Genomic DNA, 42,268 nt, shown 5'->3' with positions numbered 1-42,268 from the left:
GGCCGCGTCGACCGACAACGTCGGTGTGACGGGGTACCAGGTCTTCCGCAACGGTGTGCAGGTCGGTACCTCGACCACCACCTCGTACGCGGACAGTGGCCTGACCGCCGCGACGGCGTACAGCTACACGGTGAAGGCCCGCGACGCGGCCGGCAACGTCTCGGCGGCCTCCGCCGCGCTGAGCGTCACCACCTCGGCGGGCACCGGTGACACCGTGGCCCCGTCCGTTCCGGCCGGGCTGGCCGCGAGCGGGGTCACCGCCTCGGGTGCGACGGTGAGTTGGGCCGCGTCGACCGACAACGTCGGTGTGACGGGGTACCAGGTCTTCCGCAACGGTGTGCAGGTCGGTACCTCGACCACCACCTCGTACGCGGACAGCGGTCTGACCGCCGCGACGGCGTACAGCTACACGGTGAAGGCCCGCGACGCGGCCGGCAACGTCTCGGCGGCCTCCGCCGCGCTGAGCGTCACCACCCTGGCCGGTGGCGGCGGCGGCAATGCCGGGTGCACCGCGACCTACAAGGTGAGCAGCGACTGGGGCGCCGGCTTCAACGCCGACGTCACGGTGACCAACACCGGCACCGTGGCCACCAAGTCCTGGAAGGTCACCTGGACCTGGGGCGGCAACCAGCAGGTCACCAACCTGTGGAACGGCAGCGTCACCCAGAGCGGTGCGGCGGTCTCGGTCGCCAACGCCGGCTACAACGGCGCGGTCGCGGCCGGTGGCAGCACCGGCTTCGGCTTCGGTGCCACCTACTCGGGCGGCAACGGTGCCCCGACCCTGAGCTGCACCGCCACCAGCTGACGGCGGTTCAGTGAACGGCGGCCGATCCCACGCCGGTGGGGTCGGCCGCTTCGGCGTCGGCCAGGCCGAACGCGGTGTTCACCAGTGCGACGTGAGTGAACGCCTGCGGGGCGTTGCCGAGTTGGCGGCCGGCGGCCGGGTCGTACTCCTCGGCCAGCAGGCCCAGGTCGTTGGCCACCGCCAGTGAGCGCTCGAACAGCTCCCTGGCCTCGGCCCGCCGCCCGGTCAGCGCGAGCGCGTCGGCCAGCCAGAACGAGCAGGCCAGGAAGGCCCCTTCGGAGCCGGGCAGCCCGTCGGTGCCGGGGGCGGCCCGGTAGCGGCGGACGAAGCCGCCCTGGTCCAGCCCGGTCCGGACCGCGTCCACGGTGCGCACCACCCGGGGGTCGTCGGGCGGCAGGAAGCCGGACTTGGCGATGAACAGCGTGGCGGCGTCCAACTCCTCGGCGCCGTACGACTGGACGAAGATCCCGCGGCGGGCGTGGTAGCCGTGCTCGCAGACCTCGGTGTGCACGGTGTCCCGCAGGGTGCGCCACTGCCGCACCGGCGCGGGCAGCCCGGTGGCCTCGGCCAGCCGGACGGCGCGGTCGGCGGCCACCCAGACCATCACCTTGGAGTGCACGAACTGCCGCCGTTCGCCCCGGACTTCCCACAGGCCCTCGTCCGGCTCGCGCCAGTGCAGGGTGAGGAAGTCCATCAGGCTGCGGAGCAGCCCCCAGACTTTGCGCTCCATCGGGATGCCGGCCCGGTAGGCGAGCTCCAGGGTGTCCAGCACCTCGCCGTAGACGTCGAGTTGGAGCTGCCGGACGGCCGCGTTGCCGAACCGGACCGGGGTGGAGTCCAGGTAGCCGGGCAGCCAGTCCGCCTCGGTCTCCGGCAGGGTGCGTTCGCCGGCCACCCCGTACACCGCCTGGAGGTCGCCGGGGTCGCCCGCGATCGCCCGCAGCAGCCACTTCCGCCAGGCCGCCGCCTCGTCCCGGAAGCCGCCGCGCAGCAGGGCCGCCAGCGTCATGCTGGAGTCCCGCAGCCAGCAGAACCGGTAGTCCCAGTTGCGCTCGCCGCCCGGATGCTCGGGCAGCGAGGCGGTCGGGGCGGCCACGATGCCGCCGGTCGGGTCGTAGGTGAGCGCCTTGAGGGTGATCAGCGAGCGCAGCACCTGCTCGCGGTACGGGCCCTGGTAGCGCAGGCCGTCGGCCCAGGACTGCCAGCCGGCCAGGGTGCGCCCCAGCAGCTCGGCCGGGTCCACCCGGGGGGTGTCGGTGCGGTGCGAGGGCTGCCAGGTGAGCACGAACGGGACCTGTTCGCCCGGGTGCACGGTGAACTCGGAGACGGTCGCGCCGTCCTCGCCCCAGGTGTGCACGCCGGGCGGCACCCGGAGCCAGGCGGAGTCGGGCCCGGCCACCGCGATCCGGTGGTGGTCGGTCCGGCGCACCCAGGGCTCGATCCGGCCGTGGTTGAACCGCAGCCGCAGGGTGCTCCGGACCCGGACGGCGCCCTCGACCCCCTCGACGATCCGCACCAGGCGGGGCAGGCGCTCCCGCCGGGGCATGAAGTCGGTGACCCGGACGGTGCCGGCGGGGGTCCGCCAGAGCGACTCCAGCACCAGGCTGGCGGGCCGGTAGCGGCGCTCGGTGCACCGGCCGCCGGTGACGGGGGCCAGCCGCCAGGCGCCGTGCCGGTCGTCGCCCAGCAGTCCGGCGAAGCAGCTGGGCGAGTCGAAGCGGGGCAGGCAGAGCCAGTCGACCGATCCGTCCCGGCCGAGCAGGGCGGCGGTCTGGAGATCTCCGAGGAGCGCGTAGTCCTCGATGGGTCCGGCCATGACGGGTCCCATTCTCGTCCGGCGGGCCCGGAACGGCGCCTGCTCGGGAACGTGCCCCTTCCGTCACACCGGCCTCCCCTGTTTCACTGCTTGCAGGGGAGAGGCGATGATAGGAAGATCCTCATGCTTTGTAGTCCACTCCACGTCCGGTAGGGATGCCGTCATGCAGCAAGCGAACTGGGTCCCCGACGGTACCGACACCGAGAAGCCGAACGCGGCCCGGGTGTACGACTACTACCTCGGCGGCTCGCACAACTTCGAGGTCGACCGGGTGATGGCCCGGAAGGCGATGGAGTTCTGGCCCGAGCTCCCCGAGATCATGCGCGCCAACCGGGCCTTCCTGCGCCGGGCCGTGCAGCACCTGGCCGAACAGGGCGTCACCCGTTTCCTGGACATCGGTTCCGGCATCCCGACCTTCGGGCCGGTGCACGAGATCGCCCGGGCGATCCGGCCGGACAGCCGGGTGGTCTACGTGGACCACGACCCGATCGCGGTCGCGCACAGCCGCCTGCTGCTCAAGGACGACCCGCAGAGCGTGGTGGTCGAGGCCGACCTGCGCAAGCTCGACGACCTGCTGTCCCGCCCCGAGGTGGTGGACCTGCTGGCGGCCGGGGAGCCGGTCGCCCTGCTGATGGTCTCGGTGCTGCACTTCATCTCCGACGAGGACGACCCGTACGGGCTGGTGCGGACGCTCCGGGACGCGCTGCCGCCGGGCAGCGCGCTGGTGGTCTGCCACGCCTCGCTGGAGGGCCGGCCGGACCAGGCCGGGGCCCACCAGGACCTGTACAAGCGCACCCCGACCCCGATCACGATGCGCAACCGCGAGGCGATCACCCCGTTCTTCGACGGCTTCGAGCTGCTCGAGCCCGGCCTGGTCTTCCTGCCCGAGTGGCGCCCCGAGGACCCGGCGTCGGTCGGTCCGCACCCGGAGCGGATGACCGGCCTGGCGGGCGTCGGACTGCTGCCGTGACCACGGGGTCGGACGGGGCGGGCCGGGTGGACGCCCCCACCTGGTTCCACCAGGAGTGGGAGCGGCTGCTCCGGAGCGGCCACGGCATGGCCGTGCACCCGGGCATCCTGAGCCGCCTGGTGTCCCGGACGGCCGTGCTGCTGCACCGGGCCCAGCACGAGGAGCCGTTCCGGCCGGAGCTGGCCGGGCAGGCCGGCGCCCAGCTGGTGGAGGCGCACTTCACCGACCCGGCGGTGCTGGCCAGGGCGGTCGAGCTGCTGCAGCTCGGCCCGGTCGGCGACGGCCGGGGCCCGGCGCTCTGCGGCGCCTTCGCGGCCGGCTGGGCGGAGGCGCTGCGGGAGCGCACGCTGCGCGAGCAGGAGGCGATCCGGCTGGCCGCCGACACCGCCCGGCGCGAGGTGGAGAAGGCGCTCCGGGAGTCGGAGAACAAGTTCCGGGCACTGTTCGAGAGCGCCGCGATCGGTATCGGCATCGGCGACACCGACGGCAAGATCATCTCGGTCAACCGGGCGCTCGGCGAGATCTTCGGCATCGGCTCGACGGACATGACGGGCCGCCGGGTGGACGAGCTGGTGCACCCCGAGGACACCCCGGGGGTCTGGGAGGCGTACGAGGACCTGATCGCCGGGCGCCGGGAGTACTTCCAGTTCGACAAGCCGTACTACCGGCAGGACGGCGAGGTGGTCTGGACCCACCTGACCGTCTCGCTGATCCGGGACGACGAGGGCGTGCCGCTCTACCAGGTGGCCATGCTGGAGGACATCACCGACCGGTACCGGCTGCAGGAGCGGCTGCGGCACCAGGCCACCCACGACCCGCTGACCGGGCTGCCGAACCGGGTGGCCTTCTTCGAGCGGCTGGAGAAGCTGTTCGAGGAGCCGGAGCCGGGGGCCAGGTTCGGCCTCTGCTACGTGGACCTGGACGGCTTCAAGGTGGTCAACGACAGCCTCGGGCACGACACCGGCGACCAGCTGCTGGCCGCCGTCGGGCAGCGGCTGGAGACCGCCCTGACCCCGCTCGGCCACCTGGTGGCCCGGCTCGGCGGCGACGAGTTCGTGGTGCTGCTGGAGGACTGCCGGGGCGAGCAGGAGGCGGTGGCGGCCGCCAAGACGGTGCTGGCCGCACTGGCCAGGCCGGTCCAGGTGGGCGACCACTCGCTGGCGGTCGGCGCCAGCGTCGGCGTGCTGGAGCGCCGGGTGGCCACCACCACCCCGGGCGCCGCGGTCCGGGCCGCCGACCTCACGCTGTACCGGGCCAAGGAGGCCGGCCGCGGCCGCTGGACGCTGTTCGACCCGAAGGAGAACGCCCGCGCGGTCAGCCGGTACGCGGTCTCCGTGCGGATGCCCGCCGCGCTGGACCGGGGCGAGTTCTTCATCGACTACCAGCCGCTCTGCTCGCTGGCCGACGGCTCGCTGGTCGCGGTCGAGGCGCTGGTGCGCTGGCGGCACCCGCAGCTCGGGGTGCTCGGGCCCGACGAGTTCATCGGGGTGGCCGAGGAGACCGGCCTGATCATGCCGCTCGGCCGCTGGGTGCTGGAGCAGGCCTGCCGCCAGGCCACCGACTGGGTACGGGAGTTCGGCCCGGACGCGCCGCAGATCAACGTCAACCTGGCGGTCCGGCAGGCCCGCAACGCCGGGTTGGTCACCGACGTCGAGCGGATCCTGCGGATGACCGGACTGCCGCCCGGCAAGCTCCAGTTGGAGATCACCGAGTCCACCGTGGTGGGCCCCGAGGACGAGGCGCTGAAGGCCCTGCACGGGGTGCGCGACCTCGGCGTCTCGCTGGCGGTGGACGACTTCGGGACCGGCTGGTCCAACCTGGCCTACCTGCGTGACCTGCCGGTCTCCTGCCTGAAGATCGCCGGCTCCTTCGTCGGCGACCTGCACGACCCGGCCAAGGACGCGCACACCGGCTGGCGGATCGTCAGCGGACTGGTCTCGCTGGCGCACACCCTCGGCCTGACCGTGACCGCCGAAGGCGTGGAGAGCGGCGCGGACGCCGAGCGGCTGCGGCAGATGGGGTGCGACTGGGCGCAGGGCTGGCACTTCGGCCGCCCGGTCCGGCCGGACGAGATCTCCCGGCGGATCGCCGAGGAGCGCCGCAGGCCGTAGCCGGAGGGTCCGGTCCGCGGCATTCACAAAGCGGACACAAGGGTTGACAGGGGGCAGTCTCCGGGCGGACGATGAGGCCCTGGCACCAGTTCATTCGCCAGTTGCCCGTGACAGTCGGCGCACAGCCGCCCGAGACCGACCGGCGCACTTCGGAGGGGTTCGGGGGAGTCCGTACCAGCCCGCCGTGCCGCACGTCGTTCTCATTCCAGAACCGGGGCCCGCCCCGCGCCCAGCGCGGCCGGTCCGCCCCGTCTCCCGGGTCACGCCGGTGGGGGGCCCGTGTGCCCGCAGCCTCGGAGAAGGCCGTTTCGCGATGAGCATCACGCTGCCCCCCAACGTCCTCCCGTACCCGACCCGTGACGACGGCCGGCCCGGGCGACGAGCCTCCGACCGACCGCCCGCCGACCGGCCGATGCGCCGGGTCGACGACCGGACCAGGACCAGGCACTCGGTCAGCCTGGTCGTCCCGGCCCAGAACGAGGCCCGCAACATCCCCTGGGTGTTCGAGCAGATCCCGAACTGCGTCGACGAGGTCATCCTGGTCGACGGCTCCTCCACCGACGCCACCGTGGCGATGGCCGAGCACTGCCTGCCCACCGTCCGCAAGGTCCAGCAGAGCGCCCCCGGCAAGGGCAACGCGCTGCGGACCGGCTTCGCCGCCGCCGAGGGCGAGTACGTGGTGATGATGGACGCCGACGGCTCGATGTGGCCCGGCGAGATCCCGCACTACCTGCACTTCCTGGACCACGGCTACGACTTCGTGAAGGGCTCCCGGTGCATCGCCGGCGGCGGCTCACTGGACCTGACCCGGATCAGGGCGCTCGGCAACCTGGCGCTGCTGACCGTGGTCAACCGGCTCTACCGGACCAGACTGACCGACCTCTGCTACGGATTCTGCGCCTTCCGCCGGGACTTCCTGGACCAACTCGACCTGCGCTCGGCCGGGTTCGAGATCGAGGCCGAGATGATCGCGCACGCGCTGCGGTCCGGCCTGCGGATCGCCGAGGTGCCGAGCCTCGAACTTCCCCGCCGCAGTGGCCGTTCGCACCTGCACGCCGTCTCGGACGGCCGCCGGGTGCTACGGACGCTGCTCGCCGAACGCCCTGGCGGCAGCGGAACGGCCGGCCACGCCTCGGGGGAGCGGTGATGAACGGCGTCGACCGGCGCGCCGCAACGGCCTGCCCCTGCCCCGCCGCCCGGGACTCGCTCTACACCCCCGTCCACGTGGTCGAACTGGACCTGGCCGAACCCGGTGAGCTGCGCTCGCCCGGGGGCACCGGGCCGGCCACTCCGGACGGCCGCGTGTTGGCGTTGGTGCGGCTGCACGGACACCCGCTCGGACTGGTCTCCGCCACCGGCAGCGCCGACGATCCGGTCGGTCTGCGCCGGGCGCTGGTCGAAGCCGCTTTCAGCGAGATCCGCATCACCGCACACCAGTTGACCACCGCGACGGTCCGGGCGCCCCGAAGTCGGGCCGGCGGCGCCCGGTCGTCCGCGGAACCGCCGAGGATCAGCGTCGTGATCGCCACCCACAACCGGCCCGAGCTGCTCCGCCAGTGCCTGGACTCCGTCCTGCGGATCGACAGCCCGCAGTACGAGGTGCTGGTCGTCGACAACGCCCCGGCCGGGGACGACGCGAAGACCCTGATCCGCGAGCGGTACGCCGACCGGGTCCGCTACCTGCGCGAGCCGGTGGCGGGCCTGGCCCGGGCCCACAACCTCGGACTGGCCGCCGCCCGGGGCGAGTTGATCGCCTTCACCGACGACGACACGCTGGTCGACCGGGACTGGCTGACCGCCCTGACCACGGCCTTCGCCGAGGACCCGGACGCCGGCTGCGTCACCGGTCTGATCCTGCCCGCCGAGCTGGAGACCGCCGCGCAGGCCGCGCTCCAGCAGCACGGCGGCTACGACAAGGGGTTCGCCGCCCGGCGCTGGTCGCTCGACCAGCCGTCCGGTGACCCGCTGTTCCCGTTCACCGCAGGGCGGTTCGGCTCCGGCGCCAACATGGCGTTCCGGACCGGGCTGCTGCGCGCGATCGGCGGCTTCGACCCCGCCACCGGTGTCGGCACCCCCGCGCACGGCGGCGACGACCTGCTGGCCTTCTTCCGGATCGTCACCAGCGGGCACGTGCTCAGCTACCAGCCGGACGCGATCGTCTGGCACCGGCACCGCCGGACCCCGGACGCGCTGCCCGCCCAGCTCTACGGCTACGGCGCCGGCCTGGGCGCCTACCTGGCCGCCGCGGTGGCCGCCGAACCCCGGCTGCTGCCCGCGCTGCTGCGCCGGATCCCGCGCGGGGTGCGGCAGGCCGCCGCACAGGCCCGGAGCCGCACCACCCCGAGCGGCCAACGGTCCACCCGGATGGCCGCGTTGGAGCTGCGCGGGATGCTGTACGGGCCGGTCGGCTACCTCCGTTCGCTGCACCAGGCCAGAGCGGAGTGAGTGCGATGGCCACCGCCCTCTCCGGGTCCGGCACCGCCGACTGCGGCTGCCCGCTGCCGCTGCCCTGCCAGTGCTCCTACCCGGCCCTGCTCCGGGCCCGGCTCAGGGCCGCCGTCCCGTCCGAGCCGCTGTTGCACAACGGCCATGTGCTGACCGCCAGTTCGCTGCTCAGCGCAGCCCTCGGCGCGTTCTTCTGGCTGCTCGCCACCGCCTGGTACAGCCCGGAGACGGTCGGCCGCAGCTACGCCGCGCTGTCCGCCGCCGCGCTGCTCTCCGGGGTCGGCCAGTTCAACCTGGGCGACGTGCTGATGCGGTTCGTCCCCACCGCCGGGCCGCACACCCGGCGGCTGCTGCTGCGCTGCTACGCCGTCAGCTCGGTGGCCAGCGTGCTCGCCGCGGTGGCCTTCCTGCTGCTGATCCCGGTGCTCGCCCCCGGTCTCGACTTCCTGCGCGACCCGGCGGTGGCCGTCGCCTTCGTCGCCGCCAGCGCCGGGTACACCCTGTTCGTGCTCCAGGACGGCGCGCTCACCGGGCTGCGCCGGCCCGGCTGGGTGCTCGGCGAGAACACGCTGTTCGCGGTCGCCAAGGCGGTCCTGCTGGTCGGCTTCGCCCTGTTGGCGCTGGACTCCGGCATCCTGCTGGCCTGGAGCGCCGCGCTGGTGGTCTCGCTGGTGGTCACCAACGGCTACCTGTTCGGGCGGGCCGTACCCGCGCACGCCGAGGCGGACCGGGACAGGGTGCCACCGCCCCGGCTGGTGCGCTACGCGGCCGCGGACTACGTCGGCGCGCTGCTGCGGACCGCCGCCTACAGCCTGATGCCACTGCTGGTGCTCGGACGGCTCGGCGCCGACCAGAACGCCTACTTCTCGCTGGCCTGGGTGATCGCCTACACCTGCTACCTGGCCACCCTCAACATGGGCAGCTCGCTGATCGTCGAGGCCGCCCACGCCCCCGAACGGCTGGCCGAGCACGGGCGCCGGGTACTCCGGCACGCCGGACTGCTGGTCGGTACCGGAGTCCTGCTGCTGGTGGTGGCCGCCCCCTGGGTGCTGGCCGCCTTCGGCCCGGACTACGCCGCGAACGGCACCACCCTGCTGCGCCTGCTCGCCCTCTCCGCACTGCCCAACCTGGTGCTCGGTGTCGCCATCGACGTCTGCCGGGCCCGCCGGGCGATGGGCTGGGTGATGGGCCTGCAGGCCACCCTGCTGCTGCTGGTGCTGGTGCTGACCGTCTGGCTGATCCCGCTGTACGGCCTGACCGGCGTCGGCCTGGCCTGGCTGATCGCGGAGAGCCTGCTGGCCCTGCCGCTGCTGCTCACGCTGCCGCGCTGGCTCCCCCGGGACACGAGCCCCCGGACGACGAAGGGAAGCGAGTGAGATGACCGACCGACTCGACCCGGTCCGCCCGGGGGCCGGAACGCAGCTGACGGGGCATCGGCTCACCCTGAGCGTGGTGGTCTGCTCGTACACGATGGCCCGCTGGCCCGACCTGGTCGCCGCCGTCGGCTCGCTGCAGAGCCAGCACACTCCCGCCGACGAGCTGCTGCTGGTGGTCGACCACTGCCCCGAACTGGCCGTCCGCGCGGCCGGGGTGCTGGCCGGCGTACGGGTGGTGGCGAACCGGGAGCAGGCCGGCCTCTCCGGCGCCCGGAACACCGGGGTGGCGCTGGCCAGGGGCGACGTGGTCGCCTTCCTGGACGACGACGCCACCGCCGACCCGGACTGGACCGAGCGGCTGCTCGCCGGGTACCTGGACCCCCGGGTGCTGGGCGTCGGCGGCCTGGTCCGGCCGCGCTGGGAGACCGGCCGGCCGGCCTGGTTCCCGCCCGAGTTCGACTGGGTGGTCGGCTGCTCCTACCGGGGCATGCCCGAACAGGCCGCCCGGGTGCGGAACTTCATCGGCGCCAACATGTCCTTCCGGCGGGCCGAACTGGTGGCGGCCGGCGGTTTCCGCCCCGACCTCGGCCGGATCGGCAACCGGCCGCTCGGCTGCGAGGAGACCGAGCTGTGCATCCGGCTGGCGGCCGGCCGGCCGGAGGCCGAACTGCGCTACGAACCGGCCGCCGGGGTCAGCCACCGGGTCCCCGAGGGGCGGACCAACTGGACCTACTTCCGGGCCCGTTGCTACGCCGAGGGCCTCTCCAAGGCGGTGGTGGCCCGGCACACCGGCAAGGGCCCGGCGCTGGCCAGCGAACGCCGCTACCTGCGCAGCACGGTGCCGCGCGGGATGGCCAGGGCGGTCCGCCCCGGCGGCGGCGGCCCGCGCGAACTCGCGGCCCTCGCCCTGGGCGTGGCCGCCACGTTGACCGGCTACGCCAACGGCCGGTTCGGCCGGGCCGGCCCGCTGGGCCGGCTGGTCGGCCCGGCGCGCCGGGCCGAGGACCCGGAGGGTGCACCATGACCGTCGTCCCGGTGTTCCTGTACCACTCGGTGTCGGACGACCCGCCGCCCTGGATCGCACCGTTCACCGTCACCCCGCGCACCTTCGCCGAGCAGCTGGACCGGATCGCCGACGCCGGCCGCACCGTCGTCCCGCTGCACCGCCTGGTGGCGGCGCTCCGCGGCGGCCCGGCGCTGCCCGCCGACGCGGCGGTGCTCACCTTCGACGACGGCTTCGCCGACTTCTACTGGACGGTCGCCCAGCTGCTGACCGAACGCGGCCTGCCCGCCACGCTGTTCGTCACCACCGGCGCGATCCACCCGCCGGGCGGGGTGGCGGCCGGCAGCCTGCTGCCGCCGGCCCCGATGCTGAGCTGGCGTCAGCTGACCACGCTGGACGCCTGCGGCGTGGAGATCGGCGCGCACACCCGGACCCACCCGCAGCTGGACACCCTGCCGGGCCGCCTGCTGGCGAGCGAGATCGTCGGCTGCCGGCAGGAGCTGGAGGACGTGCTCGGCCACCCGGTGACCTCCTTCGCCTACCCGCACGGCTACTCCAGCGCCGTCGTCCGCCGGCAGGTCTCGGCGGCCGGGTTCAGCTCCGCGAGCGCGGTGCTGAACGCCGTCAGCTCGGGCAACGACGACCCGCTGCGGATCGCCCGGCTGATGGTCCGGGCCGACACCCCGGCCGAGCGGTTCCGGAGCTGGACGCACGGCGAGGGCGCCCCGGTGGCACCGCTCAGGGAGCAGCTGCGGACCAAGGGCTGGCGGCTCTACCGCCGGGCCAGGGCCGCCGTGGGCAGCCCGGTCGGCGGCCCGCCGGAGATCTGAGACCCGGAGATCCGCCGCCGGATCGGTGGGCCGGTCGGTGTCAGTGCTGCCAGACCCGGACCCAGTCCACCTGCAGCCGGGCGGTGTCCACGCCGTCCGGCGGCGCCTTAGGGTAGCCGACCGCCAGGTTGAGCAGCACCTCCATCGGCTGGTCCGGAATCCTGGTCGGGTCGGTCTCCCGGTGCCGGGCCACCCCGTCGACGTACCAGGTGAGCGAGTCGCGCTCCCAGGCCAGTGCGAAGACGTGGAAGCCGGCCGGGTAGTCGGCCGGGCCGACGTACGCCGCGTCGTGCCGGTCGGAGCCGTCCGGGCCCGGCCAGTGCACGGTGAGCTGGGCGGTGGTGGCGCTGGTGTCGCCGAGGAACTCGACCACGTCCAGCTCGGGCGGGGTGGTGCGGTTGGCGGGCATCAGCCAGAAGGCCGGGAACATGCCCGACTCGGCCGGGATCCGGATCGAGGCGGCGAAGTAGCCCCGGGTGAAGGTGAACCGGGGCTGGGCGTCCCAGCCGTCCCGGCCGGTGCCGACCATGCCCGAGGTCCACGGGTAGCGCCGGTCGTCGCTGCCGTCGGTGCCGCGCCGGTCGGCGGTCAGGGTGAGCAGGCCGCGGCCGACCGAGACCTGGGACGGCAGGTACCACTCCAGCTCCCGGTTGCCCCGGTTGGTGCAGCCCCGGTCGTTCCAGTCGTAGCAGGTGGCCCACTGGCTGCGGTCCAGCCGGGCGCCGTCGAACTCGTCCTGGAAGACCAGCTGCCAGGGCCCGGGGGCGGCCGGTGAGGCGCCGTCGGCCGGGCCGCTGGCGTTGGACGGCGCGCCCGGGGTGTTCCACACCTCCTGGCCGGTGCCGCTGCCCCCGTTGCAGGCGGTGACCAGCAGCAGCGCGGCCAGCGCCACCCGGCCGAACGGCGGCCGGGCCAGCACCGCCGAGGTGGTCAGCACGGCGAGCAGCAGCACGGCCCTGGCCGGGGTGAACCAGTCGCCCAGGAAGAGCGCGACCGCCAGCAGCGTCTCGACCGCGAGGCTGAGCGCGACCGCCAGGACCACCGTGGTCAGGGTGCGCCGCCCGGCCCGGGGCGGCCTGCTCAGCGCCAGGCCGGGCCCGACCAGCAGGTAGGCGAGGGTGACGGGCAGTCGGACCGGCGCGGGGAGGGCCAGCGCGCCCAGCGCGACCCAGCCGGAGGCGGCGAGCAGCAGCGGGACCGTCAGCTTCGAGCGCCGCACCCGCCGGAAGACCCGTGATGCCATCGGTGACGCCTCCTCAGGCCGCGTTCGGGACGAAGCGGTAGACCACCGCGTCGTCGTTGCGGTACACCACGGTGAACCGGGGCGCGCCGTCCACCGCGGTGCCGAGCCGGGCCACCGTGTCGGCCGGCAGGACGCCGGTCAGATAGCACTCGGCGGCCTGGCCCCGGTTCAGGATCAGGTACGCGGGGGTGCCGGCCTCGGCGAACGAGGTGGCCCTGATCAGCCCGGCGAGTGGGTCGGCGAGCAGCAGCTGCTGGGTCTCCCGGCTCTCCTGGGTGAGCTGGATGCGCGGGTGCAGGTCGTACTCGGCGACGCCGCCCGGCACGTCGCCGGTGACCGAGACGATCACCGCGCCGGGCGGGGCGAGCGCGATCATCCGCCGGGCGGCGGTGACCTCGCCCGGGGCGAAGTAGTTCATGTTCTCCTTGCTGTAGTAGCCGAAGAACAGGCCGCCCAGCAGGGCCAGCGTCACCACCACCGAGGTGACCGAGCGCACGGCGGGCGGCCGCCCGGGGCGCAGCAGCGCGGCGACCAGGAAGGCGCTGGCGGGCAGCGCGAACAGGTAGACCCGGAAGATCATCTCGCCGCCGTAGCTGTTCGCGGCGAGCAGCGGCAGCGGTGCCACCGCGAGCAGCGGCAGCCCGGTCCGGCGCACCCAGGGCTGCCGCCAGACCGCCGCCGCCGCGAGCAGGACCACCGCCGCCGACATCCCCCGGTCCACCCAGGCCACCACCACCTGGCCGGGCGCGGCGGCGCCGAGGCCGGCCAGCCCGGAGACGACGTTGCCCTCCGGGGAGGTCAGCCCGGCCGCGAAGTCCGACAGGTTGGCCGCCAGGAAGGGCCGGGCCACGGTGGAGTACCAGACGCCGGTGAGCACCAGCAGCCCGGCCAGCGCGGGCAGCACCGCCCGCCGGTTGCGCCGGGGCAGCGCGAGCGCGGTCAGCGAGCAGAGCAGCATCAGCGGGGTGAGCTGGTGCGAGACCACGATCGCGGCCTCCAGCAGCAGCACCACCAGCAGCCGGCCGAGGCCGGGCGCGGCCCGGGCCGGGGTGAGCGAGGGCCGGGCGCCGCCGCCCGGCCCGGTCCCGCCGTTCGGCAGCTGTCCGGCCACCAGCGCCAGCACCGTGACGTACAGCAGGAAGGCGAACGCCTGCGGGGCGAAGTAGTCCTGGCCGACCCAGGCGCAGCAGTAGTAGACCCAGAGCGCGCCCCAGACCAGCCGCCGGTCGGTGGTGAAGGTCCGGTAGAGCAGCAGCAGCGGTGCGATCAGCAGGGCGTTGGTGGCGGCCGGGGCCCAGGCGGCGTACCCGAGGGCCGACTCCGTGCCGGTGACCCGCAGGAACAGCCCGTTCAGCACGAAGAAGCCGGGCCACTGGTTGTAGATGTCGAAGCCGCCGGGGCGCGGCACCGCGCCGTCGTTGCGGATCATCGCGTCCAGCACCGCGATGTGTTTCCAGGCCCAGGAGTACCGCAGGGTCGGGTAGAGCAGGCTCGGGGTGGCGTGGATCATCCCGATCAGGCCGAGCAGATACGCCGTCAGCCACCCGGTGCGGACCCGGGGGTCACGCAGCGCCAGCCAGAAGCCGAGGGTCAGCAGCACCACCGCGATCCAGTACAGCGGCGGCAGCACCTGGAGCAGCCCCAGGTCGTTCATCGCGGCCAGGTCGACCGAGCGCAGCGAGAGCAGCCAGAGCAGCAGCGCGACCGGCAGCACCAGGTACGGCGCCGGCACCCTGGCCCGTCGGCCGGCCGCCGGTCGGCCGGCGGCGTCCTCCCCGGTGTCGGCGCCGGACGCGGTGGCTAGCACGGGGGTGCCCCGGGCCGGCCGGGTGGTGACGGGCTCACCGGACGGCCCCGGCGACGGTGGCGCAGATCCGCTGGGCGGCGAAACCGGTGCCGCAGACGAACCGCATCAGCGGCCCGAAGGTGGCCGCCGACGCCAGCCCGGTGAAGTACAGGCCGGGCACCGAGGACTGGAAGGTCTGGTCCAGCCGGGGCGCGCCCTCGATCCGGCGCAGCCCGCGCCGGAGTTCGGGCCCGAGCAGGCCGAGCCGGTCGACGTCCACCCGGTAGCCGGTGGCGGCCAGCACGTGGTCGGCGTCCAGCAGCTCGGTGCCGCCGCCCGGCCGGTGCAGGGCCAGTCTGACCCGCCCGGCGGACTCCTGGGCGGAGCCCAGCCGGTGGCCGGTGAGCACCGGCACCCGGCCCTCCACCCGGTCCCGCAGCCACCAGGCGCCGGACGGCCCGAGCACGGTGCGGACGAAGTGCAGCCTGGTCCGGTCCGGCAGGTGCCGGAAGGCCCCGGGCACCCGGCTGAACGCGAACAGCGACCAACCGGGCCCGAGCGGCGAACCCGGTTTGGTCACCCGGACGGTCAGCGCGCGGTCGGTGCTGCGGTCGGTCTCCGGCGGGGTGCCGAACAGCACCGTGTCCGTCCGGGCCACCACGGTCGGCTCGGCCCCGGCCTCGTGCAGCAGCGCCGCGCTCTCCAGGGCGGACTGCCCGGCGCCCAGCACCGCCACCCGCCGCCCGGCGAACCGGGTCAGGTCCTGGTGCTCCGAGGAGTGCGAGGCCAGGCCCGCCTCGGCCAGCGGCGCCAACTCCCGGGGCAGGTACGGGTACGCGCCCAGGCCGGTGGCCAGCACCACCTGACGGCTGGTGAACTCCTCGCCGTCCGCCAGCGCGATCCGGAAGGCGGTCCGCCCGGCGTCGATCCGGCGCACCGTGGTGCGCTCCAGCGCGGGCACGCAACGCTCCTGGAACCAGAGGCCGTAGCGGATGAACTCGTCGATCGGGACCGGGTAGAGGTCGCCACCGGTGACCCGGCCGTCGGCGGTCCGGAAGTCGTCCAGCCGGTGCACCCCGGCCGGGTCGGAGATGGAGGAGGCCGAGGGAGTGGACTTGAGGTACATCCCGGCGGGCATCCGGTCCCGCCAGCTCTCCATCGGCTCACCGAACACCCGGAGCGGCACCCGGCTGCCGCGCAGGTGGGCGGCAGTGGCGAGCCCGTACGGGCCGGCTCCGATCACGGTCACCGGCACCGCTTCGGCGGTGGTCACGACGACCACCGCGATCCGGTCCGACCGGCGGTCAACAGACGGTTGGTCAACATTCGGCGCCCTCCTCGAACGGAGCACCCCTCCGTCCAGGGTGCACCCGGGGAGCCGACCGGGAACACCCCCATTCGGGTCACGGCCGGTGTCGCTGCGTACTCGTGCGCTCCTGCACTGGCCCGACCGGCCCCGGTGGCGCGAGAATTATCCTCACCGGCACGGCAGGGGGAGGGGGCATCGCCCGTCCGGCGCCGGACAGCACCAGCGATGAGGCCGACATGCCGCAAGCCCGGATCGAGCCGGACCGCGCGACCCCCGCCCTGCTGGTGAAGATCGGGCACTACCCGCAGCACCACGGCGGGGTCGGGGTGATCCGTACCCTCGGCCGGCTGGGTGTCCCGGTCTACGCCATGGTGGAGGACCGCTGGACCCCGGCCGCGCTCTGCCGTTACCTCACCGGTGCCTTCGTCCGCCGCACCGACGGTTCGGAGGAACCGGCCGCGCTGCTGGCCGCGCTGCTCGAGATCGGCGCCGCGATCGGCCGTCCGAGCGTGCCGGTGGCCACCGACGACGAGGCGGCCGTGCTGCTGGCCGAGCACGCCGGGGAACTCTCCCGGTACTTCCTGCTGCCGCCGGTGCCGCCCACGCTGCCCAGGCTGCTGGCCAGCAAGGCCGGGCTGTTCGAGGTCTGCCGCCGGTACGGCGTGCCGAGCCCGGCGGCCTGGGCGCCGCAGGGGTACCAGGAACTGCTGGCGGTGGGCCGGGAGCACGGCTACCCGCTGGTGCTGAAGAACCTGGAGGCGTGGACCAGACTGCGGGCCCCCGCCGTCCGGCACACCACGGTGGTGCACGACGAGGCCGAGCTGAAGGCCGCCTGCCCGTCGGAGCCGGTGCCCTCGGTGCTGGTCCAGGAGTACCTGCCGCCGGGGCAGGCGGAGGACTGGATCACCCACCTGTACTGCGGTCCGGACGGTGCCCCGCCGCTGGTCTTCACCGGCCGCAAGCTCCGCTCCTGGCCCCCCGGCGCCGGGGTGACCACCCGGGCGCAGTCGCTGCCCAACCCCGAACTCGCCGATCTGGCGGCCGGGTTCTGCGGCCGGATCGGCTACCACGGCGTGGCCGACCTGGACTGGCGGCTGGACCGGCGGGACGGGCAGTACAAGCTGGTCGACTTCAACCCGCGCACCGGGGCGCAGTTCCGGCTGTTCCAGAACACCGCCGGGGTGGACGTGGTGCGGGCCCTGCACCTGGGGCTGACGGGCCGTCGGATCCCGGCCGGCCCCCAGCTGGTCCGCAGCTTCGGGGTCGGTCAGCTCGACCTGCCGTCCGCCGTGGTGACCGCCTGGCGGGAGCGCCGGCCGCCGGTGGACGTGCTGCCCAGGGCGGCCACCGAACGGGGCTGGCTCTGCCGGGACGACCCGCTGCCCGCGCTCGGCGAGGCGGTCCGGTTCACCGGCACGGTGGCGGAGCGGCTGCGCCGGGCGGCGCGCCGGCCCTGACGGGGCGGCTCAGCCGACCAGCTCGGTCAGCGCGATGGCGTGGTTGGTGTGCTCGACCTTGGCCCGGAGGTACCGGACGTTGCTGGCCGAGACGTGCACGCCGGTGGGGACCCGCTCGGTCACCTCGATGCCCAGCCCGGCCAGTTGGCCGGCCTTGTCGGGGTTGTTGCTGAGCAGCCGGACGCCGGTGACGCCGAGGGTGCGCAGCATCTGGGCGGCGGCGGTGTAGTCGCGGCCGTCCTCGGGGAGGCCGAGCGCGGTGTTGGCCGCGTAGGTGTCGAGGCCCTGGTCCTGCAGCTGGTAGGCGTCGAGCTTGTTGTAGAGGCCGATGCCCCGGCCCTCCTGGCGGAGGTAGAGCAGGTAGCCGCCGGTCTCGGCGATCCGCTCGACCGCCTCGCGCAGCTGCGGGCCGCAGTCGCAGCGGGCCGAGCCGAACACGTCGCCGGTCAGGCACTCGGAGTGCAGCCGGACCAGCGGCGCGCCGGGGCCCGGCTCGCCGAGCCGGAGGGCCAGGTGCTCGGCGCCGTCGGTCAGGCCGTGGAAGGTAAAGACCTCGGCGGTGACCCGGTAGCCGTCCGGGAACACCAGCGGGATCTGGACGTTGGAACGTACCGTCGCGGTGCTCAGCTGATCCGTCATGCCGGACCTCCTTCGGGCTGTTTCGAACGACCGTACACTGTTGTTCCAATTTGAACAACATCCTTCCGGGCTGTCCCGTTCGGCTCAGCATCCCCCTCCGCCCCGGGCCCGCCGCCCGCAAGCTGGTGGAGGCGGACGAGCTCCCGAGCGAAGGAAGAACATGTCCAAGGCATTCGGATTCGTGGCGTACGGCGGGCCGGAGCGACAGGAGTTCCTGGACCGGCCGGTACCGGTGCCCGGGCCGGGGCAGCTGTTGATCGCGGTGCACGCGGCCGGGGTCAACCCGGCGGACTGGAAGGTCCGGCAGGGGCTGTTCGGCACCGCGCAGCCGACGCCCCGGGTGCTCGGCCTGGAGGCGGCCGGGGTGGTCCAGGTGCTCGGCGAGGGGGTGACCGGCCTGGTGGTCGGCGACCCGGTGTTCGGGCCCACCCCCGGCGGGGCGTTCGCCGAGCACACGCTGCTGGAGTCGGACAACGCCGCCCAGGTGCCCGACGACGTGTCCTTCGCCCAGGCGGCCACCCTGCCGGTGGCCGCCGCCACGGCCTACGACGCGGTCGAGCAGCTGGCCCTGACGCCCGGTCAGGTGCTGCTGGTGCTCGGCGTCGCGGGCGGGGTCGGCAGCGCGGCCGCGCAGATCGCGGTGGCCCGGGGCGTCAAGGTGCTCGGCACCGCGAGCGACCAGAGCCGGGAGTACGTGGCGAGCCTGGGCGCGGCCCAGATCGCGTACGGCGAGGGGGTGGCCGGGCGGGTGAAGGCCGCCGCGCCCGGTGGGGTGGACGGCATCCTGGACCTGATCGGCGGCGACGACGTCCGGTCCGCCGCAGCGGCGCTGCGCCCCGGCGGCCGGCTGGTCTCCACCGTCGACCCGGTCGCCGCCGTCGAGCTGGGCGGCGCGTTCGTGAAGCGGCGGAACAGCGGCGAGGTACTCACCGCACTGGCGGCGCTGGTCGCCAACGGCGGCCTGGACCCGCACATCTCGGAGACCTTCACGCTGGACCGCGCGGCCGAGGCGATGGCCGCGGTCGAGTCCGGCCACGCGCGCGGCAAGTGCGTCGTCGAGATCCGCTGAGAGGGCGCACCCGATGAGGATCACCGAGAGCCGGCCGGGCGCGCCCTGCTGGGTCGAGCAGGGCAGCGCCGACCCGCAGGCCGCACGGGCCTTCTACGGCGAGCTGTTCGGCTGGCGGCCGGAGACCGACCCGGAGCCGGAGGACGCCGGCTACAGCGTGATGCTGCTCGGGGAGGACCCGGTGGCCGCGATCACCCCGCTGCCCGCCCCCGGCCGGCCCGCCGTCTGGACGGTCTCGCTCACCAGCGCCGACGTGGACGCCACCGCGGCAGCCGCCACGGCGGCCGGCGGCCGGGTGCTGACGGGGCCGGCCGAGGCCCTCGACCTGGGCCGGTACGCGGTGCTGGCCGATCCGGCGGGTGCGGTCTTCTCGGTCTGGCAGGCCCGCGCCTTCCGGGGCGCGGCGGTGCTGGCGGAACCGGGGTCGCTGGGCTGGATCGAGCTGGCCACCCGGGACGTGCCCGGCGCACTGGCCTTCTACCCGGCGCTGTTCGGATGGAGCGTCAGCCCCGCCGAGTCGTACACCCAGTGGGGCCTGGACGGCCGGGACTTCGGCGGGGTGCTGGACATGGGCGAGCAGTTCCCGCCCGACCTGGCGCCGTACTGGATGCCGTACTTCACGGTCGCCGACGTGGACCTGTCGGCCGAGCGCGCGGTGGGCCTGGGCGCCGAGGCGGTGCTGCCGCCCACCGACGTGCCGGACGGGCCCCGGCTCGCGGTGCTCCGGGACCCGCTCGGCGCGGTGTTCGGGATCTACCTGGACGACACCTCGGGCTGACGCTCGGCCGGCCGCCGCTCCGGCGCCCGGCGGCGGCGCAGCTCACCGACGGCGGCGGCCAGCGTGACGGCCGCCGCCGTGTACGGGACCCAGTCGCCGAGCCGCAGGTACCAGGTCTCGGCGCCCGGCGCGGCCAGCGGCAGGGTGACGGTCAGCGCGCCGCTGTCGTCGGTGCCCAGCGCGGCCAGCCGACGGCCCTGCCGGTCGTACGCCACCGACTCGCCGGTCAGCGCCGCCTGCACCACCGGGCGGCCGGTCTCGGCGGCCCGCAGCGCACCCAGCGAGGCGTGCTGCTGCGGCGCCCAGGAGGACTGGAAGGTCGAGGTGGAGGACTGGAAGACCAGCATCCGGGCACCGTCGGCCGCCGCCACCCTGGACATGTCCGGGAAGGTCGACTCGAAGCAGACCAGGGCGCCGAACGGGAGCGGCCGGCCCGCCCGGTCGGTGCCGTGCAGCAGGTGGAAGGCGGCGCCGGGGGCCCGGTTCTCGCCCGCCGCCTTGCTCACCCCGGTCAGCCAGCCGAGCACCGGCCGGAGCGGGACGTACTCGCCGAACGGGACCAGCCGGATCTTCCGGTAGCGCTCCGCCACGCCGTCCGGGGTGACCAGCACGGCGTCCTTGGAGATCTTCCCGTCCGCCTTCCTGGCGTCCTCGCCGACCAGCAGCGGGGCACCGGTGGCGACGGCCAGCTGCCGCAGCCGGGCCAGCGTCGCGGGGGAGCGGTCCAGGTCCTCGGTGGTGCTGCTCTCGCCCCAGACCACCAGGTCGAGCGGCCGGCCGGCCAGTTCGGCGGTGATCCGCTCGCCGGTGGCCAGCCGCTCCTCAGGACCGGCGGTCTGGCCGGGCTGGACCAGTGCGACGGTCGCGGTGCCGCCCGGCGCGGGGGCGCGCTGGGCGGCGAACAGCAGCGGCCCGGCCAGCAGCGTCGCGGTCACCGCCGACACCGCCAGCAGCCGGACCGGGAGCCGACGTCCCGTCAGCAGGATCAGCACCCCCACGTTGGCGGCCACCACCGCCGCGCTCACCAGCCACGCCCCGCCCACCGAGGCCAGCCCGAGCACCGCCGGGTGCTGCCACTGACTCGCACCGAGCAGCGCCCACGGCCCGCCGAGCGCGTGCCAGGACCGGACGAACTCGGTGCTCACCCAGACCGACGGCACCACCAGCAGCGCGAGCGCCGCCCGTCCCGGGGTGACCGGTGGGTGCAGCAGCCGGTGCACGGCGAGCCCGACCGCGCCCTGGAGCGCCCCGAAGACCACCGCGAGCGCGAGCAGCCCCGGGCCGATCGACGGCACCAGCCAGTACATCGCGGTCAGGATGAACCCCGCCCCGAACCACCAGCCCCGGACCGCCGCCTCCCGCCCGGTCGCCGCCCGCCGCATCAGCTCCAGCCCGGGCACCAGCGCCACCCAGGCCAGCCACGCCAGACCGGCTGCCGGGAAGGTCAGCACGGGCAGCGCACCGGCCAACACCGAGGCGTACCGGGCGGGCTGGCGGAGCGAGGCAGGCGGTCTCATGCCCCCACGCTAGACCCGTCCCGCCGGAGTCGGCGGGACCACCGCGCCCCGGGCCGGGGGCCGACCGGGGGCGCCGATCCGACGGTGCCGGTTGCTGGTTCGTCAACTACCTTGTCCGGTCCAGGAGTCGGCGAGGGGCGGGTGGGCGTGTCAAGAGGCCGGGCCGGGAGTTCTGCATGGCGGACAACCGGTTGACGCCATTGGTTCAGACCAATACTTTCCCTGCAGCACAGCTCCGCACAGTTCTCACAGGAACGAGAGCCAATGCCTCACCGATCCATCACCAAGCTGACCGTCGGCGCCACCGCGGCAGCCCTCGGACTGCTCGTCTCGCTCGCCCCCGCCGCCAGCGCGTCCTCCTCCGGCGGCGGCGAGCACGGACCGTCCGGCCCGTACACCTACAAGCGGGTCGGCTACTTCACCCAGTGGGGCATCTACGGCCGCAACTACCAGGTCAAGGACCTGGCGACGAGCGGTACGGCGGGCAGGCTCACCCACATCAACTACGCCTTCGGCGCGATCGGCGCGGACGGCAAGTGCCTGGTGGGCAACGTGCCCGGCGCCGACCCGTGGGCCGACTACGTCCGCCCGGTGGACGCGGCCAACTCGGTGGACGGCACCGCCGACAGCGCCGAGCAGAAGCTGGCGGGCAACTTCAACCAGCTCCGTGAGCTGAAGGCGAAGAACCCCGGCCTCAAGGTCATGATCTCGCTGGGCGGTTGGAGCGGATCCGCGCACTTCTCCGACTCGGTGCGCACCGACGCCTCCCGCAAGGCGCTGGTCGCCTCCTGCCTCGACACCTACATCAAGGGCAACCTGCCCGTGGACGGCGCCCGCGGTGGCGTCGGCGCCGCGGCCGGCCTGTTCGACGGCATCGACCTCGACTGGGAGTGGCCCGGCTCCGAGGGCGCCCCCGGCAACGGCATCCGCCCCGAGGACAAGCAGAACTTCACCAAGCTGGTGCACGAGTTCCGGGTCCAGCTGGACGCGTACGGCAAGTCGCTGGCCAAGCGCAAGCACTTCGACCTGAGCGCGTACGCCCCCGCCAACCCGGCGAAGATCGACGCGGGCTTCGAGGTCGCCAAGATCACCCGGGACTTCGACTTCGTCAACCTGCAGGGCTACGACTTCCACGTCTCCGGCGAGAAGACCACCGCCCAGCAGTCCGCGCTGTTCGCCAAGAAGGGCGACTTCAGCGTCGACCAGACCGTCAACGACTGGCTGCGGCGCGGCGCCCCGGCCAAGAAGCTCGTGGTCGGCATGCCGTTCTACGGCCAGGGCTGGACCGGCGTCACCGGCGGCGGCAACGGCCTCGACCAGCCGGCCACCGCCCCCGCCCCCGCGACCTGGGTCGCGGGCACCGAGGACTACAAGGCCCTGAAGAAGCTCGCGGACTCCGGCACCTACCAGGTCCACCGGGGCATCGGCAGCGCCTGGCTGTTCGACGGCACCACGCTCTGGACGTACGACGACCCGACAGTGCTCCGCACCAAGGCGGCCTACGTCCAGCTGCGCGGCCTGGGCGGCGCCATGGTCTGGGCCCTGGACGGCGACACCCCGAACGGCGAACTCTACGCAGCCATCGACCAGGGTCTCAGTCACCGCTGACCCTTCGGGGAAAGCCTGGGCTCAGTCGTCCACGGTCAGGGCTTCGCTGTGGGCAGGTGCTCGGCCTGCTACGGAGTCAGGGGCTCGGGGCTGTGCTGTTGTGCGGCTCCGCCGCGTGGGCGACGCCTGCCTTTTTGGCAGGTGCTTCAGCTCTACGGTCAGGGGCTCGGGGCTGTGCTGTCGGCAGGTGCTCAGCCCGCTACGGAGTCAGGGGCTCGGGGAACTGCGACGCCGGCCTCGGTAAAGGTGATCGTCGCGTGGGTGGTCAGGCACTTTCGCAGTGACCCGAACGCCAGATCTCCTCGCAGTTCCCCGAGCCCCTGGGTAGTCGACGGCTGAGCGTCTGCCTATGGTGCAGCCCCGAGCCCCTGGGTAGTCGACGGCTGAGCGTCTGCCTATGGTGCAGCCTCGAGCCCCTGGGTGGTTGACGGCTGGGCGCCTGCCTATGGTGCAGCCTCGAGCCCCTGGGTGGTTGACGGCTGGGCGCCTGCCTATGGTGCAGCCCCGAGCCCCTGGGTAGTTGACCGTTGAGCGTCTGCCTACGGCGGAGCCCCGAGCCTCTGGGTGGTCGACGGCTGAGCAGCTGCCGGAAGTCGAGCGCCTGCCTGCGACCCTGTGAGTCGGGGTGCAGGCAGGCGCGTTGGCTCAGGCGTCGCCTTCGAGGTCGCCCTCGGTTTCGAGGAAGGCGGTTCGGAGGGCGTCGATCAGGGCCGGGTCGGGCTCGGCCCAGAGCCCGCGTTCGGCGGCCTCCAGCAGGCGTTCGCTGATGCCGTGCAGGGCCCAGGGGTTGGCGCCGCTGAGGAACTCGCGGTTGGTCGGGTCGAGCACGTACTCCTGGGTGAGCTTCTCGTACATCCAGTCGGCCACCACGCCGGTGGTGGCGTCGTAGCCGAACAGGTAGTCCACCGTGGCGGCCATCTCGAAGGCGCCCTTGTAGCCGTGCCGCCGCATCGCCTCGATCCAGCGCGGGTTGACCACCCGGGCGCGGAAGACCCGGGCCGCCTCCTCGGTGAGGGTGCGGGTGCGGACCGTCTCCGGCCGGGTCGAGTCGCCGATGTAGGCGGTCGGGGCCTTGCCGGTGAGGGCGCGCACGGTGGCCACCATGCCGCCGTGGTACTGGAAGTAGTCGTCCGAGTCGGCGATGTCGTGCTCGCGGGTGTCGGTGTTCTTGGCCGCGACGGTGATCCGCCTGTAGGCGGTCTCCATCTCCTCCCGCGCCGGGCGTCCGTTCAGCTCGCGGCCGTACGCGTAGCCGCCCCAGACCGTGTAGACCTCGGCCAGGTCGGCGTCGGTGCGCCAGTCCCGGCTGTCGATCAGCTGGAGCAGGCCCGCGCCGTAGGTGCCCGGGCGGGAGCCGAAGATCCGGGTGGTGGCCCGGCGTTCGTCGCCGTGCTCGGCCAGGTCGGCCTGGACGTGGGCCCGGACGAAGTTCTCGCCCTCGGCCTCCTCCTGGGCGGCCGCCAGCCGTACCGCGTCGTCCAGCAGCGCCACCACGTGCGGGAAGGCGTCCCGGAAGAAGCCGGAGATCCGCAGCGTGACGTCGATCCGGGGGCGGCCCAACTCGGCGAGCGGGACGGCCTCCAGGCCGGTGACCCGGCGGGAGGCGTCGTCCCAGACCGGCCGGACACCGAGCAGCGCGAACGCCTCGGCGATGTCGTCACCGGCGGTCCGCATCGCGCTGGTGCCCCAGAGCGAGAGACCGACCGAGGGCGGGAACTGGCCGTCGTTGTCGGCCTGGTAGCGGTCCACCAGGGACTGCGCCAGCGCCTGCCCGGTCTCCCAGGCGAGCTTGGAGGGGACGGCCTTCGGGTCGACCGAGTAGAAGTTGCGGCCGGTCGGCAGCACGTTCACCAGACCGCGCAGCGGCGAGCCGGACGGGCCGGCCGGGACGAAGCCGCCGCCCAACGCGTGCAGTACGGCGTCGAGTTCGTCGGTGGTGGCGGAGAGCCGGGGGACCACCTCGCGGGCCGCGAAGTCGAGCACCTCGCGCACCGCCTCGGGGTGCCCGGCCGCGACCTTCTCGACCGCCGACGGGGCCCAGTCCTCGGCCTCCATCGCCTCGACCAGCGCCCGGGCCTGCGCCTCGGCCGCGTCGGTGGCGCCCAGGGTGAGGGCCGCCTCGTCCAGGCCGAGTGCCTCGCGCAGGCCGGGCAGCGCGCTGACGCCGCCCCAGATCTGCCGGGCCCGCAGGATGGCCAGCACGATGTTGACCCGGTCCACCCCGGCCGGGGCCTGGCCGAGCACGTGCAGGCCGTCCCGGATCTGGGCGTCCTTGATCTCGCACAGCCAGCCGTCGACGTGCAGCAGGAAGTCGTCGAAGCCGTCGTCCTCGGGGCGCTCCGCCAGACCGAGGTCGTGATCCAGCTTGGCGGCCTGGATCAGGGTCCAGATCTGCGCCCGGATCGCGGGCAGCTTGGCCGGGTCCATCGCGGCGATGTTGGCGTGCTCGTCGAGCAGCTGCTCCAGTCGGGCGATGTCGCCGTACGACTCGGCCCGGGCCATTGGCGGCACCAGGTGGTCGACCAGGGTGGCGTGCGCCCGACGCTTGGCCTGGGTGCCCTCGCCCGGGTCGTTCACCAGGAAGGGGTAGACCAGCGGCAGGTCGCCGAGCACCGCGTCGGGGCCGCACTCGGCGGACAGTGCGGCGGTCTTGCCGGGCAGCCACTCCAGGTTGCCGTGCTTGCCGAGGTGGACCACCGCGTGCGCGCCGAAGCCGCCGTCGGACCGCGCCGCCTCGATCCAGCGGTACGCGGCCAGGTAGTGGTGCGAGGGCGGCAGGTCGGGGTCGTGGTAGATCGCCACCGGGTTCTCGCCGAAGCCGCGCGGCGGCTGGATCAGCACCAGCAGGTTGCCGGAGCGGATACCGGCCAGCACGATGTCGCCGTCCGGGTTCTGCGAGCGGTCCACGTACAGCTCGCCGGGGGCCGGCCCCCAGTGCTCCTCGACCCTGGCGCGCAGGCCGGCCGGGAGGTCGGCGTACCAGCGCCGGTAGTCGGCGGCCGGGATGCGGACCGGGTTGCGGGCGAGCTGGTCCTCCGTCAGCCAGTCCTGGTCGTAGCCGCCGGCCGCGATCAGCGCGTGGATCAGCGCGTCGCCCTCGTGGCCGTCCTCGGTGTCGAGGTCCAGGCCGGGCACGGCGGTGCCGATGTCCATCCCCTCGGCCCGCAGCCGGGCCAGCAGCCGCATCGCGGAGGCCGGGGTGTCCAGGCCGACCGCGTTGCCGACCCGGGCGTGCTTGGTCGGGTACGCGGACAGCACCAGCGCCAACCGCCGCTCGGCGGCCGCGACATGGCGCAGCCGGGCGTGCTTCACCGCGATGCCCGCGACCCGGGCGGAGCGCTCGGGGTCGGCGGCGTAGACCGTCAGGCCGTCCGCGTCCAGCTCCTTGAAGGAGAACGGGACGGTGATCAGCCGGCCGTCGAACTCCGGCACCGCGATCTGGGTGGCGGTGTCCAGCGGGGACAGGCCGTCGTCGCTGGCCTCCCACTGGGCGCGGGACCAGGTCAGGCAGAGCGCCTGCAGGATCGGGCGGTCCAGTGCGGCCAGCGCACCGGCGTCCCAGGCCTCCTCGTCGCCGCCGGCCTGGGCGTCGGCCGGGCGGGTGCCGCCCGCCGCCAGCACCGTGGTGACCAGCGCGTCGGCCTGGCCCAGCTCGGCCAGCAGCTCGGGCTCGGCGCCGCGCAGCGAGGCGCAGTAGAACGCCCGGGCCCGGGCGCCCTGGTCCTCGATCGCCCGGCAGAGCGTCTCGACGAAGGCGGTGTTGCCGCTCATGTGGTGGGCGCGGTAGTAGAGCACGGTGACCAGCGGGCCGTCGTGCTCGGCGGCCTGACGCTCCAGCGGACCCCAGGCGGGGGCGGAGGCGGGCGGCTCGAAGCCGTGGCCGGTGAGCAGCACGGTGTCGGAGAGGAAGGCACCGAGCTCGCCCAGGTTGGCCGGCCCGCCGTGCGCGAGGTAGGCGTGCGCCTCGGCAGCCAGGCCGGCCGGGACGGTGGAGAGCTCCATCAGCTGGGCGTCCGGGGCCTGCTCACCCGTCAGCACGATGACCGGGCGCGGCCCGGCGAGCAGCGCGTCCAGGCCCTCCTGCCAGGCGCGGCGGCCGCCGAGCAGCCGGACCACCACCAGATCGGTGCTCTCCAGCAGCGCGGGCAGGTCCTCGACGCCGAGCCTGGCCGGGTTGCCCAGGCGGTAGGGGACCGGGCCGGCCGAGGAGCGGGCGCTCAGCAGGTCGGTGTCGGAGGTGGAGAGGAGCAGGATCATGCGAGGGCCCTCCCGGCCGTGACGACGCCCCGGGACGGGCAGAGGACTCGCGAGGAACTGCGACAGCGCATGGTGAAGCCTTCCTCGAGGTCCGCGCCCCGGGCAGTGTGAGGACGGCAGGAGTTCCTGGCTCCCACGGCTGAGCCGTGGTCACAGTGGCGGGACCGCACCGGTTTCGCACCGGTTTCCTCCTGGCGGGGGCCGCGCGGGTCAGGCTGGATAAGCCTGACCCGCGCGGCCCCCCTTATGCCGTCGCTGGCGTGGCCGGGCCGCAAGGCCCGTCCGGTCAGCATCGTACGGGGTGCGGCCCGGCTGCGGACCAGGGCCGGGGGAGTGCGCAGGGTGATACCGATCATGGCCGGTAGCTGCGGGTACGTGATGCACCGGACACCGGCGAAGGCGCCGATGGTCGGTATGCTCGCCGCCATGCCACCCACGCCTGCCGCTGCCGAAGCACGCCCCGGTCCGCCCGACCGGGCGGGTGGCGACGCCTGTCCGGGGGCGCTCCGGCTGCATCAGGCCGACGACGGTGCGCTGGCCCGGGTCCGGCTGCCCGGTGGGTTGCTGACGGACCGTCAGGCGAGGGTGCTGGCCGGGATCGCCGAGCAGCTGGGCGACGGTGCGCTGGAGCTGACCTCGCGCGGCAACGTGCAACTGCGCGGCCTGCCCGCCGACTCGGGTCCGGAGCTGGGCGGCCGGCTGCGGGCGGCCGGGCTGCTGCCGTCGGAGACCCACGAGCGGGTCCGCAACATCGTCGCCTCCCCGCTCGCCGGGCTGGACGGTGCCGGGCACGCCGACCTGCGCGGCTGGCTGACCGAGCTCGACCGGCGGCTCTGCGCAAGCGAGTTGGCGGCCGGACTGGCCGGGCTCTTCCTGTTCGCGCTGGACGACGGACGCGGGGACGTCGCGGCGCTGGACGCCGATGTGACATTGATCGCAACCCCCGGCGGCGGCGCGCTGCTCCGGCTCGGCCGGGCCGGCACCGCCCGCCGGATCGCGCCGGGTGACGAGGTGTCGGCCGCGCTCGGCGCCGCCGAGGAGTTCGTCCGGGCGCTCCGCTCGACCGGCACCGGAGCCTGGTTCGTCCGGGACGTCCCCGACCTGCTCGACCCCGGCAGCGTCCCGCTGCCCGCGGTGACCTGCGACCCGCCGGAGCCCGGCCCGTTCGCGGGCGGCCTGGTGGTCGGTACCCGGTTCGGACGGCTGACCGCCGGGCAGCTGCGCGGGCTCGCCGAGGCCGCCCCCGAGCTGCGGATCACCCCCTGGCGCAGCGTGGTGCTCCCGGGCGCCACCGGCCCGGCCCCGGCCGGGCTGCGGGCCGAGCCCGGCTCGGCCTGGGAGCGGGCCACCGCCTGCACCGGCGCACCGGGCTGCGCCAAGTCGCTGGCCGACGTCCGGGCGGACGCGGCGGCGGCGCTGGAGCGCGGCGTACCCGGCCTGCCGGTGCACTGGTCGGGCTGCGAGCGGCGCTGCGGGCACCCGGCGGGCGAGTGGGTGGACGTGCTGGCCACCGGGCAGGGCTACCGGGTGACGGCGCATCGGGCGGCGGCGCGACGGAACGACGGACAGACCTCGCAGGACCTGACAACGGAGCAGATGGCCGAGGCGGTAGCCGAGGCCCGGAGGACCACGTGATCGAGTACGAGAAGGACGGCGCGGCCATCTACCGCGAGTCCTTTGCCACCATTCGGGCCGAGGCCGAGCTGGCCCACCTGCCGGCCGACGTCTCCCAGGTCGTGGTGCGGATGATCCACGCCTGCGGGATGACCGACCTGGTGCGGGACGTGCTGTACTCGCCCCGGGTGGTCGCCGACGCGCGGGCCGCGCTGCGGGCCGGGGCGCCGATCCTGTGCGACGTGTCGATGGTCGCCAGCGGGGTCACCCGCAAGCGGCTGCCCGCCGACAACCAGGTGATCTGCACGCTCTCCGACCCGGCCGTCCCCGGCCTGGCCAAGGAGCTGGGCAACACCCGCAGCGCCGCCGCGATGGAGCTCTGGCTGCCGCACCTGGAGGGCGCGGTGGTCGCCGTCGGCAACGCGCCGACCTCGCTGTTCCGGCTGCTGGAGCTGATCGAGGCCGGTGCGCCGCGTCCGGCCGCCGTGATCGGCGTCCCGGTCGGCTTCATCGGCGCGGCCGAGTCCAAGGAGGCGCTGGCCGCGCACCCGGCCGGCCTGGAGCACCTGGTGGTGCGGGGCCGGCGCGGCGGCAGCGCGATGGCGGCCGCGGCGATCAACGCGATTGCGAGCGAGGAAGAATGACGGAGCGTACGACCGGTCTGCTGTACGGCGTCGGGCTCGGCCCCGGCGACCCGGAGCTGGTGACCGTCAAGAGTGCCCGGCTGATCGGTGAGGCCGACGTGGTGGCCTACCACAGCGCCCGGCACGGGCGTTCGATCGCCCGCTCGATCGCGGCGCCGTACTTCCGCGCGGGCGTGATCGAGGAGAAGCTGGTCTACCCGATCACGGTGGAGACCACCGACCACCCCGGTGGCTACCGGGGCGCGCTGGACGAGTTCTACGAGCAGGCCGCCGCCCGGCTGGCCGAACACCTGGACGCGGGCCGCACGGTGGTGGTGCTGGCCGAGGGCGACCCGCTGTTCTACGGCTCGTACCAGCACATGCACAAGCGCCTCGCGCACCGCTACCCGACCGAGGTGGTGCCCGGGGTGACCTCGGTCAGCGCCGCCGCCGCCCGGCTGGGCAAGGCACTGGTGGAGGCCGAGGAGGCGCTCACCATCCTGCCCGGCACGCTGCCGGAGGAGGAGCTGACGGCCCGGCTGGCCTCGGCCGACTCGGCCGTGGTGATGAAGCTCGGCCGGACCTTCCCGACCGTACGGCGGGCGCTGGAGCGCTCCGGCCGGCTGGCCGAGGCGTACTACGTGGAGCGGGCCACCATGCCGGGCGAGCGCACCGCGCCGCTGGCGGAGGTGGACCCCGACTCGGTGCCGTACTTCTCGGTCGCCGTGCTGCCCAGCCGGGTCGCGGCCGGTGCCTCGGCGCCGGCGTACCAGGGCCCCGGCGAGGTGGTGGTGATCGGCACCGGACCGGCCGGACCGCTCTGGCTGACCCCCGAGGCACGCGGTGAACTCGCCGCCGCCACCGACCTGGTGGGCTACACCACCTACCTCGACCGGGTGCCGGTCCGGGTCGGGCAGCAGCGGCACGGCTCGGACAACAAGGTGGAGGCCGAGCGGGCCGAGTTCGCCCTCGACCTGGCCAGGCGCGGCCACCGGGTCGCGGTGGTCTCCTCCGGCGACCCGGGCGTCTTCGCGATGGCCACCGCCGTGCTGGAGGCGGCCTGCGCCGACCCGTACCGCGCCGTCCCGGTGCGGATCGTCCCCGGCATGACGGCCGCCCACGCGGCCGCCTCCCGGGCCGGCGCCCCGCTCGGTCACGACTACGCGGTGGTCTCGCTCTCGGACCGGCTCAAGCCCTGGGAGGTGGTGGCGGCCCGGCTGCGCGCCGCCGCGGCCGCCGACCTGGTGCTGGCGCTCTACAACCCCGGCTCGCAGTCCCGCACCACCCAGGTCGGCCTGGCCCGTGACCTGCTGCTGGAGCACCGCGCCGCCGACACCCCGGTGGTGCTGGCCCGGGACGTCGGCGGCCCGACCGAGCGGGTCCGCACCGTGAAGCTCGGCGAGCTGGACCCGGCCGAGGTCGACATGCGGACCATCCTGCTGGTCGGCTCCTCGCAGACCCAGGCGGTGGCCAGGGACAACGGCACCGAGGTGGTCTGGACGCCGAGGCGCTACCCGGAGGCGTGATCCGGGAGGTGGGAGGGCGTACGAATGTCCGTACGCCCCCCACCGAGCCGGTCGCCGTCAGTGGGCGCCCGTTGCGGCGGCCTTGTCGTGCCGGGCGACGAAGGCGCTGAGCTCTGCCAACTCGGCTGCCTCGAATGCTCGCTTGGGGATGACCGCCACCGCCCCCTTCGCCCCATGCAACAGCATGAACTCGTCGGTCTCCTGGAGCCGCCGCAGCGTCGACCACCGCACCTCGATCCGCTCCAGATCGGTCTCCACCAGGTAGAACTCGTCGGTCAGGGTCGCCCGGCCGGGCCGGCAGATCCGGGTGGTCTGCCGGGCGGCGACGGCCCGGTAACCGACCGTCAGCAGCAGGGCGTAGCCCGTCCCGACCGTCAACGAGGCCACCCCGATCGGGAGGTTGCCCAGCGCGAGGTTCGCCGAGCCGGCGGTGAGAGCAAGCGAGGTAAGGGTCCAGCCGAGTACCCGCTGTGGCCTTCTTGCCAGCTTCAGTCCACGGAGCAGCTCCCCGGGGGTCAGCTGGTCGGACTTGCTGATGTTCATCGGACGCTCCTGCGGCAGCGGTGGGCGGGGCCACCCCACCGGTCATCATGATCCCTCCCGGCCGTCCGACCGCCGCACGGGAAGCTGGTAAATCGGTCGTGGTCCCGCAGCGCAGCTCGTACCATTCGCGCTCATGACCTCCACCAACGAGATTCTCGACGCTGCCTTGTCCAAGATCGACACCCGGTACGTCTTCCCCGAGCTGACCGCCGGGATCGGGCAGGCGGTGCGCGGGCACGCCGAGAAGGGTGCGTACGACGGGCTGGCCGGGCCCGAGTTCTGCGCGGCCGTGACCGTCCACCTCCAGGAGGTTTGCCCGGACAAGCACCTGCGGCTGCTCTGGAGCGACGAGGCGGTGCCGGTCGAAAAGGAGGACTCGCCGGCGGAGGAGAAGGAGCGCTGGGCGGAGTACTACCGCAAGGGCAACTTCGGTATCGCCAGGGCCGAGCACCTGGACGGCAACGTCGGCTACCTCGACCTGCAGTTCATCCCGGACGCCGGCGCGGGGTACCAGGCGATCGGCGCCGCCATGCAACTGGTCGCGCACACCGACGGCCTGGTGATCGACCTGCGCACCTGCCGGGGCGGCTCGCCGAACGGGGTCGCGCTCTGGTGCAGCTTCTTCTTCGCCGACGACGAGGTGCACCTGAACGACATCTACGAGCGGGAGACCGACTCCACCCGGCAGTACTGGACCTACCCGCACCTCCCGGCGCCGCGCTACCTGGACCGCCCGGTGACCCTGCTGACCGCCGCCTTCACCTTCTCCGGCGGCGAGGAGCTGGCCTACAACCTGCAGGCGCTGAAGCGCGCCACCCTGATCGGTGAGACCACCCGGGGCGGTGCCCACCCGACCGACCGGTTCGCGCTCACCCCGCACATCACGGTCACGGTGCCGACCGCCCGCTCGATCAACCCGGTCACCGGGACCAACTGGGAGGGCGTCGGCGTCGTCCCGGACGTCGCGGTGCCGGCCGACCAGGCGCTGGAGACCGCGCTCTCACAGCTGCGCGAGCCAGCCCAGGGCTGACGGGACGTCCGGGACCGTCGGCACGCCCGCCGGCGGTTCCGGACGCCGCACCAGCACGACCGGCAGGCCCAGTTCGCGGGCGGCGGCGAGCTTGGGGGCGGTGGCCGCGCCGCCGCTGTCCTTGGTGACCAGCACGTCGATCCGGTGCTCGCGGAGCACCGCCCGCTCGCCGTCCAGGGTGAACGGCCCCCGGTCGAGCAGCACCTCGGTCCGCCGGGGCATCGGCGGCTCCGGCGCGTCCACCGAGCGGGCCAGGAAGAAGAGGTCGTCCAGGGCCGCGAAGGTGGCCAGCCCCTGGCGTCCGGTGGTCAGGAAGACCCGGCTGCCGAGGGCCGGCAGTGCTGCGGCGGCCGCCTCCAGGGAGCCGACCGGGTGCCAGCGGTCCCCGGGAACCGGCACCCAGCTGGGACGACGCAGGGCCAACAGGGGAACATGGACCTGGGCGGCCGCTTCGGCCGCGTTCCGACTGATGGTGCCGGCGAAGGGATGGGTGGCATCGATGACCGCGTCCACCGCCTCGGCCCGCAGCCAGTCCGCGAGTCCGCCCGCCCCGCCGAAGCCGCCGACCCGGACCTCCCCGGCGGGCAGCCGGGGCTGCGCCACCCGGCCGGCCAGCGAGCTGGTGACCCGTGGCGCGGTCCGGCCGGGCCGGTCGGCCAGGGCGGCGGCGAGCTCACGGGCTTCGGTGGTGCCGCCGAGGATCAGGATGTGCAACGGAACTCCAGGGGACGTACGTGGCTGCTGAGACTACGGGAGGCCGGGCCGGCCAGCTGAAGAGCAGCGGTCTGCGACCCGGCTGGACCACCGGCGCCTGCGCCACCGCCGCCAGCACGGCCGCCTACACCGCCCTGCTGACCGGCGAGTTCCCCGACCCGGTGACCGTCACACTGCCCAAGGGACAGCGCCCCGCCTTCGCGCTGGCCGCCGAACTGCTCGCCGACGGCCGGGCGATGGCCGGGGTGGTCAAGGACGCCGGGGACGACCCGGACGTCACCCACGGGGCCCTGATCCGCTCCACCGTACGGCTCGGCCCGCCCGGCAGCGGTGTGGTCTTCCGGGCCGGCCCGGGGGTCGGCACGGTCACCAAGGCCGGGCTGCCGATCCCGGTCGGTGAGCCCGCGATCAACCCCGTGCCCCGGCAGCTGATGCGCGATCACATCGCCGAGGTGGCCGCCCGGTACGGCGGTGCCGGCGACGTCGAGGTGGAGATCTCGGTCGACCACGGCGAGGAGATCGCCCGCTCCACCTGGAACCCCCGGCTGGGCATCCTCGGCGGCCTCTCCATCCTGGGGACCACCGGCATCGTGGTGCCGTACTCCTGCTCGGCCTGGATCGACAGCATCCGGCGCGGTGTGGACGTGGCCCGGGCGGCCGGGCGGACCCATGTCGCCGGGTGCACCGGTTCCACCTCGGAGAAGGTCGCCGTCGCGGTGCACGGCCTGCCGGAGGACGCCCTGCTCGACATGGGCGACTTCGCGGGCGCGGTGCTCAAGTACGTCAAGCGCCACCCGGTCGACCGGCTGACCATCGCGGGCGGCTTCGCCAAGCTCTCCAAGCTCGCGGCCGGGCACCTCGACCTGCACTCGGCCCGCTCCCAGGTCGACAAGGGCTACCTCGCCTCGCTGGCCCGGCAGGGCGGTGCCTCCCCGGGACTCACGGCAGCCGTGGCGGCGGCCAACACCGCGCTCGAGGCGATCCAGCTCTGCTCGGCCGCCGGGGTCCCGCTCGGCGACCTGGTCGCGGCGGGGGCCCGGGCCACCGCACTCGACGTGCTGCGCGGGGCACCGGTCGCGGTGGACGTGATCTGCATCGACCGCGCGGGCGCCATCGTCGGCCGCGCCTGAGCCCTGCGGGCCGCACTGGTGGCAGGTGCTCAGCCCGCTACGGAGTCAGGGGCTCGGGGCCCTGCTGACGTGCGGCTCCGCCGCAGGGGCGACGCCGGCCTCGGAAATGGTGATCGTTGCGTAGGTGGTCAGGGACTTTCGCAGTGACCCGAACGCCAGATCTCCTCGCCCACGCGGCGGAGCCGCACGTCAGCAGAGCCCCGAGCCCCTGGACCGTAGCCGGTTGAGCACCTGCCGAAATGTCGGCGTGGCCGCAGGCTCAGTCGCAGGTGTGGTCGCGGTCGCGGTCGGCCGAGTAGAGGTGGCTGTCGGGGAACTGCGAGGCGGCGAGCGTACGGCCGACCAGGATGACGGCGGTGCGGAGGACGCCCGCCGCCTCGACCTGGGCCGCGATGTCGGCGAGGGTGCCGCGCAGGACCAGTTCGTCGGGGCGGCTGGCCATCGCGACCACGGCGGCGGGGCAGTCCGCGCCGTAGTGCGGGAGCAGCTCCTCGACCACGCTCGTCACGTACCGGGTGGCCAGGTGCAGCACCAGCAGGGCGCCGCTGCGGCCGAGGGTGGCCAGGTCCTCGCCCTCGGGCATCGGGGTGGCCTGCCGGGAGACCCGGGTGAGGATGACGGTCTGACCCACCGTCGGCACGGTCAGCTCGCGCTTGAGCGCGGCCGCCGCCGCGGCGAAGGCGGGCACGCCGGGGATCACCTCGTACGGGACGCCCGCCGCGTCGAGGCGGCGCATCTGCTCGGCGACCGCGCTGAACACGGAGGGGTCGCCGGAGTGCAGCCGGGCCACGTCCTGGCCGTCCCGGTGGGCGCGGACCAGCTCGGCGACGATCTGATCGAGGTTCAGGTCGGCGGTGTCGACCAGCCGGGCGTCGGGCGGGCACTCGGCGAGCAGCTCGCGCGGCACCAGGCTGCCCGCGTACAGGCAGACCGGGCTGGCGGCGATCCGGCGCTGGCCGCGCAGGGTGATCAAGTCGGCGGCGCCGGGGCCCGCGCCGATGAAGTAGACGGTCATGCCTCGTTGGTCCTCTCGGTTTCCTTGGCCACCGACCACTGGGTGACCGGCATCGCCTGGCGCCAGCCGGTGAAGCCGCCGACCGGGACGGCGTGCGCCACCGCCAGCCGGAGCAGTTCGCCGCCGTGGCGTCGGTACCACTCGGTGAGCAGCGCCTCGGACTCCAGCGTCACGGTGTTGGCGACCAGCCGGCCGCCGGGCGGGAGGGCGGCCCAGCAGGCGTCCAGCAGGCCGGGGGCGGTCAGGCCGCCGCCGACGAAGATCGCGTCGGGGGTCGGCAGCCCGTGCAGCGCGGCGGGCGCGGGGCCGGTGACCACCCGGAGCCGGGGCACGCCGAGGGCGGCGGCGTTCCGGGTGATCCGCTCGGCCCGGACGGGGGAGCGTTCCACGCTGACGGCCTGGCAGTCCCGGTGCGCGCGCAGCCACTCGACCGCGATCGAGCCGGAGCCGCCGCCGACGTCCCAGAGCAGTTCGCCGGGCGCCGGGGCCAGGGTGGCGAGGGTGGCGGCCCGGACGTGACGCTTGGTCAGCTGGCCGTCCGACTCGTACGCGTCGTCGGGCAGGCCGGGCACCACGGAGGAGCGCGGACCGTCCTCGGCGCAGTCGAGGGCGATCACGTTGAGCGGGTCGCCGGGCGGGTGCGGCCAGTCGGCGGCGGTGCCGTCGAGGTGGTGCTCGGCCGGGCCGCCGAGCTGTTCGAGCACCCGGAGCCGGGTCGCGCCCCAGCCCCGGCGGGTGAGTAGTCCGGCCACGGCGGCGGGGGTGCCGGCGTCCGCGCTGAGCACCAGGACGCGACGGCCGGGGTGCAGCGCGAGGTTCAGCGTCTCCAACGGCCGGCCGACCAGGCTGACCAGCTCGGTGGACTCCAGCGGCCAGCCCAGCCGGGCGCAGGCGTACGAGAGCGAGGACGGGTGCGGCAGGACGTTCAGCCGGTCGGCCCCCGCCAGCTCGGCGAGGGCCCGGCCGATGCCGAAGAACATCGGGTCGCCGCTGGCCAGTACCGCGAGGCCGTGGCCCGCGTGCTCGGCCAGCAGCCCGGGGACGGCGGCCCGCAGCGGCGTCGGCCAGGCGACCCGGACCGCCGTCACCTCGGCGGGCAGCAGCTCGAGTTGGCGCGGTCCGCCGAGCACCACCCCGGCCGTCCGCAGCGCCGCCCTGGTCTGCTCCCCGAGCCCGCCCCAGCCGTCGGCGCCGATCCCGGCCACCACGATCGGCGGCCCGGGCGGCAGAACGGGCGGGACACTGCTCAACACGGACACCTCGGCACGGAACACGCAGGTCGGAAGGGGCACCCGGCAGCCTACCCGGGCCCCACCGGGGCACCCGCAGCACCCGGCGGTGCCGCCCGCCCGGAGCTCAGGCGATGGTGGGACGGCGGAGTTTGAGGGTGTTGTCGATCCGGACCAGGGTCTGGCCGTCGGGGCCGGTCTGGGTGCGTTCGTGTTCGGAGCAGGTGAGGACCTGCCAGCCGGGGAGGGCGAGGTCGGCGAGGAGCTCGTCCGGGGTGGGGAGTTCGATGTCGGGGCGGGGGCCCTGGTGCCAGTCCGGCCAGGGGCCGTGGCCGAGGATCAGCAGGGTGCCGCCGGGGGTGACCGCTTCGGCGGCGGTGCGCAGGATCTCGGTCCTGGGCAGCTCGGGGGAGTAGAGGAAACCGGCGGTGACCAGGTCGTACCGGCCGGCCGGGAAGGTCGCCGCGAGGTCGTGCCGCTGCCAGTCGATCCGGTCGGCGACCCCCTGGGCCTCGGCGTGCTCGGCGGCCCGGGCCAGTGCGATCCGGGAGATGTCGGAGGCGGTGACCCGCCAGCCCTGCCCGGCCAGCCAGATCGCGTCGCCGCCCTCGCCGCAGCCCAGCTCCAGCGCGGTGCCGGGGGTGAGGCCGGCGACCTCGCGGACCAGGGCGGCGTTCGGCTCGCCGCTCCAGATCCGGTCGCTCTGGCCGTACCGCTCGTCCCAGAACTGTTCGGTGGTCATCAGGTGCTCTCCGTCCGTCGGGTGCCTACCCGACGATGTTCCGCCCGGCCCCCGCCCCGGGCCAAAGATCGTTGCCGAACCGGCAACCGTCTCACCAGTCCCGGGCGGCGATCAGCTCCTCCACGTCCGCGTCCGCGAAGCCGTACGCGGTGGCGACGAACCAGAAGTCCTCGGCGATCTCCTCCCGGGCCACCGTCTCGATCTCGCTGTCCGCCTCCTCGAAGGCGGCCTCCAGCGCGTTGAACTCCTCGGTCGCGACCTCGGTGAGCAGGTACAGCGCCGGCAGGTCGGCCGGCCGCTCGGCCTCGATCCGCTCGCACAGCCGGAGCAGGATCGCCTTGCCCAGGTCGAGGACGTGGTCCGGGTAGTAGTCGTCCGCGTACAGCGCGCGCAGGAACGGGTGCTCGGACACCTGCCGGTTGGTGATCGTCATGGCGGCATCCTGCACCGCCACACCGACAGTGCCCGGAAAACCCGGTGACGACGAGCGGGGCCGTTGGACAGAATGCCGGCATGAACAGCCGACGAAAGGCCCATGGCGCGTAAGCCGCCCGCCCGCGTCCGCGCGGGCCTCGCCCGGGGGCCCAGGCCCTACCACCGCAATCCGCGCCGGGTGGTGCCCGGCCTCTCCGCAGCCGCCCAGCGGGCGGTCGCCGCCTTCGAGCTCGCCCGTGACCGGCCCGGCGGCATCGCGGCCGCGACCGAGGGCTGGGAACGCTTCGTCCGGGGCAGCGCCCGGCACGAGCCGTACACCAGCCGGGAGCAGCCCCTCTGCCCGTGCTGCGAGGAGGCGGACCTCGACGGCCGGATCCTGCTCGAACAGGCCCTCCGCGCACTGCCGTTGCGTGCCGCCCGGGAACTCCGGTCCGTGGTTGGCGCGGTGGACCGGGTCTACCTGGCCCGGGTGCGTCCGGATCCGTGGGCCCGTGGGCAGGACGACTGGTGGCGTTTCCTGTGACGGACGCGTCAGGGCCCGCCGGAGCGCTCCGGCGGGGCCCCTGGACGGGTGACGGTGGGTCAGTCCAGGCCGAGGCCGGGGAAGAGGTCGATGAAGGGCTGGGCGGTGACCGAGATGCCCCGGCCGAAGGGGTTGTCGAAGTCCCAGATCAGGAAGAGCAGGAAGGCGATCAGGGTGGAGAAGGCCGCGGCGAGCAGCAACTCCCGGGTGGAGCGGCGGATCTGGAGCGCGAAGAGCATGCCGACGGTGACCAGGGCGCCGACCACCAGGCCGAACCAGACCACGCCCGGCATGGTCGGACCGACGCTCTGGCCACGGGAGTTGCGGGCCTCGTCGACGGTGGCGATGCGGTCCACCATGGGCTGGTAGGCCTGGTTCTCCAGCTCGGTCTGCGGGGCCCGTTCGGTCACCGTCCGGCGCAGCTGGGCGAGCAGGTCGGTGCCCTCGGCTGAGATCTCCTCGTGCTCCGACATGTAGGACCACTCGGTCTTCACCACGTACGAGACGTAGGCGTCGACCTCGCTGCGGACCTTGTCCCGGGCGTCGGGCGGCAGCACCTCGGCCCGGGCGCTCACCTCGTGCAGGGCCTGGGCCTCGCGCAGGGTGTCGGCCTGGGCCGAACCCATGCCCTCCCAGACGCCGGCGATGGCGAGGCCGAGGACGATCGCGTAGACCACGCCGATCATCATCGTCATGTACTCGATGACGTCCGGCGTCTCCGTCGGGTCGTCGTCCTCACCGACCCGACGTTGTCGCAGTACGACGACCGCCAGTACCACGGCGCAGACTGCGACCATGGCGATGAGGAGTGCCACCCACTCAGACATGAGAGAGCTCCAATTCGGTGTTCCGGTGACGGTGAGGGGTCGGGGTGCTCGCCGGGAGCGCGGGTTCAGGAGCGGCCACGGCCACCGCCGGACGAGCGGCCGCGGGGGCGGAGGGCCCCGGCGGCGAGGACGGCCGGGACGGTCACCAGCAGCACGGTCCTGGTCGGCGGCATGCCGGTCCGCTTGGGCGGGGCGGCGGCCGGGACGGGGGCCGGGCGGCGGAACGTTACGGCAGGTGAGGGAGCGGGGCGCGGTGGCGTCACGGTCGGCGGCGACGGGGGCGGGGTGACCACCGGAGGCGGTACCACCGCACGGGTCGGCGACGGCGTCGGCGACGGGGTCGGACGCGGCGTCACCTTCGGCTTGGGGGACGGCGGCGGAGGCGGAGGCGGCGGGGGGGTCGGCGAGGGCGGCGGAGTCGGGGTCGGCGAGGGCTTGGGGGTCGGCGACGGGGACGGCTTGGGCGAGGGGGTGGGCGTCGGCGTCGGCTTGGGCGGGCACGGGTGGTGGTGCGGCGGCCAGGGCCAGGGCCAGTGGCCGTGCCCCTGGCCGTCCTCCAGCCCGAGCGCGAACCCGGTGGTGACGTCCACCGTGACCGGTGCGAGGCCCACCTCGACCCGTACGCACCACTCGTGGCCGAACCCGGCCTGGTTCCCGTGGTCCTGCGGGGCCCCGGGAGCGGCCGCCCCGGCCAGCGCCGAGCAGAGCGCGGTCGCGCCGGCGACCGTGACGGCCCGCCAGAGCCATCGGCGCGCTGTCGAAGGGGAGTTGTCGCTCACGTGGAAGATCACCGAGCGACCGGGTGGATAGGTTCTCCAGTTGGACACTGAATACCTCGAAAGGGCTAACCGATCGTCAGCCAGTGTGATTGGTTCCCGAATGGGACGGTGTGCCGAAGGAGGGGCCCGGGTGCGCACCCGGGCCCCTCCTTCGGGATCAGCTTCGGCCGATCAGCTCCAGCACTCTGGCGGCCGACGTCCCCAGGCCGGTCGGACCGCCGAGCGGCTGCCGGACCGGCGTGGTGGTCGGGGCGAAGTGCCGCTGCAGTGCGGCCTCGTTGTAGCGGTCGCAGCCGGCGTGCCAGACCAGGATTCCGTACATCCAGTGCCGGATCTCCTGGACGTAGCCCTCCAGCTCCCTCCTGGCCTCCGCTTCGAGTCCGAACTCGTCCAGCAGTGCCGGGAGTTCGATCTCGGTGAGGTGCTCGAACTGCTTCATCCGACTGGTCATCAGGTCGCTCACGATGTCCAGCGCCTGGTGCCGGTCGCAGTCCAGGAAGTTCTGCACCACCAGTACCGCGTTGTGCAGCTCGCCCTCGAACTCGATCTCCTTCTGGTAGGAGAAGACGTCGTTCATCATGCAGGAGTAGTCGGCGGCGGCCGCCTCCAGCTCGACGATCGGGGTGGAGAGGAACACCTCCGGCGGGATGCTGTTGCCCCGGGCCAGCCGGGCCAGCGCCCGGGTGAGGTCCGAGCCGAAGGTCTGCCGGCGCATCTCGATGTAGTCCACCGGGTCCGGGATGTGGTTCTGCATCTGGTTGGCCAGCTCCCAGAGCCAGCTCTCCAGCATCCGTTCGACCGCGCCGCGGAAGTCCCGCCGGGACTCGACCGGCATCGGGCCCGCCGTCCGCTGCCACAGGTCGGCCAGCGAGATCTCGATCGGGTGCACCGGGACGATCGGTGACACCCCCTCGACCGCCATCAGGCCGAGCATCCGCTGGTGCAGCTGCTTGGCGCCGAGCATGTCCCCGGTGCGGCCGAAGACCAGCGGGTAGAGGTCGTCGCCCCAGGTGCCCCAGGTCAGCCAGGCGGTGGTGAGGTCCAGCTGCTCCAGGGTGGCGTCCGGGTGGATGCCGGCCGAGCAGAGCGCGAAGTCGTACGCGCGCAGCTTCTCCTCGGTCCACAGTCCGGAGCCCGGCACGCCCGGGACCAGGTCCAGCAGGCCCATCCGGTGCGCCCAGCCGACCACGTTCTCCCTGGACTGCGCCAGGTGCGGGCTCAGGTCGTTCTTGAACGGCAGGTAGAAGTCCGGCAGTTCGGTCGGGCCGACCTGCTCGAACGGCGTCCGGGTGAAGCTGCGCAGCCGGGTGGGCATGGTCCGGGCGACCGAGCCGAACAGCCGGACGGCCGAGGTGCCGAGCCCGGACGGGCCGCTCAGGTAGCCGGGCAGCGCGGCGTCGGCGCCGGCCGACTCGTTCATGTACCGGCTGGAGCGCAGGTGCCACTCGTGGCCGCCGGACTGCCAGTCCTGCAGCCCCTTGACGTAGGCGAACACGTCGGCGGCGGCCCTGGTGTCCAGCCCGTGCTCGGCCAGCAGCAGCGGCACCTCGGTCAGCGCGGTGTGCTCGAACTGCTGGAGCCGGGAGGTCAGCAGGTCGTTCACCCGCTCGGCCGCCTCCTGCGTGGAGCAGTTCAGGAAGCGCTCCAGGACCAGGACGCCGTTGGAGAGTTCGCCCTCGCCCTCGACCTCGCGCTGGTAGGAGAACAGGTCGTTGCGCAGGTGCACCCCGTCCGAGAAGGAGTCCCGCAGCACCTCCATCGGGCGGCTGGCCGCGATCACGTCCGGCACCTCGGCGCCCGCCGCGTGCTCCACCAGACCGGCCGACCAGGGCGCGCCGCCGACCTTGCGGCGCATCGCGATGTACTCGATCGGGTTGGCGACCCGGCCCTCGTTGATGTTGGCCAGCTCCCACATCGACTCGTCCAGCAGCGCCTTGGTGGCCACCGCGAAACGCTTCCGCCAGCCCATCGACATGGCCGGTACGGACCGGGCCCACAGGTCGGCGAGCCCGGCCTCGACCGCGTTGGTCGGCTCCGGGTAGCCCTGGCCGTCGTCCAGCGGCATGTAGGCGGGCAGCCGGTCCAGGTACTCCTTGCCGCCGACCAGGTCGCCGCTGCGCTTGAAGATGTCCAGGAAGTGGTCGTCGAAGAAGAACACCCAGACGTACCAGTCGGTGATCAGCGCCAACTCGGCCGCGTCGCAGTCCGGATGGGTGTACGCGCAGAGCAGCGCGTAGTCGTGCCGGTCGAAGTCGTCCTCGTCCCAGATCCCGGAGCCCTCGATCATCACCATCTCGCGGGCCCAGGCCTTGGAGTGCTCGCGGGCGCTCTCCAGGTGGGGGTTCAGCCGGGCCGGGTACGGCATGTAGAAGTCCGGCAGTTGGAAGGGTTGCGGCGCCATCGGCGTGCCAAGCCTTTCGTGGGTCTCCCCTGACATGGCGTCGGGGGGGGCCCGCCCCCCCCCCCCCCCCCCCCCCCCCCCCCCCGCGCCCCCCCCGCCCCGGGGGGGAGGGAGAGGA

General features: G+C 74.0%; 34 protein-coding genes and 1 riboswitch. Of the genes, 18 read left to right on the top strand and 16 right to left on the bottom strand.

Going from position 1 to position 42,268, the window contains the following annotated elements; all coding sequences use genetic code 11:
• The coding region (locus ACIRPK_RS03230) for a cellulose binding domain-containing protein (RefSeq protein ID WP_403032158.1) at nt 1–805 on the top strand (805 nt) is incomplete at its 5' end.
• 7 nt (nt 806–812) lie between these two features.
• Here the strand turns inward: ACIRPK_RS03230 and ACIRPK_RS03225 are convergent.
• Nucleotides 813–2,633, bottom strand: coding sequence for a glycoside hydrolase family 15 protein (locus ACIRPK_RS03225; protein WP_403032155.1), 1,821 nt, complete (start codon nt 2,631–2,633; stop codon nt 813–815).
• Nucleotides 2,634–2,784: 151 nt separating this feature from the next.
• On the opposite strand from ACIRPK_RS03225, the gene ACIRPK_RS03220 reads away from it, so the two are divergent.
• The 7 genes from ACIRPK_RS03220 (at nt 2,785) to ACIRPK_RS03190 (ending at nt 11,356) form a co-directional block, all read left to right on the top strand.
• A complete protein-coding gene (locus tag ACIRPK_RS03220) occupies nt 2,785–3,591 on the top strand; it encodes an SAM-dependent methyltransferase (protein ID WP_403032153.1) in 807 nt (268 codons plus the stop codon).
• Nucleotides 3,588–5,702 (top strand): putative bifunctional diguanylate cyclase/phosphodiesterase, encoded by a 2,115-nt coding sequence (locus tag ACIRPK_RS03215; protein ID WP_403032150.1) that lies wholly within the window; start codon nt 3,588–3,590, stop codon nt 5,700–5,702. The genes ACIRPK_RS03220 and ACIRPK_RS03215 overlap by 4 nt, the downstream gene beginning before the upstream one ends.
• A 313-nt stretch (nt 5,703–6,015) precedes the next feature.
• Complete coding sequence (locus ACIRPK_RS03210; protein ID WP_403032148.1) at nt 6,016–6,849, top strand: glycosyltransferase family 2 protein; 834 nt, start codon at nt 6,016–6,018, stop codon at nt 6,847–6,849.
• Nucleotides 6,849–8,147 carry a glycosyltransferase family 2 protein gene (locus ACIRPK_RS03205; RefSeq protein WP_403032145.1) on the top strand — a complete coding sequence of 433 codons (1,299 nt, stop codon included), beginning with the start codon at nt 6,849–6,851 and terminating at the stop codon, nt 8,145–8,147. The genes ACIRPK_RS03210 and ACIRPK_RS03205 overlap by 1 nt, the downstream gene beginning before the upstream one ends.
• A gap of 5 nt (nt 8,148–8,152) precedes the next feature.
• The gene (locus ACIRPK_RS03200; RefSeq protein WP_403032142.1) at nt 8,153–9,523 is read left to right on the top strand and encodes a lipopolysaccharide biosynthesis protein; all 1,371 of its coding nucleotides are present in this window, start codon (nt 8,153–8,155) and stop codon (nt 9,521–9,523) included.
• A gap of 1 nt (nt 9,524) precedes the next feature.
• Nucleotides 9,525–10,547 (top strand): glycosyltransferase family 2 protein, encoded by a 1,023-nt coding sequence (locus tag ACIRPK_RS03195; protein WP_403032139.1) that lies wholly within the window; start codon nt 9,525–9,527, stop codon nt 10,545–10,547.
• Nucleotides 10,544–11,356 carry a polysaccharide deacetylase family protein gene (locus ACIRPK_RS03190; RefSeq protein WP_403032137.1) on the top strand — a complete coding sequence of 271 codons (813 nt, stop codon included), beginning with the start codon at nt 10,544–10,546 and terminating at the stop codon, nt 11,354–11,356. Before ACIRPK_RS03195 ends, ACIRPK_RS03190 begins: the two co-directional genes overlap by 4 nt.
• Before the next feature lie 40 nt (nt 11,357–11,396).
• Here ACIRPK_RS03190 and ACIRPK_RS03185 read toward each other — a convergent pair whose 3' ends face one another.
• The 3 genes from ACIRPK_RS03185 to ACIRPK_RS03175 are packed head-to-tail and all read right to left on the bottom strand — an operon-like array spanning nt 11,397 to nt 15,658.
• A complete protein-coding gene (locus ACIRPK_RS03185; RefSeq protein ID WP_403032134.1) occupies nt 11,397–12,599 on the bottom strand; it encodes a family 16 glycosylhydrolase in 1,203 nt (400 codons plus the stop codon).
• Nucleotides 12,600–12,612: 13 nt separating this feature from the next.
• Complete coding sequence (locus ACIRPK_RS03180) at nt 12,613–14,406, bottom strand: glycosyltransferase (protein WP_403032132.1); 1,794 nt, start codon at nt 14,404–14,406, stop codon at nt 12,613–12,615.
• A 34-nt stretch (nt 14,407–14,440) separates the two neighbouring features.
• The gene (locus tag ACIRPK_RS03175) at nt 14,441–15,658 is read right to left on the bottom strand and encodes an FAD-dependent oxidoreductase (protein WP_403032130.1); all 1,218 of its coding nucleotides are present in this window, start codon (nt 15,656–15,658) and stop codon (nt 14,441–14,443) included.
• Between the two features lie 272 nt (nt 15,659–15,930).
• On the opposite strand from ACIRPK_RS03175, the gene ACIRPK_RS03170 reads away from it, so the two are divergent.
• A complete protein-coding gene (locus ACIRPK_RS03170) occupies nt 15,931–17,151 on the top strand; it encodes an ATP-grasp domain-containing protein (RefSeq protein ID WP_403032128.1) in 1,221 nt (406 codons plus the stop codon).
• 9 nt (nt 17,152–17,160) lie between these two features.
• On the opposite strand, the gene ribA is transcribed toward ACIRPK_RS03170, so the two are convergent.
• On the bottom strand, nt 17,161–17,790 hold the full coding sequence (ribA, locus tag ACIRPK_RS03165; RefSeq protein ID WP_403032125.1) for a GTP cyclohydrolase II: 630 nt from the start codon (nt 17,788–17,790) through the stop codon (nt 17,161–17,163).
• A 160-nt stretch (nt 17,791–17,950) separates the two neighbouring features.
• Between ribA and ACIRPK_RS03160 the strand changes: the two genes are divergently transcribed.
• Nucleotides 17,951–18,859, top strand: a complete 909-nt coding sequence (locus ACIRPK_RS03160; RefSeq protein ID WP_403032122.1) for an NADP-dependent oxidoreductase — start codon at nt 17,951–17,953, stop codon at nt 18,857–18,859.
• A 13-nt stretch (nt 18,860–18,872) separates the two neighbouring features.
• Nucleotides 18,873–19,637, top strand: coding sequence for a VOC family protein (locus tag ACIRPK_RS03155; protein WP_403032119.1), 765 nt, complete (start codon nt 18,873–18,875; stop codon nt 19,635–19,637).
• On the opposite strand, the gene lnt is transcribed toward ACIRPK_RS03155, so the two are convergent.
• Complete coding sequence (lnt, locus tag ACIRPK_RS03150; RefSeq protein ID WP_403032117.1) at nt 19,613–21,154, bottom strand: apolipoprotein N-acyltransferase; 1,542 nt, start codon at nt 21,152–21,154, stop codon at nt 19,613–19,615. The two genes, ACIRPK_RS03155 and lnt, sit on opposite strands and share 25 nt — an antisense overlap.
• Nucleotides 21,155–21,418: 264 nt before the next feature.
• Between lnt and ACIRPK_RS03145 the strand changes: the two genes are divergently transcribed.
• The gene (locus tag ACIRPK_RS03145) at nt 21,419–22,762 is read left to right on the top strand and encodes a glycoside hydrolase family 18 protein (protein ID WP_403032115.1); all 1,344 of its coding nucleotides are present in this window, start codon (nt 21,419–21,421) and stop codon (nt 22,760–22,762) included.
• 645 nt (nt 22,763–23,407) lie between these two features.
• On the opposite strand, the gene cobN is transcribed toward ACIRPK_RS03145, so the two are convergent.
• On the bottom strand, nt 23,408–27,019 hold the full coding sequence (cobN, locus tag ACIRPK_RS03140; RefSeq protein WP_403032112.1) for a cobaltochelatase subunit CobN: 3,612 nt from the start codon (nt 27,017–27,019) through the stop codon (nt 23,408–23,410).
• Nucleotides 27,020–27,139: 120 nt separating this feature from the next.
• Nucleotides 27,140–27,212: riboswitch (cobalamin riboswitch) on the bottom strand.
• 233 nt (nt 27,213–27,445) lie between these two features.
• On the opposite strand from cobN, the gene ACIRPK_RS03135 reads away from it, so the two are divergent.
• Genes ACIRPK_RS03135 through ACIRPK_RS03125 form a run of 3 tightly spaced genes read left to right on the top strand, consistent with a single transcriptional unit; the run spans nt 27,446 to nt 30,782 of the window.
• The gene (locus ACIRPK_RS03135; RefSeq protein WP_403032110.1) at nt 27,446–28,654 is read left to right on the top strand and encodes a cobalamin biosynthesis protein CobG; all 1,209 of its coding nucleotides are present in this window, start codon (nt 27,446–27,448) and stop codon (nt 28,652–28,654) included.
• Nucleotides 28,651–29,277 (top strand): precorrin-8X methylmutase, encoded by a 627-nt coding sequence (locus tag ACIRPK_RS03130; protein ID WP_403032107.1) that lies wholly within the window; start codon nt 28,651–28,653, stop codon nt 29,275–29,277. Before ACIRPK_RS03135 ends, ACIRPK_RS03130 begins: the two co-directional genes overlap by 4 nt.
• Complete coding sequence (locus tag ACIRPK_RS03125) at nt 29,274–30,782, top strand: precorrin-2 C(20)-methyltransferase (protein WP_403032104.1); 1,509 nt, start codon at nt 29,274–29,276, stop codon at nt 30,780–30,782. Before ACIRPK_RS03130 ends, ACIRPK_RS03125 begins: the two co-directional genes overlap by 4 nt.
• A gap of 57 nt (nt 30,783–30,839) precedes the next feature.
• Here ACIRPK_RS03125 and ACIRPK_RS03120 read toward each other — a convergent pair whose 3' ends face one another.
• Nucleotides 30,840–31,325 carry a YcxB family protein gene (locus ACIRPK_RS03120; protein ID WP_403032101.1) on the bottom strand — a complete coding sequence of 162 codons (486 nt, stop codon included), beginning with the start codon at nt 31,323–31,325 and terminating at the stop codon, nt 30,840–30,842.
• Nucleotides 31,326–31,458: 133 nt separating this feature from the next.
• On the opposite strand from ACIRPK_RS03120, the gene ACIRPK_RS03115 reads away from it, so the two are divergent.
• Nucleotides 31,459–32,355 (top strand): S41 family peptidase, encoded by an 897-nt coding sequence (locus ACIRPK_RS03115; RefSeq protein ID WP_403032098.1) that lies wholly within the window; start codon nt 31,459–31,461, stop codon nt 32,353–32,355.
• Here the strand turns inward: ACIRPK_RS03115 and ACIRPK_RS03110 are convergent.
• Entirely contained in the window at nt 32,326–33,069 is a 744-nt protein-coding gene (locus tag ACIRPK_RS03110) for a cobalt-precorrin-6A reductase (protein ID WP_403032095.1), read from the bottom strand. The genes ACIRPK_RS03115 and ACIRPK_RS03110 overlap by 30 nt on opposite strands.
• A gap of 20 nt (nt 33,070–33,089) precedes the next feature.
• On the opposite strand from ACIRPK_RS03110, the gene ACIRPK_RS03105 reads away from it, so the two are divergent.
• Entirely contained in the window at nt 33,090–34,199 is a 1,110-nt protein-coding gene (locus ACIRPK_RS03105; RefSeq protein WP_403032092.1) for a cobalt-precorrin-5B (C(1))-methyltransferase, read from the top strand.
• A 259-nt stretch (nt 34,200–34,458) separates the two neighbouring features.
• Here the strand turns inward: ACIRPK_RS03105 and cobM are convergent, their stop codons facing one another.
• From cobM to ACIRPK_RS03085, 4 genes are all read right to left on the bottom strand, one after another.
• Entirely contained in the window at nt 34,459–35,214 is a 756-nt protein-coding gene (gene cobM / locus ACIRPK_RS03100) for a precorrin-4 C(11)-methyltransferase (protein ID WP_403032089.1), read from the bottom strand.
• The gene (gene cbiE, locus ACIRPK_RS03095; RefSeq protein ID WP_403032086.1) at nt 35,211–36,464 is read right to left on the bottom strand and encodes a precorrin-6y C5,15-methyltransferase (decarboxylating) subunit CbiE; all 1,254 of its coding nucleotides are present in this window, start codon (nt 36,462–36,464) and stop codon (nt 35,211–35,213) included. Before cbiE ends, cobM begins: the two co-directional genes overlap by 4 nt.
• 106 nt (nt 36,465–36,570) lie before the next feature.
• Entirely contained in the window at nt 36,571–37,185 is a 615-nt protein-coding gene (locus tag ACIRPK_RS03090) for an SAM-dependent methyltransferase (RefSeq protein ID WP_403032083.1), read from the bottom strand.
• Nucleotides 37,186–37,276: 91 nt separating this feature from the next.
• Nucleotides 37,277–37,618, bottom strand: coding sequence for a DUF5713 family protein (locus tag ACIRPK_RS03085; protein WP_403032080.1), 342 nt, complete (start codon nt 37,616–37,618; stop codon nt 37,277–37,279).
• Between the two features lie 102 nt (nt 37,619–37,720).
• On the opposite strand from ACIRPK_RS03085, the gene ACIRPK_RS03080 reads away from it, so the two are divergent.
• Entirely contained in the window at nt 37,721–38,143 is a 423-nt protein-coding gene (locus ACIRPK_RS03080) for a hypothetical protein (protein ID WP_403032078.1), read from the top strand.
• A gap of 59 nt (nt 38,144–38,202) precedes the next feature.
• Here the strand turns inward: ACIRPK_RS03080 and ACIRPK_RS03075 are convergent, their stop codons facing one another.
• The 3 genes from ACIRPK_RS03075 to ACIRPK_RS03065 form a co-directional block, all read right to left on the bottom strand.
• On the bottom strand, nt 38,203–38,970 hold the full coding sequence (locus tag ACIRPK_RS03075) for a hypothetical protein (RefSeq protein WP_403032075.1): 768 nt from the start codon (nt 38,968–38,970) through the stop codon (nt 38,203–38,205).
• 65 nt (nt 38,971–39,035) lie between these two features.
• Nucleotides 39,036–39,749, bottom strand: a complete 714-nt coding sequence (locus ACIRPK_RS03070; RefSeq protein WP_403032073.1) for a hypothetical protein — start codon at nt 39,747–39,749, stop codon at nt 39,036–39,038.
• Between the two features lie 157 nt (nt 39,750–39,906).
• Complete coding sequence (locus ACIRPK_RS03065) at nt 39,907–42,150, bottom strand: germacradienol/geosmin synthase (RefSeq protein ID WP_403032071.1); 2,244 nt, start codon at nt 42,148–42,150, stop codon at nt 39,907–39,909.
• Nucleotides 42,151–42,268 lie beyond the last annotated feature (118 nt).

Source organism: Kitasatospora sp. NPDC101801, from assembly GCF_044766665.1.
Classification (GTDB): domain Bacteria; phylum Actinomycetota; class Actinomycetes; order Streptomycetales; family Streptomycetaceae; genus Kitasatospora.
This window is presented reverse-complemented; position numbering and strand designations above follow the sequence as displayed.

Coding starts and splice junctions, on each gene's coding strand:
- ACIRPK_RS03225 (WP_403032155.1), bottom strand. CDS start 2,633: ATGGGACCCGTCATGGCCGGACCCATCGAGGACTACGCGCTCCTCGGA.
- ACIRPK_RS03220 (WP_403032153.1), top strand. CDS start 2,785: ATGCAGCAAGCGAACTGGGTCCCCGACGGTACCGACACCGAGAAGCCG.
- ACIRPK_RS03210 (WP_403032148.1), top strand. CDS start 6,016: ATGAGCATCACGCTGCCCCCCAACGTCCTCCCGTACCCGACCCGTGAC.
- ACIRPK_RS03205 (WP_403032145.1), top strand. CDS start 6,849: ATGAACGGCGTCGACCGGCGCGCCGCAACGGCCTGCCCCTGCCCCGCC.
- ACIRPK_RS03200 (WP_403032142.1), top strand. CDS start 8,153: ATGGCCACCGCCCTCTCCGGGTCCGGCACCGCCGACTGCGGCTGCCCG.
- ACIRPK_RS03195 (WP_403032139.1), top strand. CDS start 9,525: ATGACCGACCGACTCGACCCGGTCCGCCCGGGGGCCGGAACGCAGCTG.
- ACIRPK_RS03190 (WP_403032137.1), top strand. CDS start 10,544: ATGACCGTCGTCCCGGTGTTCCTGTACCACTCGGTGTCGGACGACCCG.
- ACIRPK_RS03185 (WP_403032134.1), bottom strand. CDS start 12,599: ATGGCATCACGGGTCTTCCGGCGGGTGCGGCGCTCGAAGCTGACGGTC.
- ACIRPK_RS03170 (WP_403032128.1), top strand. CDS start 15,931: ATGCCGCAAGCCCGGATCGAGCCGGACCGCGCGACCCCCGCCCTGCTG.
- ribA (WP_403032125.1), bottom strand. CDS start 17,790: ATGACGGATCAGCTGAGCACCGCGACGGTACGTTCCAACGTCCAGATC.
- ACIRPK_RS03160 (WP_403032122.1), top strand. CDS start 17,951: ATGTCCAAGGCATTCGGATTCGTGGCGTACGGCGGGCCGGAGCGACAG.
- ACIRPK_RS03155 (WP_403032119.1), top strand. CDS start 18,873: ATGAGGATCACCGAGAGCCGGCCGGGCGCGCCCTGCTGGGTCGAGCAG.
- lnt (WP_403032117.1), bottom strand. CDS start 21,154: ATGAGACCGCCTGCCTCGCTCCGCCAGCCCGCCCGGTACGCCTCGGTG.
- ACIRPK_RS03145 (WP_403032115.1), top strand. CDS start 21,419: ATGCCTCACCGATCCATCACCAAGCTGACCGTCGGCGCCACCGCGGCA.
- cobN (WP_403032112.1), bottom strand. CDS start 27,019: ATGATCCTGCTCCTCTCCACCTCCGACACCGACCTGCTGAGCGCCCGC.
- ACIRPK_RS03135 (WP_403032110.1), top strand. CDS start 27,446: ATGCCACCCACGCCTGCCGCTGCCGAAGCACGCCCCGGTCCGCCCGAC.
- ACIRPK_RS03125 (WP_403032104.1), top strand. CDS start 29,274: ATGACGGAGCGTACGACCGGTCTGCTGTACGGCGTCGGGCTCGGCCCC.
- ACIRPK_RS03120 (WP_403032101.1), bottom strand. CDS start 31,325: ATGAACATCAGCAAGTCCGACCAGCTGACCCCCGGGGAGCTGCTCCGT.
- ACIRPK_RS03115 (WP_403032098.1), top strand. CDS start 31,459: ATGACCTCCACCAACGAGATTCTCGACGCTGCCTTGTCCAAGATCGAC.
- cobM (WP_403032089.1), bottom strand. CDS start 35,214: ATGACCGTCTACTTCATCGGCGCGGGCCCCGGCGCCGCCGACTTGATC.
- ACIRPK_RS03090 (WP_403032083.1), bottom strand. CDS start 37,185: ATGACCACCGAACAGTTCTGGGACGAGCGGTACGGCCAGAGCGACCGG.
- ACIRPK_RS03085 (WP_403032080.1), bottom strand. CDS start 37,618: ATGACGATCACCAACCGGCAGGTGTCCGAGCACCCGTTCCTGCGCGCG.
- ACIRPK_RS03080 (WP_403032078.1), top strand. CDS start 37,721: ATGGCGCGTAAGCCGCCCGCCCGCGTCCGCGCGGGCCTCGCCCGGGGG.
- ACIRPK_RS03075 (WP_403032075.1), bottom strand. CDS start 38,970: ATGTCTGAGTGGGTGGCACTCCTCATCGCCATGGTCGCAGTCTGCGCC.
- ACIRPK_RS03065 (WP_403032071.1), bottom strand. CDS start 42,150: ATGGCGCCGCAACCCTTCCAACTGCCGGACTTCTACATGCCGTACCCG.